Origin of the sequence: Brevundimonas sp. MYb52 (assembly GCF_002979535.1) — a bacterium.
Lineage (GTDB): Bacteria > Pseudomonadota > Alphaproteobacteria > Caulobacterales > Caulobacteraceae > Brevundimonas.
The window spans coordinates 56,922-113,061 of sequence record NZ_PCPB01000011.1 but is presented as its reverse complement, the minus strand read 5'-3'; the positions used below and the strand labels follow the sequence as shown (position 1 = coordinate 113,061).

Below are 56,140 nucleotides of genomic sequence, written 5' to 3'. Positions count from 1 at the left end.
ACGACCAGGTCCGCTTCGAGCTGGGCTACTACGCCCTCAACCCCGACATCCACGTCATCGCCCCCTGGCGCGAGTGGGAGTTCCGTTCGCGCGAGGCCCTGCTGGACTTCGCCGAGAAGCACCAGATCCCGATCTCCAAGGACAAGCGCGGCGAGGCCCCCTTCTCGGTCGACGCCAACCTTCTGCACTCCTCGTCCGAGGGCAAGGTGCTGGAAGACCCCGCCGTCGAGGCCCCCGAGTTCGTGCACCAGCGCACCATCTCGCCGGAAGCCGCGCCTGACGTCGCCACGGTCATCACCATCGGCTTCGAGAAGGGCGACGCCGTCTCGATCAACGGCGAGGCCATGAGCCCGGCGACCATCCTGACCGCGCTGAACCAGTACGGCCACGACAACGGCATCGGCCGTCTGGACCTGGTTGAAAACCGCTTCGTCGGCATGAAGTCGCGCGGCGTCTATGAGACCCCGGGCGGCACCATCCTGCTGGCGGCGCACCGCGGCATCGAGTCCATCACCCTGGACCGCGGCGCCATGCACCTGAAGGACGAACTGGCGGTCAAATACGCCCACCTCGTCTACAACGGCTTCTGGTTCTCGCCCGAGCGCGAGATGCTGCAGGCCGCCGTGGACAAGAGCCAGGAGAAGGTCTCGGGCACGGTGCGGGTCAAGCTCTACAAGGGCAACGCCACCGTCATCGGCCGCGAGAGCGAAAACAGCCTCTACGATCAGGACCTGGTGACCTTCGAAGAAGGCGTTCAGGCCTATGACCACCACGACGCCGAGGGCTTCATCAAGCTGAACGCCCTGCGTCTGCGCGTCCTGGCCAAGCGCGACGCCCGCAACAAGGGCTAAGCCCTAAAGACCAAAGCCTAGGGCCGGGCGATCCTCAGGATCGCCCGGCTACGGTCGTCCGTGACCCAGATCGACCCGTCGGCGGCCACCGCCATGACCACCGGCGAGCCGCGCGGCTGACGCCCGGCCACGCGGTCCCAGCCCGGCGTCAACACCTTGCCCTTCACGCTCGGCGCCCCGGCCGGATAGGCCAGCGACCCGCGCGGATAGATGGCGTAGCGCCCGCCCGTGTCCGTCAGCGGAACTCCGGCCTCGTTCGTCTCCACCGCCGTGATCCGCCCCGCCGTACGGCGAAAGCCATGCCAGGTCATCAGCAGACGGCCACGCAGTTCCGGAAACATCGCCCCCTCGTAATAGATCATGTCCAGCGGCGCCGCGTGCGGCGGCAGCAGGGCGACCGGCTGATCGCGTTCACCGCAGCGCGCCTGACGCGCCGGCCAACCGGGCAGCGGCGTCTGCAAATCCACGCAATAGGGCCAGCCGTAATGCCCGCCCTGGCGCAGCACATTGACCTCATCGAACGGATGCTCCGCCGTCGGCAGGTCCACCGAGTTCTCGGCCTGCAGCACCGTCCCCGACGAATGACGGACCAGGGCGATGGAGTTCCTCAGCCCGCTGGCGAAGACCGTGCTCTCCTCGGCCCAGCGGCCATTCCCCAGATAGGCGTGGCGCCGAACCTGGGCCGTCTTCGCCTCCTCGACGCAGGCTCCGCGCGCATCCGCTCTTGGTTTGCCCGCCGCATCCAGACAGCGGTCGCTGGGCGCCCCGACATTGACCAGCAGGTCGCCGTTCCCGTCGAAAACAAAACTCGACAGCGGGTGGCGGTTATCGTGCAGGCGGTTGTCCGGCAGGTCGCCGATCACGGTCCGCACGCTTTGCCCCGGGTCCGCCGCCTCGGGGTCCAGCGTCAGGATGCGGTTCATCTCGGACACATAGAGGCGTCCGTCCGGCCCGCGCGCCACCGTGTGCGGCATCGACAAACCGCCCGCCAGTCGCCGCCAGCGCGCCGCGCCATCCGACGCAAACGACAGGCGCCAGATCGCGCCCTTCCCCGCCTCCCAGCCGCCCAGGTCGGTCACCAGCCAGTCGCCGTCGGCCAACTGCATCAGGCCGCGCGGCATTCGCGGACCGTCGGCGCCCGCCCCCTGCCAGACCAGACCCAGACACAGGTCCGGCGCCATCCGCACCGTCGTCGCCGGCCGCCCGCCGCACTCGCCGCTGACCGCATAGGTCCGCGCTGGCTCGGCGGCTCTGGCCTGCGCGGCCCCGACGGCCGTCGCCGCAACGACGAAGATTGCAGTCATGGTCTTGGAGAACATCAGGAAATCCCCTCGCAGCGGTCTTTCGTCAGCCTAACCGAGGTCGCTCGCCGTGGCGATGCGGGTCCGGCGCAAACCGGCACAAGCGGCGCGCCGCAAAAAACCCTCCACATCGCCACGGAAGTGCGCAACCTTCCGCGCCGACGGAGTCTTCAGGCTCCTTGTTCAACCGGAGTCTCTGATGTCCCTGCGTCTCGTCCTCGCCGCCACGGCGGCCCTCGCCTTCGCCGTCCCCGCCTTCGCCCAGGAAGCCCCCGCCGCTGCTCCGGCTGCCGCTGAGGCCCCGGTCAAGTCCCCCGCCGAGATCGAAATGGAAGCCAAGGCCCAGGCCTTCGAGGCCCGCATGGCCCAGCTTCAACCCGAACTGGAGGCCGCCATCACGGCTTCGGGCGGCGACCAGACCAAGGGCATGGCCGACGTCGACGCCGTCCTGGCCCGCTACCAGCCGGACATCGAAGGCTTCGCCACCCAGCTGGAAGCCTTCATCGACAGCGAGATCGCCGCGACGACGGATGACGCCAAGCGTCAGCAAATGACGGAGGCCCGCGGCCAGGTCGGCCCCGCTCTGCGCGGCATCCCCGCCCAGATCCGCGCCGGCGCCGCCCAGGCCATCGCCGCCCAGGCCGCCGCGCCTGCCGCGCCGCAGTAACCGCCACGACGGGACGGGTTTCGCGCCCGTCCCGTCGCCTTACCGCGATTTCACTTGAGGTCGGACGGTGTTCGACGGACCTTGCCGCGTCCGCCGAAGGAGCTCCGTCATGATCCGCGCCCTGTCACTCGCCGCCGCCCTCGCTCTGCTGCCCGTCTCCGCCGCTGTGGCGCAGGAGAGCAAGACCGCCGCCGAGATCCAGCTGGAGGCCGCCGGCGCCGCCTTCGAGACCAAGATGGAGGAGTTCGGCGAACGCGCCGAAGCCATCCAGGACGACGACGCCCTCGACGAAACCACCAAGGGCCTGCGCATCGCCGCCCTGTGGTCCGAATATCAGCCCCACGTCAGCGCCTTCACCAGTCTGGCGACGCAACAGGCCGGCGAGATCGCCCAGCAGGCCCTGGCCGAGATCGACATCGACGCCGTGGTGGCCGAGGCCCTGGCCGGCGTCGAACCCATGGTTCAGGGCCTGGCGAGCAACGGCGCCTGGGCCCACGCCGACCCCGACCAGATGGTGACCTATGGCCTGATGGCCGACTACGCCGTCGGTCAGTCGGAAGAGGCCCTGGACGAGGTGGAGGCGGCCTTCAACACCCCGCTCGCGCCCCCGACGCCGCCCGCCCCGCCTGCCGAAGCCTGATCCGCGCTTCCAGAGCTTGACCTGACCGGCGCCCCGCCGGAAAGGGTCTTATGGCCGCGCTTCCCGTCGATCCGCATCTCTACGCCGCCTTCCTGGGCGTCATGGCTGTCATGGCCGTCACGCCCGGACCGGCCAACCTGTTCGCCGTGGCGACCGGCATGGAGAAGGGCCGCGCCTCGGCCCTGATCGGCGTGGTCGGGATGAACGCCGCCACCCTGGTCTGGTTCGGCGCCGCCGCCCTCGGCCTCGGCGCCCTGGTCGCCGCCTTCCCCCAGGTCTTCCGCATCATCGCCGTCCTGGGCGCCCTCTATGTCGCCTGGCTGGGGATCAAGGCCCTGCGCGGCGCCTTCGCCACCGCCGCCGAGCCGGACCATGTCGAGATCAGGCGCGGCCGCAGCGCCCTGATCGACGGCTTTGCGGTCCAGATCGCCAATCCCAAGGCCATCCTTTTCTTCACCGCCGTCCTGCCGCCCTTCCTGGACGTGAATCGTCCGGTCGCGCCCCAGCTGGCCCTGTTCGCCCTGGCCACCATCGGCATGGACGTCCTGTCGATGAGCGCCTACGGCCTGGGCGGCGCCGCCCTGGCGAACCGGATGAACGAGCCCCGTTTCAAGCGCGGATTCGGAATTTTCGTCGGCGGCCTGCTGATCCTTGCGGCTGTCCTGATCGTCACCAGATTGCACGCATAGACGTCTGTGTCGCAGGCTCGGGAACTTGGCTGTTCACCTGTCGTTCAGCACCATCGACGTTCTATGGACGTTCAAGGAGAACCTCCCATGAAAAACCTACGCAAGACGTCGGTTCTGGTTGCTCTCGCCGGCGCCCTGGCGCTGGGCGCCTGCGCCACCGCCACCCCCTATCAGCCTGCCGGCCTGAACGGCCAGCGCGGCGGCTACGCCGAGCAAAGGCTCGAAAGCAACCGCTTCAGCGTCAGCTTCTCGGGCAACTCGGTCACCTCGCGCGATCAGGTCGAGATGTCCCTGCTGCTGCGCTCGGCCGAGCTGACGGCCGAGAACGGTTACGACTGGTTCGCCACCGTGACCCGCGCCACTGACCGCGACACCCGTTTCTACACGACGCCCGATCCCTTCTACTACGACCGCTATGGTCCCTACTGGGGTCCCCAGTGGCGCTTCTATCAGCGCGGCTACTGGAGCACCTGGGACCCCTACTGGGGTCGCGACCGCGACATCCGTCAGGTCGACCGCTACGAGGCCACGGCCGAGATCGTCATGGGCCGCGGTCCCAAGCCCGCCGGCGACCCCAACGCCTTCGACGCCCGCGAGGTCATCAACAACCTGGGCCCGCGCGTAGCGCGGCCGGTCTCCAAGTAAGAAGGCGCTATCGCGCGCGACGCGGTCGCTCGCTGCTTGAGCGCATTCTTGTCGCGCTAACGGCCTGCCTGCTTGAGCGCCGAACTAAAAACGCCCGCCTCAGCAATGGGGCGGGCGTTTCTGTTTGTACCCTTTCCTCCCCACTCGTGGGGAGGGGGACCGCGTAGCGGTGGAGGGGGCGGCGCCGCCCTCTCCCGTCGAGACGCCCCCTCCGTCACGTCGCTATCGCGCCGCGCCACCTCCCCATGAAAATGGGGAGAAAAGCCCTCGTTTTAGCCGACCCGAGGATTCTTCAACCGGCGCTTGTTGGAATGGGTCGCGGGCGCCGTGCCCAGCTCCTCAGGCACCTCGCCCTTGAAGTAGAAGCGCTGCCAGGCCTCCTTGGCCGCATCGGGGTCGCCCGAGGCCAGGCGGGTGTTGAAATCGGTGCGCGCCCGGTTCCAGGCCTCGAACTGGCCCTTCATGCCGGGGTTGGACTCCAGCGACCGGATCACCGGCTCGAACGCCTCCACCTTGCGGTGCTCGACCGGCAGGATGAAGCAGAAGGGCTCGCCCTTCTCGAACTTGACCCGTCCCGGCCGCGTGAAGATCCAGTTCATGGTGAAGGGGAAGGGCAGCCAGTCGGTCTCGATCAGACCGGTCAGGGGCTGGATGCCGTCCTTGACGTGGTTGGGCGAGCCCTGCGCCAGCATCCCCCAGCCCGGCGGCGTCCTGAACAGATACTGCGGGTGCATGGTCAGCACCCCGCGCGAGAAGTGCGAGGTGACGAAGTGGTCCAGCTCTGGTTGCGGGCGGTCAGGCGTGATCTTGATGTCCGACTGGGCCGGGCCGCCGTTCCACTCGGCGGTGAAGCCGAACGGGACCAGGATCTCCCACCCCGTGGTGTTGGCCATGGTCAGCGGCAGACAGCGATAGGGATGCCGACTGGCGAAGGCGTCCATCCAGTTGCGCGACTGGCGACCGGGCACCAGGTCGCACGGCCGGGGGCTCATCGGATAGCATTCCAGTTCCAAGACGCGGGCTCCCAAACAGGTCGAACAGGGGGTAACGATGATGTCCTCTTCCCCTATCGCCCCCGCCGCCCGTCCGACAAGGCCGAGATGACCGACACCGCTCCCGAACAGACCGCCCCCGAGGCCACACCCGAGTCCGCGCCCGCCTATGACCGCGCCCGCCTGCTGGCCTGGATGGCCGAGAACGGCGTGGCCCAGACCACCCACGACCACCCCGCCGTCTTCCGCGTCGAGGAGGGGCTGGAGCTCAAGGCCGCCCTGCCCGGCCTCCACACCAAGAACCTGTTTCTCAAGGACAAGAAGGGCCGGCTGTGGCTGATCTCCGCGGCCCAGGACACGGTCATCGACCTGAAACGCGCCCATCGGACGCTCGGCTCCGACCGCCTGTCCTTCGGCAACGAGGCCCTGATGTGGGAGACCCTGGGCGTCCGCCCCGGCTCGGTCACGGCGCTCGGCCTGATCAACGACACGCAGCAACGCGTGACCTTCGTCCTCGATCAGCGCCTGTGGGACGCCGACGTGGTCAACTTCCATCCCCTGACCAACACCGCCACCACCGCCCTGGATCAGGCCGACTTCCGCCGCATCCTGACCCTGCTGCACCGCGCCCCGCTGGTGGTGGACTTCGACGCCCTGGACTGAACCCCTCCAAGCCCGCGCCCCTGGCCTGACGGCCAACGTCCGTCTGTGTTGCTAAAGCCCAAGGTCAGCTTGCGACCCTTTGCAGACATTCAGGCGCTCTGGCTAAGGTATCCCAACAAAAAGGGAGAACTAGCGATGGTTAGCGACAGCGACCTCATCCCGGACGCGAAACTTTGGAACAATGGCCGGGGGATCGATCTGGAGAGTTGGATCGCCATGAACGGCAACTACGACCTTGCCGTCGGCTACAGCCTCCTGTTCTGGCCGGAGTTTGTCGAGATCGATGACTATGTTCTTCGGCAAGGGTCGACCGAAGCCAATCTGCGAGAGTGGGAAAAGCGCGGGGGCGGTCGCAAAGCGATCGAAGCCGTCATCAATCACATTCACATAGCAGATATCCACTATGGGGCGTCCGTTTCAGAAGTTCAGCTTCGTCATCTCGGTCGCGCCCTGCAGGCCATCTATCAGCAGAAGCTGGCTGCTGATTACCCTGAGCGAGCGTTTGAAGTGCATTTCAATGATGAACCAGGCTTGGACAGCATCGACTATGAGTTGACGTTCTTCCAAGTCCCCACCGTCATCGAATGATGTCCGCTTTCCACCCTTAGCTGACGTTGGGGGCGTCCGCTTTCCGGCTTGGACACCAATGTCCGCTTTCGGCGCCGAAACCCAGGACCGAAATCGACCCGTTGCTGTCGTTCATATCCGTCCGCTTCTGGGCGTTCAGACCATCGATCTGGGCCTTGGCGCCAATCACCGCGAACAACGGAATGGCGACTACGCAATGTCGTGAGGCGATCAGCGATGCGGCTCGACCTCGGCCCGCGCCCGACGAAGCCTGGCCGTCGTCATGCGGTCGGCGATCTCGGCGCTCTGCTGACTGACAGTCATCGGCGAGCGCGAGGCCGAATACAGGGCCGCCAGATAGTCCCGGTCCAGGGTCGTCAAGCCCGTCACTTCGGGCTGAGAAAACAGGTTCATCACCGTATTCAACCCCTTCGCGTCCGCCGACGGATCGACCGGCGCCAGGGCGACCATGGCGACGTAGTCGCTGAGAGCGCCGAAATCGACGGCGCCGATCTGATTGAGGTCCAGCACGATGGTCACGCCGATCAGGTCGTCACGCGTATTGCCCCGCAGGCGCGAGCCATTACGCACGGCGACATTCATGGGCTGGCGCGGGTCCTCCGATGAATTGACGGTCATCGCCAACTGGTTCGTGCCGTCCATGATGGGGGCGCTGACGTGCCACCATCGCACGGGGGCGTCAGAAGTCCGAAACCGTTCCAGCGCCTCGTTGCCCAGGCTGACCAAGCGCCGCGCCGGCCGGAAAGACAGCGGATAGGTGTCCGTCAGGCTGACTGTCAGGGCGTCGGGCTGGTCGGTGACATAGATCCTGACGTCGGCCTTGCAGCCCGGTTCGCCAAGCCTCAGCCCCAAGGGCCGTGCAGCCTGGGACACACGCTCGATCAGGAACAGGGCGTGTTCGCGGTCCATGTTGATGACGCCGATGCAGACTTCACGATCCCAGCGCGCCCTAAGCCGCCCCGGCGGCCCGTTGGCGATCTGGCTGGCGAACCGCCCCGTCGCGCGCCGGGTCGCCTGGGCGATCACGGTGACGTCCTCCACCTCGGTCACCGCCGGGTCTGCAGGCCTGACCTGCGCCGCAGAAGCGGGCGCTCCAGCAAACGAGACGAGGACAAGGGCCCCTGCAAGCACCGCGAGGCTGGTTGTTTTTCGACCTCGCAAGAGTTGCATAACTCCACCTTCACAGACTGCGATATTAGCGCAAGAAGCTTGGCGGCTCGGATCAGGAGCCCATGTTCCGCCAAACGCCAGATGTCCGCTCCCTTAGCGGACCTTCAATGGGTCTGCTTCGGCGGTCGGTTCTGAAAAGTCCCGTTTCCCTGAATCACGCTGCCTCAAAGACCCCATCTCGTCTAGTATCAGCGTTCTTTCGCTCTGCGTCCGCGCGACGCAGCCGATATTCGTGGCTTCAGACCCGCAAGGGAGACGGTGCATGCGACTGTTGTGGAAAGCCCTGGCCGTCGGCGGCGTCGGCCTGGTCCTGACCGGCTCGACCGCCCTGTCGTCCGTGTCGGCGGTCCCGCCGCTGGACCCCGCCCGCCTGTTCGGCGCCCTGTGCGGTCCGGCTCAGACGGGCGGCGCCCTGGCCCGCGCCCTGCTGATCGGCTCGGCGGTCGCCGCCCCCGCCGGTCAGGCCCAGGCCAGTCAGACCCAGACCAGTCAGACCCAGGCCATCCCCCTCTATCCCGACCTGACCGGCTCAAAGCTGATCGCGACGACGCGCGATGCCCGCGCCCAGGCCTATTTCAGCCAGGGCCTGATGCTGGCCTACGGTTTCAACCACGCCGGGGCCGTGCAGTCGTTCCGCGCGGCCCAGGCGCTCGATCCCGACTGCGCCCTGTGCTGGTGGGGCGAGGCCGTGGCGCTCGGCCCCAACATCAACGCCCCGATGGACGAGCGCGACCGGGCGGCGGCGATGGCCGCCCTGGCGCGCGCCATGACCCTTCGGACCCTCGGCACGCCGCAGGAGCAGGCCTTGATCGAGGCCCTGGCCCGGCGCTATTCCGACGACCCGGCGGCGGACCGCGCCGCCCTGGACGCCGCCTACGCCGACGCCATGCTGACCGTCGCCGCCCGCTTCCCCGAGGACGAGGACATCGCCGTCCTGACCGCCGAGGCGGTCATGGACACGACCCCTTGGAACTACTGGCAGGCCGACAAGCGCACCCCCGTCGGCCGCAGCGGCGAGGCGGTGCGTCTGGTCGAGGGCGTCCTGGCCCGCGCCCCCGATCACGTTCAGGCCGCCCACCTCTACATCCACCTGATGGAAGCCGCCGATCCCCAACGCGCCGAGGCCGCCGCCGACCGCCTGGCCGCCGCCCCCACGACCAGCGCTGGCCACCTGGTCCACATGCCGGGCCACATCTATATGCGGCGCGGCCGCTACGCCGACTCCATCCGCCTGAACCTGGCGGCGGCGCGGGCCGACGAGGCCTTCATCCGCGATGCCGGCGACCAGAGCCTGGTCCGCTACGGCTACTATCCGCACAACATCCACTTCATCGTCGCCTCGGCCCAGATGGCGGGCGACATGGACACGGCCCTGAGCGAGGCGCGGCGGTTGCGCACCGTGCTGGACCCCGCCACCTCGGCCCGCATCGCCTGGATTCAGGTCATCGACGCCGCCCCGTATCAGGCCCTGGCCCAGTTCGCCGCGCCGCGAACCATCCTGGCCGCCCCCGCGCCCGACGCCCGCCTGCCCTATGCGGTCGCCATGCGCCGTTACGCCCGCGCCGTCGCCTACGCCCGCTTGCGCGACCGGTCGCATTTCGAGCGAGAGCTGGCGGCCCTGAACGCGCTGAAGGCGTCGGACGCCTTCGCCGACATGATCGCCCAGGGCGTTCCCGCCCCCGACCTGCTGACCCTGGCCGAGGCCGTGGCGCGCGGGCGGTTCGCCGCAGCCCAGGGCCGCCATCGTGAAGCCGCCGGCCACTATCGTCGCGCCGTCGCCATCGAAGCCGCCCTGCCCTATCAGGAGCCGCCCTACTGGTATTATCCGGTCAATCAGTCTCTGGGCGCCGCCCTCTATCAGGCCGGTCGCCCCGCCGAGGCCGCCGAGGCCTTCCGCTACGCCCTGGTCCAGACCCCCAACAACGGCTGGGCCCTCTACGGCCTGGCCCGCAGCGAAGCGGCCCAGGGTCACGCGACCGAGACGGCGGCGGCGGAACAGGCCCTGAAGACCGCCTGGCTGGGCGACGCCCGCTGGCTGCGCATGGACCGGCTGTAGAACTTGCTGGTCGTCACCCTCGGGCTTGTCCCGAGGGCCTATGGCGGCTTCAGGCATCATCACTTGCCGCGGCGCTTGGTCTGAAATGGGCCCTCGGGACAAGCCCGAGGGTGACGTGGATAGGGACGCGGCCATAAGGCACGGCGCGACCTCTTCTGACGCAGCGGTCCGCTATAGGCAGAATGAACCGGACCTCCGATTTCAGACTCATTAGACGAATTGGACTCTGTTTTTTCGCCGCCGCCCTCGCCCCCCTTGCGGCCAGACGCCTCAGCTTCGTCACTTGGCGCTTGATGAGGAGGCATCCCGACGCCATCTGATCCGTTACGATTCTTCGACCCTTACGCGGACCCGATCATGACCTTCGCCGACCCCAAGCTTTCCGATGACCTGATCAAGGACGGCACGGACGCCTCCTTCATGGCCGACGTGATCGAGGCCTCGAAACATCAGCCGGTCATCGTCGACTTCTGGGCCACCTGGTGCGGCCCGTGCCGGACCCTCGGGCCCGCCCTGGAAAAGGCCGTGCGCGGCGCCGCCGGCGCGGTGAAGATGGTCAAGATCGACGTCGACGCCAACCCGGCCTATGCGGGCCAGCTGCGGGTCCAGTCGATCCCGACCGTCTACGCCTTCGTCAACGGCCAGCCGGTCGACGGCTTCCAGGGCGCCATCCCCGACAGCCAGATCAAGGCCTTCATCGACAAGCTGACCGGCGGCGCGGGCGTCAACACCGACGTCGAGCAACTGCTGTCGCTGGGCGAGGAATCCCTGTCCCTCAACGACCTCGGCGGCGCGGCCCAGGCCTTCGCCCACGTCCTGACCATGGAGCCGGACAACCCCAAGGCCATCGCCGGCATGGCCCGCGTCTATCTGGCCGAGGGCGACGCCGAGCAGGCGCGCCAGACCATCGCCATGGCCCCCGCCGACTCCACCGACCCCATGGTCCAGAGCGTCCGCGCCCAGCTGTCGCTGGCCGCCTCGGCCCCGACCGGCGCCGCTGCCGAGCTGCAGGCGAAAATCACCGCTGACCCGAACGATCATCAGGCCCGCTACGACCTGTCCCTGGCGCTCGCGTCGGCCGGCGACCTGGGCGGCGCGGTCGATCAGCTGCTCGCCATCGTCAAGGCCGACCGCGAGTGGAACGACCAGGCGGCGCGCAAGCAGTTGCTGACCGTGTTCGAGGCCGCGGGCGCGACCAGCGAGGTCGCCCGCGACGGCCGCCGCCGCCTGTCCTCCATCCTGTTCGCCTGACCGGAGACCGGCGATGGCCCAGGGCTATATCAAGGCGATTGAACTGCCCCAGGTCATCCCGGTCTTCCCCTTGCCGGGGTCGATCCTGCTGTCGCGCGGCCAGCTGCCCTTGAACGTGTTCGAGCCGCGCTATCTGAACATGGTCGACGACGCCATGGCCGGGGACCGGATGATCGGCCTGATCCAGCCGCTGGGTGATCTCGATATCCAGCCGCCCCTGGCCCGCGTCGGCTGCGCCGGGCGCATCACCAGCTTCAACGAGACCTCGGACGGGCGCTATCTGATCACCCTGACCGGAGTCTGCCGCTTCCGCGTCACCACCGAGCTTCAGGTCAAGACGCCCTATCGTCAGGTCCGCGCCGACTTCGCCCCGTTCGAGGCCGACCTGCGCGCCCCCGACCCCGCCGCCGACTTCGACCGCCACGGCTTCCTCGACGCCCTGCGCCCCTATCTGGAACATCGCGGCCTGAACGTGGACTGGGACACCGCCGAGGCCGCGCCGCAGGAGGCCCTGATCAACAGCCTGGCCATGGCCCTGCCGTTCGAGCCGCCCGAGAAACAGGCCCTGCTGGAGGCCATGACGCTCGAAGACCGCGCTCAGGCCCTGACCGCTCTCCTCCGCATCGACGCCGCCAGCGACGGCGACGACGACAACCCGGCGATGCAGTAGCGCGAGGCGCGACCCATACTGCCTCCTTGGGAGCCTGACCCACCAAACGGGCTCAAGTAGCGCGAAGCGCGATAGCCCACTAAGAAAGATCCCATGAGCGACGCCTTCAACACCCCCGTCTCGGTCGACCCCCGCCTGCTGGAGGTCCTGGTCTGCCCGGTCACGCGCGGCCGCCTGACCTATGACCGCGAGCGCAACGAACTGATCTCGGCCGGCGCCAAGCTGGCCTTCCCCATCCGCGACGGCGTGCCGATCATGCTGGCCGAGGACGCCCGAAGCCTAGAAGACTAGGCTTCGTTTTTTCCCAGAGATCGCAAGACGATCTCTGGCGTCGCTATCGCCCGCCACGCGGTGGCGGCCTGCTTGAGCGGTTCATAGCCTTCTCGGGCTAGAGCGCTTCGCCCTTGAGGAGCTTCGGCAGGTCGCCCGTCGCCCCGCCCGCCTCGTGCATGAAGGCGCGGCGCAGGGGGGCGATGCGGTTGACCACCGCCATGCCCAGGTCACGCGCCAGCCGCACCGGCGGCAGGTCGTTCGAGAAGAGCCGCACAAAGCCGTCGAAGCCCGCCGCCAGGGCCGCATTGTCGAACCGCCGCCAGCGGGCGTAGCGCTCCAGCACCAGCTCCGAGCCGATGTCCTCGCCGATGCGCACGGCGTCGGTCAGCACCTCGGCCAAGGCGGCGGCGTCCTTCAGGCCCATGTTCAGCCCCTGCCCCGCCACCGGGTGCACCCCGTGGGCGGCGTCGCCCAGGATGGCGATGCGCGGCGCGACCAGCTTCTCGGCTAGGCTGAGCGACAGCGGATAGACAAAGCGCGGGCCCACCACCTCCACCCCGTCCAGAAACTCGCCGAAGCGGCGCATCAGATAGGCGTGGAAGGCCTCGTCCGAGGCGACCTTGAGGGCCTCGGCCCGGCGCGTGCTCTCGGTCCAGACCAGGCTGGCGCGCTGTTCCGTCAGGGGCAGGATGGCGAAGGGGCCGTCGGGCAGGAAATACTCGTGGGCGACATTGCCGTGGTCGCGGCCCAGCTTGACCGTGGCGACCACGCCGCTCTGGCCATAGCCCCAGCCCAATGTGCCGATCCCGGCTGCCTGACGCACGGTCGAGCCGCGCCCCTCGGCGCCCACGACCAGAGGCGCATTGATGGTCGCGCCGCCCTTCAGCGTCACCGTCGCCAGACCCGGCCCGACCTCGACCCCGGCCACGCTGGCGGGGGCGCGGACCTCGATCCCGGCGGCGGTTACGGCCTCGGCCAAGGCCGTGCGGATGCGGCGGTTCTCCAGCATATAGCCCAAGGGTTCGCCGCCGTTGCGGTCGCCGATCTCGTCGGCGTCGAAGCGGATATAGGCCGGCGACGGCGGGCGGCTGGCGGCGCCCGGCCGCTTGCCGTCCGTGACCAGAATCCGGTCCATGCGGCAGGCGTGGGGACGCAGGCTCGCGCCCAGGCCGAGCGCATCCAGCATACGGAAGGTCGAATAGGCGATGGCGGTCGAACGCCCGTCGAAGGTCGGCGCCAGCTGGGCGTCGAACGGCTGGGGATCGACCAGAACCGGCTTCAGCCCGCCCTGCGCCGCCGCCAGCGCAAACGTCGCCCCCGCCAGTCCCGCGCCCGCGATGATGATGTCGTAGTCCGTCTGAGCCATGCCGCCTGTGTCGCGCCGATGACCGCCCGCGTCCAGAGGCGAGAGGTCGCAAGCCTTCAGAGCAAGGCGTCCGTGATCAGCAACGTCGCCAATGCAAACAGCGCCAACCCGGCGAACCAAACGAAGAAGGTGCGCCCCATAGCGGCCCAAGCAGCCAATTTGGACCGGCCGTGCAAGCGTTGTGACGTCCGACGAAAGCCCTTTCGAACCGCCTTGAGCCTCTCTTCGCTGCCTGGGCCTTCAAGCTTCCGATCCGCCATGGGTCGCCCATCCTTCTCATTTGGCGCTTGATCCCGCCCGCCTGGTAAACAGCCCCTTAACCCTGTCGCGCGACAAGGGAGGCCTAGTCTTCTGAGGTTCGCCTTCATGTCCGCCGCCCTCGCGCTCGGCCAACGCGCCTGGTCCACCGCCCGCATCGTCTGGGGCGCGCCCTTCGCCGTGCGTTTCCGCGGCGTGCTGCAAGCCCTGCTGGCGACCCTGCTGCTGGTCGCCATGATCTCGTGGAACCCGGCGGACCCCAGCCTCAACGCCGCCTCGACGCAAGGCGCGACCAACTGGCTGGGCGGCGTCGGCGCGACCTTCGCCGACCTGATGATGCAGTCCCTGGGCCTGGCGGCCTGGCCCGCCGTCCTGCTGCTGATCGCCTTTGGCCTGGCGACCGCCATCGGCGACGCCCTGCAACACCGGCTGCAGCCGACCGCCTTCAAGATCTTCTGCGCCGTCGTCGGCGTCCTGCTGCTGTCCGCCGCCCTGTCGGCTCTGGCCGCGCCGGCCAAGTGGCCGCTGGCCGCTGGCCTCGGCGGTCTGTGGGGCGACGGCGTGACGGGTCTGTCGGCCCAAGGCCTAGCCGCCCTGCACATCCCCGCCGGGCGTTGGATCGCCGGGGGCCTGTTCCTGATCCTGGGCCTATGGGGCCTGGGCTATGCCGTGGGTCTGCGTCTGCGTGACTTTACCGACACTGCCGGCTGGGCCGCCGAAAAGAACGCCGCCCGCCGCGCCCAGCAGGCCGAGCGCCCGGCCAAGCCCGCTCGCGTCGTGGCCGAAGCGGCCCCCGCCGCTGCCGCCGCCCCCCGCCGTCCGCGCCGCGTCCACGAACAGGCCCAGACCGCACCCGTCGCTGCGCCCGAGGCGCAAGGCGTCGAGGCCGACGCTGAGCCCTATGCGGCCGATCCCTACGCTGACGACGAACCCGCCGCCTATGCCCCGCCGTGGGAGGACGCGGCGCCCGCCCCGGTCGCCCCGCCCTCGGCCCGCCCGTCAAAGGCGGCCGAGCCCCGCGTCGCGGCGGTCAAGGCGCCCAAGCCCCGCACCGACGCCGATCAGGTTACCTTCGACTTCGAGCCCGGCGAGGGCTTCGACCTGCCCTCGCTCGGCATCCTGGCCAAGCCCGGCCAGCGCGTCGGCTCAGTGGACGAAGAATCGCTGAAGCAGAACGCCAAGATGCTGGAAGGCGTGCTGCAGGAGTTCGGCGTGCGCGGCGTGATCGACCAGATCCGCCCCGGCCCCGTCGTCACCCTCTATGAACTGGTGCCGGCGCCCGGCGTGAAGCACGGCCGCGTCGTGGCCCTGGCCGACGACATCGCCCGCTCCATGTCGGCCCGCGCCTGCCGCATCTCGGTCGTCCAGGGCCGCAACGCCATCGGCATCGAACTGCCCAACGCCAAGCGCGAGACCGTCTATCTGCGCGACCTTCTGGCCTCGGGCGAATACGACAAGAAGAGCCACCTCCTGCCGCTCGCGCTCGGCGAAACCATCGGCGGCGAGCCCTATGTCGCCGATCTGGCGCGCATGCCCCACCTGCTGATCGCCGGCACCACCGGTTCGGGCAAGTCGGTCGGGGTCAACGCCATGATCCTCTCGATTCTGTTCCGCCACACCCCGGCCGAATGCCGCTTCATCATGATCGACCCCAAGATGCTGGAGCTGTCGGTCTATGACGGCATCCCGCACCTGCTGGCGCCGGTCGTGACCGATCCCAAGAAGGCGGTCGTGGCCCTGAAGTGGACCGTGCGCGAGATGGAGGACCGCTATCGCCGGATGTCCAAGCTCGGCGTCCGCAACGTCGCCAGCTACAATGAACGCGCCCGCGAGGCCCAGGAGAAGGGCGAGCATTTCGAACGCACCGTCCAGACCGGCTTCGACGAACAGGGCCGCCCGGTCTATGAATCCGAGAAGATCCGTCCCGAGCCCATGCCCTATCTGGTCGTGGTCATGGACGAGATGGCCGACCTGATGCTGGTCGCCGGCAAGGACGTCGAAGGCGCCGTGCAGCGTCTGGCCCAGATGGCCCGCGCCGCCGGCATCCACCTGATCATGGCCACCCAGCGCCCGTCGGTGGACGTCATCACCGGCACCATCAAGGCCAACTTCCCGACCCGCATCTCCTTCCAGGTCACCTCCAAGATCGACAGCCGCACCATCCTGGGCGAACAGGGCGGCGAGCAGCTGCTGGGCCAGGGCGACATGCTCTACATGGCCGGCGGCGGCCGCATCACCCGCCTGCACGGCCCGTTCGTGACCGACCAGGAAGTCGAGGAGGTGTGCAAGCACCTGCGCCTGCAGGCCGAGCCCGACTACCTCGACCTGATCACCGACGAACCGGACGGCGACGGCGACGGGGCCATGGGCGGTGACGGCGACGGCATGTCGGGCGACGACCTCTATGACCGCGCCGTGGCCGTGGTCACCCGCGACCGCAAGGCCTCGACCTCCTACATCCAGCGCCGTCTGCAGATCGGCTACAACCGCGCCGCCACCTTGATCGAGCGTATGGAGCAGGAAGGCGTCGTCAGCCCCGCCAACCACGCCGGCAAGCGCGACATCCTGGCCGGCCCGCCGCCCATGTAGGCCTCGGCAGCTTCGCTGCCGGGCGCTATCGCTCGGCTCGCGGAGCCTCGCTGCTTCAGCGCAGAAGCCAGCCAGGTTGGACGGAACCGCCTATGCCCACGACCCTTGGAAGCCCCATGTCCTCAAGCAGTGAGCGACCGCGTCGCGAACGATAGGACCCCAAAAACAATGAACAGCGCTTCATCGAAGCGCCGGAATATGGTCAGGCTGGCGTCATCAGCCTGCCGGATGATGCTCACACCCTCGCCGGGTCGAAAACCGTTCAGAACGGGAGAAGAAAAGACATGACCCTTTCACGCCGCGCCTTCGGCTTCAGCGCCGCCGCATTGGCCATCGTGGCCGCCGCGCCCGTCTCGGCCCAGTCCAACCTGTCCGCCGAGGATCAGGCCACCCTGCGCCAGGCCCAAACCTATCTGACGGCCCTGACGGCGGCCCAGGGCGACTTTGTCGAGACCGGCCCCGGCGGTCAGCGCCGCACCGGCAAGTTCTGGCTGCAACGTCCCGGCAAGATGCGTTTCGAATACAGCGATCCGGCCGGCCTGCTGGTCGTGGCCGATGGCAATAACGTGAAGCGTTACGACCCGCGCCTCAACGTCTTCCGTCAGGTGCCGCTGCGCGCCACGCCGCTGTCGACCTTCCTGGCCCGCGAGGTCCGTCTGGATCAGGGCGTGCGCGTCGATCGCGTCACCCGCATGGCCTCTGGCGCCTTCGCCATCACCGCCAGAGACGCTTCCAAACCGGCTGAAGGCTCGGTCATCCTGGCTTTCGCCGGCTCGCCGCTGCGCCTGCAGGAATGGACCATCACCGACGCCCAAGGCTCGCGCACCCGCATTCAGCTGACCTCGCTGCAGCCCGCCTCGGGCCTGGCCGCCAGCCTGTTCCAGTTGCGCGACCCGACGCGTCGCCCCAGCCGCAACTAGAGGGTCGCGTCGTAAGAACGGCACAACCTTGACTCATTTTGTTGATTTGACTTTTTTCGTCCGTGTGACATTCTGACCACAGAACGGCGGCGGCCGTTCTGTCCGCCATGGAATCATCCCCTCCCGGCGGCGAGAGAGACGAACTGAACAGCGCCCGGATCCGTTCCGGGCGCTTTTTTCATGGCCCATCCCCGCTTTTGGCCGTGCTAAGGCCGGGCCATGACCCTTCGCATCGTCACCTGGAACATCAACTCGGTCCGCCTGCGCGTCGATCAGATCGCCCGCTTCGTCGCCGAATACGCGCCCGACGTCCTGTGCCTTCAGGAAATCAAATGCACCGAGGACCAGTTCCCTCGGGAAGCCTTTGAGCAGATGGGCCTGCCCTATCTGAAGATCCGCGGCCAGAAGGGCTGGCACGGCGTGGCCATCGCCAGCAAGCTGCCCATTCTCGACGGTGAAGGCCCTGCGCTTGACGTCTGCCGCGAAGGTCACGGCCGTTGCGTCTCGGGCCTGATCAACGGCGTCGAGGTGCAGAACTTCTACATCCCGGCCGGCGGCGATATTCCCGACCGCAAGGTGAACCCGAAGTTCGATCACAAGATGGACTTCTATGAGCGCCTGACCGCCGAGATGAAGACCCGCGACCAGCAGCGGCCTCTGGTCCTGGCGGGCGACTTCAACATCGCGCCGGGCGACAACGACGTCTTCAATCACAAGTTCATGCTGAAGGTCGTCAGCCACACGCCGGGCGAGATCGAGACACTGCGCCGTCTGCAAGACGCAGGCGGTTTCGCCGATGTGGTGCGCGACCAGATCCCCGACCCGGTCAAGCTGGCCAGTTGGTGGAGCTATCGCGCCAAGGACTTCCGCGTCTCGAACCGGGGCCTGCGGTTGGACCACCTGTGGACCTCGCCGGGCCTGACCCCCGCCGTGGTCAAGGGCAGCGCCCGTATCCTGGACACCGTGCGCGAATGGGAACGGCCCAGCGACCACGCCCCGGTCGTCATGGACCTGGACGTCTGATCCCGGCGATCAGAAGGGGAAGAAGATGGGGATGGCGACCATGGCCGCCGCCCAGGTGATCAGGTTCAGCGGCAGCCCCACCCGGACGAAGTCCAGGTAGCTGTAACCGCCCATCTGATAGACGAGGACGTTGGTCTGATAGCCGAAGGGCGTGGCGAAGGCGGCCGAGGCGGCCATCATCACCGCCACCAGGAAGGGGCGCGGATCGACGCCCAGGCTCTCGGCCAGGGCCACCGCGATCGGCGTCACCAGCACCGCCACCGTGGCGTTGGACAGAAGCTCCGTCGCGAACAGGGTCACGCCATAGAGGACGATCAGGGCGCCCAGCGGCCCAAACGGGCGGATCACCTCGATCAGCAGGCCCGCGCCCTGGGCCGCCAGACCCGTCACCTCGATGGCGGTGCCGACCACCACCATGCCGGCGATCAGCAGCAGGATGTCGGGCTTGAGCCCCGAATAGGCCTCGTCCGGGGTCAGCACCCCCAGCAGGATCAGGGCTACGGCCCCCGCAAAGGCCGCCGCCGCGATGGGGGCGATCCCCAGACCCGCCGCCGCCACCACCAGGACGAAGACCGTCAGGGCGATCAGGGCACGGCGCCACTGCAGCGGCCGGTCCGCCGAGGCATAGAGATCGACATCGCCCAGATGGGCGTCGCCGGTGCCGTCGCGCTGATTGCGGCTTTCGCCGAACCCGCTCAGCGACGGCAGGGCGAAGGGCAGACGCCAGCGACCGAGCCGCGTCTGACGGGCCGCCGCCTGAGCCTCGGCCTGGGCCCGCGCCTCGGCCTCGATCCGCTCGCGTTCAGCCTCGGCCTCCTCATCCAGACTGGCGGTGCGTCCCAGCTGACGGGCGCCGAAAAAGTAGAGCCACAGCCCGCCGACCAGGGCGATGACCAGGCCGACCGGGGTGATCTCGAACAGGCTGAAGACCGGCTGGCCGGCGTTGCGGGCCATGTCGTTGACCAGAAGATTGGTCGAGGTGCCGATCAGGGTCAGCAGGCCGCCCAGCACCGTCACATGGCTGAGCGGCATCAGGAAGCGCTTGGGCGACAGCTTCAGCGACTTGGCCATGTCGCGCACCACCGGCGCAGCCAGGACCACCACCGGCGTATTGTTCAAAAAGCCCCCGACCGAGCCGCACAGGCCGATCACCGCCCAGATGCCCACCGCGCCGAACCGCTGACACAGGGCCGTGGCCTTGCGGATCATCAGGCCCAGCAGGCCCGACAGTTCGATGGCGTAGGCGATGACGAACAGGCCGGCCAGGGCGATGACGGCGGGACTGGCGAAGGCGCTCTGGACCTCGACCGGACGCACCACGCCGAGCAGCAACAGGGCCGCCGCGCCGCTGAGCGCCACCACGTCCGACCGCATGCGCCCGTGGATCATCAACCCGACCACGGCGACCAGAACGATGAGTGCGATGATCTGATCCAGCGTCACGCGCGCGCGGACCCTCCCCGGCCCTCGCCCCCGCTGTGGATGCCGGTTGTTCGGCCAGGGGCGCCCTTCAGCGTTTCTCGTGTTAGGCTGGTTCCATGCCGATCACAACGACCCGTCTCGTCGCGCCTGTCGCTGTCCTCGCCGCCCTGCCCCTGCTGGTCTGGTGTCAGCGACCGCCCGAGCCGACGAGCGCGCCGGCGCCAGCTCCTGCCCCTTCGCCGACGGTCGTGCTGGACAGCAACCTGAACCGCTTCGCCGTCCTGGCCGCCCTGAGCGAGGCCGGGTCGGCCCTGGCCGATGGACAGACCCGCGAGGCGGCCCTCAATGGGCGGACCGTGTCGGTGCGTCTGCCGTTCGGCTGCGGCGGCGAGACGAGCAGCGCCGAGGGCGCGGCCGTCGCCGGCCTGCCGCGTCTGGTCCGCAACTCCGACGGCGGCCTGACCCTGACGGTCACGCCCGAGGACCTGAAGGCCAGGATCGCGGCCGGCGGCGTCGCGCCCGCCGCGGAAACGAGCCTGGATCAATGGGATGCGATCGAAGGCTTCTGGATCGCGCGCCCCTGGAGCGGGCTGGACTCCTGTCCCGCCCCCGCAGCCGTGGAGACGGCGCCGCCCGAAGCGGCCAAGGTCGAAACCGACAAGGCAAAGCCCGCCAAGACGCCGGCCCCCGATGCGCCGCCTCCGCCAGTCGTGCACCTGCCGGAACGCACGGCGGGGCTGGCGGCCGTGGTCGAGGCGGACGGCTCGCGCCTGGGCCGGCGTCAAGGCCAGGCCTACGCCCATGTCATTCGGGGAGAAAAAGGGACCGCGCCGACGCCGGCGCCGGGCGGCTATGCGCTGCGGCTCGAGGGGCGGCTGACGACCTTCGCCGACGGCAAGGCCGTGAAATGCGTCCAGAGAGACGTCGAGAGCCGGCCGGTCTGCGTCGCCGCGCTGCGGCTGGACCGGCTGGCCTTCGAGGATGGAGCCACGGGCGCCCTTCTCAGCGAATGGCGCCCGCGTTGAGCTGAGCTCAGCCTGGACTGATTTTAGGCGGCGCCGAGCAGCTTGGCGCCGGCCAGGACGCCCAGCAGGATCAGGGTGACGCTGCCGGTGAAGACGACGACGGCTTCGAACGAGAGGGCGTTGGCGCGGGGATGCACGAGTTTCATGATGAGGTTCCTTGTCGGCGGGGAGATCCGAACCCCTCGAACATGGCCTCTAAAGCCCCTGTGGACAAACCACGGTTAGGCCGGGTCGGATGAGTTTCAATCACTCGATCGGATCAGCGTGGGCCTCGGCCTCGATCCAGCTAAGGAAGCGGCGCAGCTTGGGCTCGTCGGCGCGCTCGGGCAGGACCACGGCCCAGTAGGCCAGGTCGTTGGTCAGGGCGTGATCGACCGGCTGGATCAGCCGCCCCTCCCTCAGGTCGTCGGCGGCCAGAGGCGCCGAGGTCAGGGCCACGCCGCGTCCCGACAGGGCAGCCTCCAGCGCCAGATGGCTATGGCTGAAGACCGGACCGCGCAGGTGGTTGACGCGGGGGTCCGCAACGCCCGCGCTCTCGAACCAGGCCTTCCAGCCCATGCGGTCCGAATAGGGCATATCGTGCCAGGTCTCGTGGATCAGGACGACGTCCAGCAGGTCGGCTGGGGTGTTGACCTTGCGCGCCGCCGCCAGCGACGGGGCGCAGACCGGGATCAGGCGTTCGCTCATCAACCGACGCGCCGTCTGGCCCGGATAGGGGCCTTCGCCATAACGAAGCGCCACGTCGGCCTCGCCGTTCGACAGGTCGGCGATGCGGTCCTCGGCGAAGACGATCAGATCCAGGTCGGGATTGTCCTCGCTGAAACGGTGCAGGCGCGGCGACAACCACTTGCCCGCCAGCGACGGCAGGGCCGAAATCCTCAGCTGGCGGCTGCGCCCCGGCCGCACGGCCTCCAGCGCGCTTTCCAGCCGTTCGAAGGCGTCGGCCACACCCTGGGCCAGACGGCGACCGTCGGCGGTCAGGACCACCGAGCGGTTGAAGCGGTCGAACAGACGCAGGCCCAGCCGCATCTCCAGCGCCTTGATATGGCGGCTGACGGCGCCGGGGGTGACGCCCAGCTCCTCGGCGGCCTCGCGGAAGCTGCCCAGGCGGGCGGCGGCGTCGAACGCCCGAAGCGCCACCAGAGGCGGGGTCGGACGACGCTCGCTCATCCTGCCCTCAGGGTTGCAGGCGGTAGCCGCCCGCGTCGGTCAGCAGCAGGCGCGCCTGACCGGGCTCGGGCTCGATCTTCTGACGCAGGCGATAGATGTGGGTTTCCAAGGTGTGGGTGGTGACCCCGGCGTTATAGCCCCAGACCTCGGTCAGCAGCTCTTCGCGCGACACCGGCTTGGCCCCGGCGCGATAGAGGTATTTGAGGATGTTGGTCTCTTTTTCCGTCAGCCGGACCTTCTTGCCCTTGTCGTCCAGCATCATCTTCGACGCGGGGCGGAACTCGTAGGGGCCGATCTGGAAGACCGCGTCCTCGGACTGCTCGTGGCTGCGCAGGTGGGCGCGGATGCGGGCCAGAAGGACGGCGAAGCGGAAGGGCTTGGTGACGTAGTCGTTGGCCCCCGAGTCGAGGCCGAGAATGGCGTCGGAATCCGAGGACTGGGCCGTCAGCATGATGACCGGGGTCGAGACGCCCGCCTTGCGGATCAGGCGACAGGCCTCGCGACCGTCCATGTCGGGCAGGTCGACGTCCAGCAGGATCAGGTCGGCGCGAACCTCCCGCGCCTGACGCACCCCGTCGGTGGCGGTGGAGGCCTGGACGGGACGAAACTCCTCGTGCAGGGCCAGCTGCTCGGCCAAGGCCTCGCGCAGGTCGTCGTCGTCGTCGATGATCAGGATGGTCTTGGGCGTCGGCATGGGTAGAGAATGGCGAGGCTTGAGGGGTTCGCCAAGGGCGCTCCGCTATTTCATCGCTTTAAGAGGGCTTTAGAGGCGCAATTCGTTCCCCGAACAGGGCCGAACCGACCCGAACATGAGTCGCGCCACTGAAAATAGCGGTTTCATAGTCCCCGCTCATGCCCATCGACAGAACCGACAGACCGTTTCGGGCGGCGATCTCGGCCAGCAGCTTGAAATGGGGTTCAGGCGCTTCGTCCGCCGGAGGAATGCACATCACGCCCTCGACGTTCAGGCCGTGGCCGTCGCGGGCGGCGGCGATCAGGGCGTCGGCGTCTTCAGGCAAGACCCCGGCCTTCTGCGGCTCGGCGCCGGTATTGACCTGGACCAGGACGCGCGGACGGCGGCCCGTCTTCTGCATCGCCATGGCCAGGGCCGCCGCCAGCTTTTCGCGGTCCAGGGTCTCGATCACGTCGAACAACTCCACCGCCTCGACCGCCTTGTTGGTCTGCAGGGGGCCGATCAGGCGAAGCTCCAGATCGGGGAAGGCGGCGCGGCGCCCGGCCCAGTGCGCCTGCGCCTCCTGCACCCGGTTTTCGCCGAAGACGCGCTGACCCGTGGCCAGAGCCGCTTCAAGCGCCTCATCCGGCTGGGTCTTGGACACGGCGGTTAGCACGACCGAGACCGGATCGCCGCCCGCCGCGACGCAGGCCGACCGGATGCGCGCCCGCACGGCGACGAAGCGATCATGGATGGACGGAACGACGGAAGCGGGATTAGAGGCGGTCATGACCCTGTCCGAGGACGCGCGCACGCTGTGGGAGACGGCGACGGCTCTAGCCCGTGCGGCGACGGCTGTCAGCCCGTCGAAACACGCCCTGCCGCCCCTGCTCTTCTTCACCGACCCGACGCGCACGCCTCGGCCGTGGGAAACGGCGGCCCGTCTGCCGGCCGGCGCGGGCGTGGTGTTCCGACCGTTCGGCGCAGCCGACGCCCTGCAGAAGGGCCAGCGGCTGCGGGCGGCGACGAAGGCGGCCGGGGTGCGCCTTCTGGTCGGGCTGGACGCCGACCTGGCCGAGCGGATCGAGGCGGACGGCGTGCACCTGCCCGAACGGGCCCTGTCGGCGGCCTACGCCCTTTCAGGACGACGGCCCGACTGGCTGCTGACCGGCGCCGCCCATTCGCCGGAAGCGATCAAGAGCGCGCGCGATCTGGACGCCCTGGTCCTGTCGCCGGTATTTCCGGCGGGCGGCGCTTCGGCGGCCAAGGCGGCATTGGGGATAGAGGGCTTCAAGGCCTTGGCGGCCCTTGCCCCCTGCCCCGCCTACGCCCTGGGCGGAATCAGCGCGGTCAATGTCGCGGACCTGATCGGATCAGGCGCGTGCGGGATCGCGGGCGTGGACGCCGTGCAGACCGCCTTCGGACCCTGAGGTCGCGCGATCAGAACTTGAAGATGGTTTCCAGACGCACGCGCGGCGCGGCGCGGCGGTCGGCGGCGCTTTCGGGGGCGCGGGCCGGGTCGATCTCGGGCGAAGCCAGGTTGGCGGCGGCGCCGACGCGCAGACGCGGGCTGAGGCGGTAATAGGCGCCCGCCTCGACATCGCCCCAGTCAGTTTCACGGCCGACGGGCTGGTTCAGGTTGAAGTTCAGGCCCCAACGGCCGCTGTCGTTCCAACGCAGGCCGCGACGCTGCGGCGCAGGCGTGGAATGCGAGGCTTGGGCGGCTTCGGTCAGGGAGACGGCGGGCGCGCGACGGGTCTGGGCCGAAGCGTCATGAGCCGTCCCGGCGATAGCCAGGGCTCCCACAGTCGCAGCGATGATCGCAACGAAACGCATCTTCCAACCCTTGAGACCGGCTTGAGCGCCGATCCTTGTTTCCTGAACCCGAGCCGAAGCTCAAGAACACAGCGATTAGACACCGCTGGTCCACCCGGTCAACGGAACGTAGTCATCCACAGGTCGTTCCGCACGACTCTTGCGGGTGCTGTGGCGCTGACACCACGCCAATAAGTCGACTTAGCGCCGCTCGAACATCGGTTCGCCTTGTCATCGCCCCTTTCGCCCGTGTTATAGAGCGTGGCTGCGGCGCAGGCGTGCGCGGATCGACGGGCGCACGCGTCCCAAGGTCCGCTCTGCGGCTCGACCTCGAACCTTTACGGAGACCTCGGAATGGCATTTGTTCGCGGCGCTGCGGTCGCCCTGATCGCGTCGGGACTGCTGCTGGGCGGTTGCTCCAGCCTGCCTTTCGTCGGCAGCAAGGAAAAAGCCCCCAAGGCCGACGCCCAGCTGGGCATCGGCGTGAACGCCTATCTGTGGCGCGCCACCCTGGACACCCTGGCCTTCATGCCCCTGGCCAACGCCGATCCGTGGGGCGGCGTGGTCAACTATGACTGGTACGTCAATCCGCAGGCGCCGAACGAGCGCTTCAAGGCCACCGTCTTCATCCTGGACCGCCGCCTGCGCGCCGACGCCCTGAACGTCTCGGTGACCAAGGAAGTCAAGGACGCCGCCGGCGCCTGGACCGCCGCCCCGGTCGCGGCCCAGACGGAAACCGATCTGGAAAACGCCATCCTGACCCGCGCGCGTCAGCTCAACCTCGCCAACGCGGCTCGCTAAGAGCCGCCCTTCACCCGCCACCCCAACGCAGACCTCAGGGCCGCCTCAAGCTTCGCGCCTGAGGCGATACCTCAGGATACGCCGTGGCCACTCGTTACGAGCCCAAGACCGCCGAACCCCGCCAGCAGGCCCGCTGGGCGGCCGCTGACGCCTTTTCGGTGTCCAACACCGACACCGGCCGTCCGACCTATTACGTGCTCGAGATGTTCCCCTATCCGTCGGGCAACATCCACATGGGCCACGCCCGCAACTATGTGATGGGCGACGTGGTGGCGCGCCACAAGCGGGCGCAAGGCTACGACGTCCTGCACCCCATGGGCTGGGACGCCTTCGGCATGCCGGCCGAGAACGCGGCCATGGAGCGCGGCGTCCACCCCGGCGACTGGACCTGGTCCAACATCGCCACCATGCGCGACCAGTTGAAACTGCTGGGCCTGTCGCTGGACTGGAGCCGCGAGTTCGCCACCTGCGACCCGGCCTATTACGGCAAGCAGCAGGCCTGGTTCCTGGAGCTGTACAAACGCGGTCTGGTCTATCGCAAGGACGGGGTGGTCAACTGGGACCCGGTCGACAATACGGTCCTGGCCAATGAACAGGTCATCGACGGACGCGGCTGGCGCTCGGGCGCCGTGGTCGAGAAGCGCAAGCTGAACCAATGGTTCCTGCGCATTACTCAGTATGCGGATGATCTGATCGACGGCCTGTCCGAGCTGGAAGGCCGCTGGCCCGACAAGGTCCGCCTGATGCAGGAAAACTGGATCGGCCGCTCCAAGGGTCTGCAGATGACCTGGACCTTCGCCCCCAACGCGGCGCCCGCCGGTCATGAAGGCGTCGAGGTCTATACGACCCGCCCCGACACCCTGTTCGGCGCCAGCTTCGTCGGCCTGGCTCCCGACCACCCCATCTCGAAGCAGTTGGCCGACGCCAACCCCGAGATCGCCGCCTTCGTCGCCGAATGCCGCAAGGGCGGCGCCAGCCAGGCCGAGATCGAACAGGCCGAAAAGATCGGCTGGGACACGGGTCTGAAGGTCGTCCATCCCTTCACCGGGGCCGAGGTGCCGGTCTGGATCGCCAACTTCATCCTGTCGGAATACGGCACGGGCGCCATCTTCGCCTGCCCGGCCCACGATCAGCGCGACCTGGACTTCGCCCGCAAATACGACCTGCCGGTGATCCCCGTCGTCCGCCCCGAAGGCGCCGATGACGACTTCGTCGTGGGAACCGAGGCCTATACCGGCCCTGGCTCCATCTTCCATTCAGACTTCCTGAACGGCCTGGACATCGAGGCCGCCAAGGCCGAGGCCATCGCCCGCATCGAGGCGGCGGATCAGGGCGAGGCCAAGACCATCTATCGCCTGCGCGACTGGGGCGTCAGCCGTCAGCGCTACTGGGGCTGCCCCATCCCCATCATCCACTGCGAGACCTGCGGCCCCGTCGCGGTTCCCGCCGACCAGTTGCCGGTCGAACTGCCCAAGGACGTGACCTTCGACGTGCCGGGCAACCCTCTGGACCGTCATCCGACCTGGAAGCACGTCAACTGCCCGACCTGCGGCGGCGCGGCCCGTCGCGAAACGGATACGCTCGACACCTTCGTCGATTCCAGCTGGTATTTCGCCCGCTTCGCCGACCCCAAGGCCGACGAGCCGATCAACAAGGCCGCCGCCGCGCGCTGGTTGCCGGTCGACCAGTATATCGGCGGCGTCGAACACGCGGTTCTGCACCTGCTCTACGCCCGCTTCATCACCCGCGCCCTGTCGGACGCCGGCCTGATGGACGTGAAGGAGCCCTTCGCCGGCCTGTTCACCCAGGGCATGGTGGTCCACGAGACCTATTACGAAGGCCATGAGGCCAGCGGCAAACCGCGCTGGGTCGAGCCGTCGGACGTGCGCATCGAAACGGTGGACGGCCAGCGCGTCGCCACCCGCCTGTCCAACGGCGCCGCCGTGACGATCGGCGACATCGAGAAGATGTCCAAGTCCAAGAAGAACGTGGTCGCGCCCCAGGACATCATCGAGGCCTATGGCGTCGACGCCGGCCGCCTGTTCGTCCTGTCCGACAGCCCGCCCGAGCGTGACGTCCAGTGGTCGGCCGGCGGCGTCGAGGGCGCCAGCCGCTTCGTCCAGCGCGTCTGGACCGAGTTCGACGGCTTTGACGCCGCCGCCCCGGCCAACCCCGATGTGGACGCCAGCCTGGTCCGCGAGACGCACAAGACCATCAAGGCGGTCAGCGAGGGCGTCGAGGGCTTCCGCTTCAACTCGGCCATCGCCAAGCTCTACGCCTTCCTGGCGACCATTCGTCAGCACGACAAGGCGGGCGGCGAGGCCAGGAAGATCGCCCTCAGCACCCTGGCCCGCCTGATCGCCCCCTTCACCCCCCACCTGGCCGAAGAAGCCTGGGCGCGTCTGGGCGAGGAGGGCATGGTTCTGGACGCGCCCTGGCCCGTCTTCGACGCGGCCCTGGCCGCCGACGACGAGGTCGTCCTGCCCGTTCAGATCGGCGGCAAGCGCCGCGGCGAGGTCGTCCTGCCGCGCGGCTCGGACAATGCGACGGTCGAGGCCGCCGCCCTCGCCAACCCGACGGTTCAGGCCTACCTTGCCGCCAACAACCTCAGCATCCGCAAGGTGATCGTGGTGCCCGACCGTATCGTCAATCTGGTGGCCGGCTGATGCGCCCCGCCCTGGCCCTGATCGCTGTCGCCGGCGCAGCCCTGCTGTCCGGCTGCGGTTTCACGCCCATGTACGGCGATCTGGGCATAGGGGCGGGCCTGTCGCGCATCGCCGTGACCACGCCCGACAACCGCCTGGGCTATCGCCTGCGCGAGCAGTTGGAGGACGCCTTGGGTCGCGACGGCTCGGCCCCGCCCCTCTATCGTCTGACGACCGAGGTGACGCAGGAACGCCGTCCGCTGGGCCGGCGTATCGACGACACGGCCAGCCGCTATGAGCTGACGGTCAAGGCCGACTGGACCCTGACCCCGGCCAGCGGCGGCGCGCCCATCAAGGGATCGCAGACCACGACCACCACCTATGCCGCCGCTGATCAGCCCTATGCCGCCATCGCCGCCCAGCAGGACGGCGAGGACCGCGCCGCTGCCGATCTGGCGCGTCTGATCCGGCTGGACATGATGCGCGCCCTGGCGGACCAGTGAAGGCTGTTCTGAAGGGAATGCGCGGGTGATCCTGGCCAAGCGGCCCGAGGTCGATCGTTTCCTGAGGTCGCCGGACGCCGGCGTCCGCGCGGCCGTCATCCACGGCAAGGACCGCTCGGGCGTCACCGAGCGCGCCCTGACCCTCTACAAGGCCATCACGCCCGACCTGAACGACCCGTTCAACGTCACCTTCCTGACCGAGGCCGACATCGACGGCGATGCGGTCAAGCTGGAAGAGGCGCTGACGGCGCTGAGCATGATCGGCGGGCGTCGCCTGGTCCGCATCCGCCTGTCGGACGGCAAGGCCAGCGTCGACAAGGCCATCGCCGTCGCCCTGACCGTCCATGCCGAGGGCGGCTACAACCCTGACGCCATGCTGGTCATCGAGGCCGGGGCCCTGGGCCGCGAATCCGCCCTGAGGAAGGCCGCCGAGAAGTCGCCTGGCGCCGTCGGCATCGCCTGCTACGAGGATGAGGTCGGCGATGTGGCTCGCATGACGCGCGAGGCCCTGGGCGCCGACAAGGTGGGCCTGACCTCGGACGCCCTGGACCGTTTCGTCGCCCGCCTGCCCCGCGAACGCGGCCTGATGCGTCAGGAGATCGAGCGGCTGGTCCTCTACATCGGCCCCGGCTCGGGCCGCACCATCGACACGCCGGAACTGGAAGAACACCTCGGCGTCGAGCCTGACGCCTCCTTGTCCGACGCGGCCCTGCAAGCTTTTGGCGGACGCCCCGGCCCGGCCCAATCGGGCCTGCGGCGCGCCCTGGCCGAGGGTGAAAGCGCCGTCATGGCCGTACGCATGGCCGCCATCCACCTGGGAAAGCTGCGCCGCATCAACGTCCTACAGGCCGCCGGCGCCGGGGCCAAGGAGGCGGCGAAGTCCGCCGGCGTCTTCTGGAAGCAGGAGGCTGAGATCCTGCGTCAGGTCCGCTCATGGCGGCTGGAACTGCTCGACGAGGTTCAGGACAGCGTCAACGCCGCCGACATCGCCACCAAGACCACAGGCATGCCCGAGGCCCTGATCGCCGAACGCCTGCTGCTCGAAATCGCCGCCCGCGCCAAGCGCATCGGGCTCTAGGAAACCGCTGTTTCCTTCTCCCCTTGTGGGAGAAGGTGGGCGCCGGAGCCGCTCGGATGAAGGGTAGAGTTCAGCGCACTGAACGGACAAGCCTGGGCCTGACGCCCCCCGCATCCATCCCCCTGCGCGAAGCCTTCGCTAGGCTAGGCCGCCGAGCACCGGCGCCCCAAAAAGCCCTGGATCAGCCCCGCTTCGAAGCCTTGCGGAAGGCGGGCTTGTTCGCCGCCGCAGCCTGACGCTGCATCACCTTCTCCGCCCCGCGCGCGCCGCCCTTGGTCCCCGCCGGTCCCGCCTGGGTCCCGGCCTTCTTGGCCGCGAGGGCGCGTTTCAGGGCTTCGGTGGCGCTGATCTTGTCGGTCGCTTCAGTCATGGCCGCACCCTAGCATGGCCAGACCCAAAAGGCCCGTCAGCCGCGCATCAGACGCCGGCACAGGTCGTCGAGTTGTTCGAGGGTGCCGTATTTGATGGTGATCTCGCCCTTGCCGCCCTTGTCGGCCAGAAGGACCTTCAGGCCCAGGGCGTCGGCCAGATCCTGCTCCAGGGCGGCGACGTCGGCGGCGCCCTCCCCGCTCAGAGCCGGCTTGGCCTTGGACGGTTTGGGACCCTCGGCGGCGCGGCGGGCCAGGGCCTCGGTCTGACGCACGTTCAGGCCCTTGGACAGGACCTGTTCGGCCAGGGCCTCGGGGTTGGGGGCCGTGATCAGGGCGCGGGCGTGACCGGCCGAGAGCCGGTTCTCCATGACGTGATCCAGCACGCTGTCGGGCAGTTGCAGCAGGCGAATGGTGTTGGCCACATGGCTGCGGCTCTTGCCGACCACGCCGGCCAGGGCGTCCTGGGTGCGGCCAAAGCGCGACATCAGCGAGCCATAGGCCAGGGCTTCTTCGACCGGATTCAGATCGGCGCGCTGGACGTTCTCAATGATGGCGACCTCCATCACTTCGACGTCGTCCATGGCCCGTTCGATGATCGGCACGGCCTTGAGGCGGGCCGCCTGGGCCGCACGCCAGCGCCGCTCGCCGGCGATGATCTGCCACATGCCGTCCTCGCCCGGCTGGGGGCGCACCAGGATGGGCTGCAGCACCCCCTTGTCGCGGATCGAGGCGGTCAGTTCTTCCAGGTTTTCGGCGCTGAAATACTTGCGCGGCTGATCGGGATTGGGCTTCAGGCTCTCGATCGGCACGGCGCGCACGCCCGTCGGCTGAGCGCCGCCGTCCACCGGCGCGCTCTCGGCGACGTTTTCTCCCAGAAGGGCCGAGAGACCACGACCCAGACCACGTTGACGTTCGGACAAGATGCTGTTTCCGTTCTACTTAATCGAGATAGCCGCCGATCAGGCGGCGAGCGCCTGACGGCGCTGGCGTTCACGCGCCACAAGCTCACGCGCCAGCTTCAGATAGGCCTGGCTGCCGGTGCATTTCAGATCATAGATCAACACTGGCTTGCCAAAGGACGGCGCCTCGGACACCCGCACGTTGCGGGGAATGACGCTGTCATAGACCTTGTCGCCGAAGTGGGCGCGCACATCGGCCGCCACCTGCCCCGACAGGGCGTTGCGGCGGTCATACATGGTCAGGACCAGGCCCTGGATCTCCAGCGCCGGATTGAGGCTCTGCTTGACCATGTCGATGGTTCGCATCAGCTGGGTCAGGCCTTCCAGGGCGAAGAATTCGCACTGCAGCGGCACCAGAACCGCATCGGCGGCGGCCATGGCGTTCAGCGTCAGCAGGTTCAGCGACGGCGGGCAGTCGATCAGGACATAGTCATACCGGGAATGACCATTTCCGCCCTGGGCCGCCAGGGCGTCGCGCAGGCGATAGGAGCGGCGATCCGCCTGGCTCAGCTCAATCTCGACGCCCGACATGTCGGCGTCGGCGGGAACGATGAACAGGCCCGGAACCGAGGTTTCCACCGCCGACAAATCGATGGGGCGGCCGTCGACGATAACGTCATAGATGGTCGCCCGGCGTGTTTCACGTGGAACACCCAGACCCGTCGAGGCATTGCCCTGCGGGTCCATGTCGACGATCAGCACCTTCTCGCCGATCGCGGCCAGGGCGGTGCCCAGGTTGATGGCGGTTGTGGTCTTGCCCACCCCGCCCTTCTGGTTGGAGACGGCCAGGACTCGGGTCTGTTTCTCGCGATCAGCGGACACGGCGAAGGCTCCGGACAGAAACAATGCGGCCGCGCGGGTCGCTGCGCGAGACGGAGAGGTCGCTCTTAAACTGCCAGACCTTGGCCGCCTCTTTCAACTCGGCTTCGGCCTTCTCCCCCTTCAGGAAGAGACCTTGTGCACCGTGCTGGAAGTAAGGCTGTGCATAAGCCAGCAGTTTCTCCATCGGCGCCACGGCGCGCGCGGTGACGATCTCGACCTCGACGTCCTGCTCCTCGGCCCGGCCGTTGATGACCGTGGCCGGCAGATCGAGCGCATCGACCACCTGTTGCAGGAAGCGACAGCGCTTGCCCAGGCTGTCGATCAGCCAGACGTGGGCGTCGGGACGGTCCTTCAGCAGGATGGCCAAGACCACGCCTGGGAAGCCAGCGCCGGCCCCGAGATCAGCCCAGGTCAGGGCCTCGGGCTGCAAGGCCAGCAGTTGGGCGCTGTCCCAGGCATGGCGGTTCCAGAAGTCGGGAATGCTATCCGGACCGACCAGGTTCATCACCTCATTGGCTTCGGTCAACATACCGAGGAAGGCGGTCAGATCGGCGATCTGGGCTTCACTGGCGCCGGTGTGGGCGCGGAAGGCGGCGACGGGGTCCAGGCTCACGCGACAATGGTCTCGACTTCTGCGGCGAGCGAACTCGCCTTCTTCACATGGGCCAGAAGCGCCGTCAGGGCGCCAGGGGTCATACCCTCGATGCGTCCGGCCTGACCGAGGGTCAGGGGACGGATCATGGCCAGCTTCTCACGGACCTCATTCGACAGGCCGCCGATGGCGGCGTAGTCGAGGTCGGCCGGCAGGCTCAGCCCCTCCTCCCGGCGCAGGGCCTCGGCCTCGGACGCCTGGCGATCCAGGTAGCCGGCATAGACGGCGTCGATCTCGACCTGCTCGCGCACGGCGGGCGACCAGTCGGCGATCTCCGGACGAACAGCGACGAACTGGTCCAGGGTCACATTGGGGAAGGACAGAAGATCGCGGATCGAACGGCGCTGGCCGTCGGCGTTGACCGTGATGCCCAGGGCGCCCGCCTCCTTAGGCGTGAACTGGGTTTCACGTGAAACACGGTTCGCCCGGTCCAACTGCGCGGCCTTATCCAGCCATACCTTGGCGCGGTCGTTGCCGACGATCCCGGCCTCGATGCCCAGACCCGTCAGGCGCACATCGGCGTTGTCGGCGCGCAGGGTCAGGCGGTATTCGGCCCGGCTGGTGAACATGCGATAGGGCTCGGTGACGCCGCGCGTCACCAGGTCGTCGATCATGACGCCGATATAGGCCTGGTCGCGACCCAGGATGATCGGGTCGGAACCGGCGGCGGCGCGGGCGGCGTTGAGGCCGGCGATCAGGCCTTGGGCCCCCGCCTCCTCATAACCGGTCGTGCCGTTGATCTGGCCCGCCAGATAGAGGCCGGGGCGCTTCTTGACCTCCAGCGCCGGGGTCAGTTCGCGCGGATCGACATAGTCGTATTCGATGGCGTAGCCGAAGCGGAAGACCTCGACCGCTTCCAGACCGGGCATGGTCCGCAGGAAGGCCATCTGGGTTGCGTCGGACACCGAGGTCGAAATGCCGTTGGGATAGACGGTGGGATCGTCCAGACCTTCGGGTTCGAGGAAGACCTGATGGCTGGTCTTGTCGGCGAAACGGACGACCTTGTCCTCGATCGAGGGGCAATAACGCGGGCCGCGCCCCGACAGCTTGCCGCCATAGACGGCGCTCTCGCCCAGGTTCTCGGCGATGATGCGATGGGTGTCTTCGGTCGTATGGGTGATGCCGCAGGCGATCTGCGGCACCTCAATCCTGTCGGTCAGGAAGCTGAACGGCACGGGCTGATCGTCCGCCGCCTGCATCTCCAGCCGCTCCCAGGCGATGGTGCGGCCGTCCAGACGCGCAGGCGTGCCGGTCTTCAACCGCCCCATCATCAGGCCCGAGCCATAGAGGTCGGCGGCCAAGCCCACGGATGGGGCCTCGCCAAAGCGACCCGCCGCGATACGCTCCTCGCCGCGATGGATGACGCCGTTGAGGAAGGTGCCGGTCGTCAGAACCACGGCCCCGGCGCGAAGCTCGATCCCCTCCCCTGTCGTCACGCCGACTACCCGGTCGCCGTTCAGGATCAGAGCCTCGGCGGTGCCGGCCATCAGGGTCAGGTTCGGCGTCTGGGCCAGCTCGGCCTGCATGGCTTCGCGATAGAGACGACGGTCGATCTGGCTGCGCGGACCGCGCACGGCGGCGCCTTTCGAGCGGTTCAGCAGACGGAATTGGATGCCCGACACATCGGCCAGACGGCCCATGACGCCGTCCAGGGCGTCGATCTCGCGCACCAGATGGCCCTTGCCCAGACCGCCGATGGCCGGGTTGCAGCTCATCTCGCCGACGGTTTCCAGTTTCTGGGTCAGCAGCAGGGTACGGGCGCCGGCGCGCGCCGAGGCCGCCGCGGCTTCACAACCGGCATGGCCGCCGCCGATGACGATGACGTCGAAAGAGGTCGAGGGGGAGGAGCTCATGGCCGAGGACATAGTCCATCCCGGCCGAAATCGCCACTGGAACGACGCCGATGTTTCACGTGAAACACCGGAGTTCGACGACTACTTGCCGATGCAGAAGGTCGAGAAGACCTCACCGAGGATATCCTCAACGCCGATGGCGCCCGTCACCCGAGCCAGAGCATCGGCGGCCCGGCGCAGATCGTCGCCCGCCATTTCCGGCGCCAGGTCGAGGGCGCGGCGCCCGGCCTCGACCGCGGCCAGGGCCTCGACAAGACGGCGGCGATGACGTTCGCGCGTGACGGCAGGGAAGTCGGCGCCGGACAGATCACGCGCCAGCCGGGCGGCGATCCAGTCGTGCAGTTCCGACAACCCCTGTCCGGTCGTGGTGCTGATGGACAGCGCCTCCAGCCGGTCGTCGGGCGCCGCGGCGCCGAGGTCGGCCTTGTTGAGAATCTGCAGGTCATCGCCCTGAACAAAGGCGGCGGCGAGATCCTCGCCCACCCCCGGCGCCCGGACCCAGAGACGCAGATCGGCCTCCTGCGCCCGCAGACGCGCGCGGCGGATGCCCTCCGCCTCGACCACGTCCTCACTGTCGCGCAGGCCGGCCGTATCGGACAGGGTGACGGCATAGCCCCCGATCATCAATTCGGCGTCCAGGACGTCGCGGGTCGTACCGGCGATGGGGGTGACGATGGCCGCCTCGCGCGCCGTCAGGGCGTTGAACAGCGACGACTTGCCGGCGTTGGTCTCGCCGATCAGGACGATGCGATAGCCCTCGCGCACGCGTCGTCCGCGATCGGAATCGGCGAGGGCCGCGCGCAGATCATCGGCCAACTGATCCAGAACCGGCCCGGCGGTGCGCGCCAGGTTGTCGGGGACTTCCTCGTCGGGGAAGTCGATCTCGGCCTCGACCAGGGACAGGGCCTTCAAAAGGTCGCGGCGGAAACCGGCGTAGGCATGGCTGAGGGCGCCGTCCAGCTGACCCAGGGCCTGAGACTTCTGCGCGCTGGTTTCGGCGTCGATCAGGTCGGCGACAGCCTCGGCCTGGGCCAGGTCCATGCGGCCGTTCTGGAAGGCGCGACGGGTGAACTCGCCCGGTTCGGCGGGGCGGACATCAAGGGCGATCAGGGCGCGGCTGGCGGCCTCGATCACGGCCCGGCCGCCATGCAGATGCAGCTCGGCGCTGTCTTCGCCGGTATAGGAGTTGGGGCCAGGGAAGCGCAAGACCAGGGCCTGATCCACCATCTCGCCATCGTGGCGAAGCGTCCGCAAGGCCGCCAGCCGCGGGGTCAGACCCCCTGCCCCGAGCGCGCTCAGGGCCGCATCCACGCCCGGCCCGGACAGACGGATGATGGCGATGGCGCCCCGCCCCGGCGGGGTGGCCAAGGCGAAGATGGTGTCGGCGTTGGAACTCAAGTCGTCAGCCCTTGGGCGCGCCCGTGACGGCGGCTTCCATCAGACGACGGAACTGATCCTGGGCCTGAACGCCGAAACTGGTCCAGGTCTTCATCAGTTCATCGGGCTGCATGGCCGCCATGTTGGCGTCCATCCGCTTCTGCATCTCGGCGACCAGGTGGTCGTTGAGCGGCGTCACGTCCGGCAGGCCGAGGAAGGCGCGGGCTTCGGCCGGGGTGCAGTCGATCTCGATGTTCAGCTTCATGACGCCCTCGCGTGTTTCACGTGAAACAGGCCCTCAAGCAGCCGCCCGCCGCGCGGGCGGCGCTAGGGCCGGAATTATGTATTCATGGATTGGAAGAAGTCGCCGTTGTTCTTGGACTGGCGCAGCTTGTCGAGCAGGAACTCGATTGCGTCCTGCGGACCCATGGGGTTGAGGATGCGGCGCAGGACATAGGTCTTGGCCAGTTGGTCCTTCGGCGTGATGAGGTCTTCCTTGCGGGTGCCGGACTTGAGCACGTCGATGGCCGGGAAGATGCGCTTGTCAGCGACCTTGCGGTCCAGCACGATTTCCGAGTTGCCCGTGCCCTTGAACTCTTCGAAGATGACCTCGTCCATGCGGCTGCCGGTGTCGATCAGGGCCGTGGCGATGATGGTCAGCGACCCACCCTGCTCCACATTGCGCGCGGCGCCGAAGAAGCGCTTGGGCCGTTGCAGGGCGTTGGCGTCGACACCGCCGGTCAGCACCTTGCCCGACGACGGAACGGTGGCGTTGTAGGCGCGGCCCAGACGCGTGATGGAGTCCAGCAAGATCACCACGTCCTTCTTGTGCTCGACCAGACGCTTGGCCTTTTCGATCACCATTTCGGCCACGGCGACGTGGCGGGTGGCGGGCTCGTCGAAGGTCGAGGCCACGACCTCGCCCTTCACCGTGCGCTGCATGTCGGTGACTTCTTCGGGGCGTTCGTCAATCAGCAGGACGATCAGGAAGACTTCCGGGTGGTTCTTCTCGATCGACTTGGCGATGTTCTGCAGCATGACCGTCTTACCCACGCGCGGCGGGGCGACGATCAGGCAGCGCTGGCCCTTGCCCAGCGGGGCGACGATGTCGATGACCCGGCCCGAGCGGTCCTTCAGCGTCGGGTCCTGGATTTCCATGTGCAGCCGCTCTTCGGGATAGAGCGGCGTCAGGTTGTCGAACAGGACCTTGGTCTTGACCATCTCCGGATCTTCGAAGTTGATCGTGTCGACCTTGAGCAGGGCGAAGTAGCGCTCGCCCTCGCGCGGTCCGCGCACGGCGCCGTGCACCGTGTCGCCCGAGCGCAGGCCGAAGCGGCGGATCTGCGACGGCGAGACATAGACGTCGTCGGGACCCGGCAGGTAGTTGGCGTCGGGGCTGCGCAGGAAGCCGAAGCCGTCCGGCAGGATCTCCAGCACGCCCGAGGCGATGATCTCGACCTCTTCGTCGGCCAGGGTCTTGAGGATGGCGAACAGCAGGTCCTGCTTGCGCAGGTTGCCGGCGTTCTCGATGTCCAGGCCCTCGGCGAAGGCGACCAGGTCTTCCGGCGTCTTCTCGTTCAGTTCTTGCAGGGTGATGCGGCCGTTGGGGACGATCGGCTCGCCGTCCTCGTCCTCATCGTCGGCCGTGGTGTCGACGCCGGTGTCGTCGTTGACGATTTCCACGACCGCTTCGATCTCGACTTCCGGTTCCGGCGTCGGTTCGGCGGCGGCGCGCGACCCACCCAGGGTCAGCGTCTTGCGCGGACGTTCCGCAACAGTTTCAACCACTTCCGAGGACTGGTCGTTGTTTTCAGGGGTGTCGGTCATGGCGTGCTCGCTCACGCGCTCGGACGCGAAGTAGCGTCGAGGGCGGTTCGTCTGTCGATGTCGCGGCCTTGCGGCCAGAGGGAGGACGACGGGGTCCCGCAGGATCGATCCGGCAGGCGTCGCAAGAAGAGAGGGACCGCCCTGCGGATCGCAATGGGATCACGCCGAACGGTTCACCGTCAGCGGAACCACGAAAGGACAGGCGGGGTCAAGCGGCGTCTTTCCTCCCCATTCCCATGGGGAGGTGGATCGGCGCTGCAAGCGACGAGACGGAGGGGGCGACAGGACGTCCGCCCTCTGTGCCGCCCCCTCCACCACTTCGTGGTCCCCCTCCCCATGAAATGGGGAGGAAAAAGAGGTCACGCGCGCCCTAGAACGTCCATTCCAGCGTGACCGACAGCACCATGACGATGGCCAGCAGGAAGGGGATCTCATTGGTCATGCGCCAGAAGCGGCCTGAGTATTTCGAGGCGCCGGCGGCGATCTTCTTCCTCTGACCGGCGAGAAAGCCGTGCCAGGCCGCCAGCAGGAAGACGCCGGTCAGCTTGGTCACCATCCAGGGCTGATGGGCAAAGCTCCAGTCCGCGCCATCGCCGCTGCGCAGCCACAGCAGCCAGCCGCCGAAGATGAAGGCCAGGATCATGGCCGGGTTGATGATGATGCGCAGCAGGCGAGTCTGCCACAAACGCAGCAAGGTCTGCATCTCGCTGCGCAGCGGCTCGGGCTTGGCGTTCTGTTCGGCGTCATAGGCGAACAGGCGCGGCAGGAAGAGCATCCCCGCCATCCAGGCGATCACCGCCAGGATGTGAAGCCCGCGGGCCAGGTTGTAATAGTCCATGACGCTCCCCTCGGCCGATCAGGCTGCCTTTGAACATCCGCCGGGGCAGGCTTTCAAGTGGGCGCATGGTCCACCCCTAGACAGGCCCTGCGGCGCCACGCCGGGCGTTTCCAGCGCGGACTCGACGGCCTGGGCCAGGGCGGCGATGAAGGCCGGCTCCACCCCGACAGCCGGCGTACGCAGATAGGGGGCGCAACCGACCTGTTCGGCCAGTTCGGCGTATTCGTGATCCAGCTCGACCAGGGTCTCGATGTGTTCCGAGACGAAGGCGATAGGCACGACCACGGCGCCGACGCCATCCCGGCCCGCCTGTTCGATAGCCTCCGGCGTGGCCGGACCCAGCCACTTCATCGGCCCGACCCGGCTCTGATAGCAGATGGCCCAGTCGGTCAGCCCCATGCGGGCGACGACGGCGGCCACCGTGGCCTCGACCTGGGCCTGATAGGGATCGCCGGCGGCGACCAGCTTTTCGGGGATGCCATGGGCCGAGAACAGCACGCGCACCGGCTGGCCCTCGGCCCTGTCCATGGTCTCGCGGATCAGTCGGGCCTGGGCCTCGATCAGCCCTTCGGCGTCGGGATAGCAGCAGACGGCGTGAAGCTCACCGGACCCCTTATAGGCCTCGCGCCAGGCCTTCAGCGACGAGGCCGTCGTAGTGGTCGAAAACTGCGGATAGAGGGGCAGAAGCACCACATGATCGGGCTGAAACTCGGCCACCGCCCTGGCCGTGTCCTCGGTAAGAGGATGCCAGTAGCGCATGGCGATGAAGACCTCGGTCTCGTCGCCCGGCGCCGCGTCGGCCAGAGCCTCCGACAGAGCCGCCGCCTGTTTCAGGGTCTCCGGCAGCAGGGGCGAGCCGCCGCCCATACGGGCATAATTGGCCTGGGCCGACTTCTCGCGCCGCGACGAGATCAGCCGGGCCAAAGGCGTGCGGACGATGCCCGGCAAACCGATGATGGCCGGGTCGTTGAACAGGTTGAACAGGAAGGGCTTGACCGCGTCCGGCCCGTCCGGCCCGCCGAGATTGGTCAGCACGACGGCCACGCGCCGGTTCGGACGACTGGTCTCGGCGGTCTGGCTCATTGGGCGCCGATCCGGCGCAGGACCTGCTCGACATGCGCGATCGGCACGTCCGGCAGGATGCCGTGGCCCAGGTTGAAGATCCACGGACCCTGGCCCCAGGCCTCAAGCAATTGGTCGACCCGGCGATCCAGAGCCTCGCCGCCGGCGCGCAGCAACAGCGGGTCAAGCGCGCCCTGGATCGGCTTGATGGCCTGGACCCGTTTGCCGACCTCCAGGGGGCAGGCGGTGTCCAGCGCCACGGCCTGAACGTCGCACTGGGTCGCGTAACGCTCTGCAAGCGCCGCAGAGCCCCTTGGGAAGCCGATGAGCGGCACGGTGACCCCGAGGGCCCGGGCGCGGGCCACAAGCGCCTGGTGAGGCTTCAGGACCAGGGTTTCGAACAGATCGTCGGGCAGGCCCTCGGCCCAGCTCTCGAAGATCTTCAGCACCTGGGCGCCGGCGTCCTGCTGCATCTTCAGATAATGGGCGGTGGATTCGACCAGAACCTCCAGCAGGGCGGCGACCTTCTCGGGCTCCGCATAGGCATAGGTGCGGGCCGCAGCCCGCTCGCCCTTCATGATGGTGCGGGCTTCGCCGTCCAGCATATAGGTGGCCACGGTCCAGGGCGCGCCGGCGAACCCGATCAAGGCTTTCGACGGATCGAGTTCAGCGCGCACCAGGCTCAGGGTCCGACCCACTGACTTCAGGGCCTCCCCGGCCTCGGAGGCCAGCTCCCGCATCGACTCCACCGGCGGCAGGGCGCCGAGGCGCGGACCTTCGCCGGTTTCAAACCAGACCTTCTGACCCAGGGCGCCGGGGATCAACAGGATGTCGGCGAAGACGATGGCGGCGTCAAAGCCAAACCGGCGCATCGGCTGAAGCGTCGCCTCCGCCGCCATCTCCGGGTTCATGCAGAAGGCGATGAAGTCCGGCGCCTTGGCCCGCAGCTCACGATACTCGGGCAGGTAGCGCCCGGCCTGACGCATGAACCACACGGGCGGACGGGTCGTAGTCTGGCCCTGGAGAGCCTGGATCAGAAGAGGAGTGCTCATGCTCTGGGCTTTAGGATGCACACCCCCAAGCCTCAATCCCTATTCAGATTTAAGAATTGAAAGAAATTGGAGGTTGGAAGCAGGGGGCTGGAACGCGGGGATAGAATCCGATCCTCCCGCTCATCGACAGACTTCTCCCCGATTTCGAGTGAACGAATCCGGCGACCTTCGTCATGGTGTGTTGATTGCGGGGATAACCCGCTTTGAGTCCGCTATGACGGGAGTCCCATCTGGGCGCCGTTGTGGGAAAGGCGCCGGGCGCCAAATTTGGACAAGGCGCCTTATCCCCTGGTGAGGATAGAAATTCGGCGCCTGTATGAACGACTCTAGGCGCCGTTCGGCCATCGGCGCCCGCGATCCCCGCTCGCGACCCGCGTCGGAGCTTGCTAGAGGATTCGGCGCCCAATCGGCGCCCTGTCGGCGCCCAGGCGATGTCGAACGGCGCCCAGGCTTTTGCACAGGTCTTCGGGGACAGAGTCAGAGCCTTTCCGGGCGTGAAGGATGAGGAGACGATCAGAGCCATGAGCCCCGCCCGCCCCTCGTCGCGTCTCGCTACCTATTTTCATGTCCATCTGGTCTCGGATTCGACCGGCGAGACTTTGAACGCCATGGCCAAGGCCGTGATCGCCCGTTTCGACGGGGTCATTCCGATCGAACACATCTATGCCCTGGTCCGTTCGCCCAAGCAGATGGAGCGGGTGCTGGAGGAAGTGGCGGGCGCGCCGGGCGTGGTGCTGCACACCCTGGTCGACCGTGAATTGCGCGAACAGCTGGAGGAAGGCTGTCGTCGGCTGCAGACGCCGCAGATCGGGGCGCTGGACCCGCTGGTGGGGGCCCTGTCCGGCTATCTGGGCACCAATATCTCGACCCGCGTCGGCGCCCAGCACGCCCTGGACCATGGCTATTTCAATCGCATCGGCGCCCTGGACTTCGCCATCGCCCACGACGACGGCCAGGGCACGCTGGAGCAGTTGGAACACGCCGACGTGGTCCTGTGCGGCGTTAGTCGGACGTCGAAGACCCCGACCTGCATCTATCTGGCCAATCGCGGCATCCGCGCCGCCAATGTGCCCCTGGTGCCCGGCCAGGAAGACGGCGAGCGGCTGACGCAGCTGAAGAATCCCCTGGTCGTGGGTCTGACCGTCTCGCCGGATCGACTGGTGCAGATCCGACGCAACCGGCTGGAGGGGCTGAACGCGGCCCGCGCCTCGGACTATGTCGATCATGACGCGGTGCGCGACGAGACGGTCAAGGCGCGTCGTGCCTTCGAGCGGCGCGGTTGGCCGACCATCGACGTGACCCGCCGCTCGGTCGAGGAGACGGCGGCGGCCATCATCAACCTGCTGAGCGAGCGGCGCAGCCGCCGCCAGGACACCCCAGGAGCCTCGACGTGACGACGACTGACGGTGAACGCCTGATCCTGGCCTCCAAGAGCGCAGCAAGGCGCGCCGTCCTGACTGACGCCGGCGTGCCCTTTACGGTTCAGGTCGCCGACGTTGACGAAGACGCGTTGAAGACGCCGGGCGTCGATCCGGTCGAACTGGCGGTGGAACTGGCGCGGGCCAAGGCCCTGGCCGTGTCGCGCCACGACACCGAGGCCTGGGTCCTGGGCGCCGATCAGACCCTGGCCTTTGACGGCGGCCTGATTTCCAAGGCCCCGACCTTGGCGACGGCGCGCGAGCGACTGATCGCCATGCGTGGACGGACCCACCAATTGCATTCCGGGGCGGCCCTGGCCCGCAACGGCCAGGTGGTCTGGTCCGGCGTGGATACGGTCGAGATGAAGATGCGCGACTTCTCCGACGCCTTCCTTGACGCCTATCTGGCGGCGGAGGGCGAAGCCCTTTTGGCCTGCGTCGGCTCCTACCGGCTGGAAGGCCTGGGCTCGCAGCTTTTCGAGGCGGTCGAGGGCGACTATTTCACCGTTCTTGGCCTGCCGCTTTGGCCGGTTCTGGCCGAACTGCGCCGCGCCGGAGTGATTGTCTCGTGAGCCCCTCCCCTGCTCTTGGCAAGAACCGCATCACCGGCGCCGCCATGCTGGCGGGCATCGCCGGCCAGCCGGTGACCCATTCGCTCAGCCCGGTGATCCACAACGCCTGGCTACAGGCTGGCGACATCGACGGCGCCTATATGCCGTTTGCGCCGAAAGACGCCGCCGGATTCGACGCCCTGGTCGCCGCCGGTCGCGCCGGTCTGATCCTGGGCCTGAACGTCACCGCCCCCTTCAAGGAACAGGCCTTCGCCTACGCCGATGAGGCCAGCCAGGCGGCTCAGGCCACCGGCTCGGCCAATATCCTGGTTTTCGAGGCCGGTCGGGTGCGCGCCGACAGTTCTGATGGCGTCGGCGTCCTCTACGCCCTGGCCGAACAGGCGCCGGATCTGGAGTTGAAGGACGCCGTCGTGGTCATGCTGGGCGCCGGCGGGGCGGCGCGTGCCGGCGCGGGGGCCCTGATCGAGGCCGGGGCGCAAATCCGCATCCTCAACCGCTCGCGCGACCGGGCCGAAGCCCTGGCCGCTGATCTGGGACCCGCGGTCAGCGTCGCGGATGAGGCCGCTCTGGCCGAGGCTGATCTGGTCATCAATGCGCTCAGCGTCCAACCGACCATCGACCTGTCGGTTCTGAAACCAGCCGCCGTGGTCATGGACATGACCTATAAGCCTGTCGTCACGCCCTTCCTCGCCGCCGCCCGGGCGCGCGGCCTGACCACGGTGGATGGTCTGGCCATGCTGATCGGTCAGGCGACGCCTTCGTTCACTGCCCTGTTCCGCCGTCCTCCCCCGCCGCTGGACCTGCGCGCCCTGTTGTTGGCCCATCTGGGAGAGGTCGCGTGATCATTCTCGGCCTGACCGGCTCGATCGGCATGGGCAAGTCGACGACGGGGCGGATGTTCGCCGACGAAGGCGCCTTGCTATGGGACGCCGACGCCGCCGTGCACCGCCTCTATGGGCGCGGCGGGGCGGCGGTCGAACCGCTGGCCCAGGCCTTCCCTGGCGTGGTCGTGGACGGCGCCGTGGACCGCACCCGGCTGGCCGAGGCGCTCGGTCGCGACGAAGGCGCCTTCAAGCGCCTGGAAGCCATCGTCCACCCTCTGGTGGCGCAGGACCGCGCTCAGGATCTGGCGGCGGCGCGGACCGAAGGCGTGCGGCTGGCCGTCCTCGACATCCCCCTGATGTTCGAGACCGGCGGCGACCAATTCGTGGACGCCGTGGTCGTGGTCACCGCCGATCCCGAGGTTCAGGCCGCCCGCGTCCTGGCGCGCCCCGGCATGACGCGCGAGCGTTTCGAGGCCATTCTGGCGCGCCAGACGCCTGATGCCGAGAAACGCCGCCGCGCCGACTTCCTGGTCGATACCGGACGTGGGCTGGACGCGGCGCGCGAGCAGGTGCGTCAGATTGTCGAGACGGTGCTGTCGCCCGATTGGGCCAGGCCTGTGCGCGTCACATCTTGACGCCGCCCGATCCGCCAACAGACTGGGGGATCGTCGAGGCCTCGCCTCTGGCCGATGGGATCGGCGGTCAGGTTTGGCGGGCGCGACGCCGGAACGGCGAACCGGTCGTGATCAAGCACGTCAGCGCCCAGGCGGCGGCGGACGCCAGCCACGCCACGGCCTATCTCGATTGGCGGGACGGCCGGGGCGCCGTGCGCTTGCTGGCCCGCGACGGCGACTGGCAGATGCTGGAGGACGCCGGGGAGCGCACCCTGGCCCAGGTGCTGGATCAGGACGGGGACGCCGCCGCGACCCTGATCGCCGCCGAGGTGCTGCGGGTTCTGCACGTCCCTTCGGCTCGCCGCGCCGAGGGCCTGCAGACCATGAGGGATCGGTTCGCCGCCCTGACGGCGGCGGCCGAGCGCGAAGGCGGTCTGTTCGTCGAGGCGGGCGACTGTCTGAGGACCCTGGCGGGCGGGCCGATCCAGCCGCTGCACGGAGACCTGCACCACGACAACATTCTGTTCGGCGCGCGCGGTTGGCTGGCCATTGATCCGCACGGCCTCATTGGCGACCCGGCCTATGACGCGGCCAACCTGCTCTACAATCCGCTGGAGCGTCAGGATCTGCGGACGGACCCGGCGCGGACGCGACGTCTGGCCGAGGTTCTGGCGCCGGCGGTGCAGCGGCCCGTCGCTGCGGTGCTCGGCTATGGCTTCTGTCACGCCTGCCTGTCGGCGGCCTGGCATCTGGAGGACGGAAACGTCGCCGAGGCCGAACGCAGTCTGGCGGCGGCGCGCGCCGTTCAGGTGGCCCTGAAGCCGGCTTGAGCCTTTCGCAAATGGCCGAAGACCGGCATTAAGGGGCATGGCCCGCGAAATCGTTCTCGACACAGAAACCACAGGCTTCGACCCCAAGACGGGCGACCGTCTGATCGAGGTCGGCTGCATCGAGATCTACGACCTGTTGCCGACCGGGCGGACCTTTCACCGCCTGGTCAATCCCGAGCGCCTGATCCCGCCGGACGCCATTCGGGTCCACGGCATCACCGACGAGCACGTCAAGAACGCCCCCAAGTTCCATGAGATCGCGGCGGATCTGTTGGAGTTTGTCGGCGATGCGCCGCTGATCGCGCACAACGCCAACTTCGACCGCAACTTCATCGACTTTGAATATAGCCGCATCGGCCAGAAGCCGCCCGAACAGGCGCGCTGGATCGACACCCTGCAACTGGCGCAGAAGCGCTTTCCGGGCATGCCCAACTCGCTGGACGCCCTGTGCAAGCGCTTCAAGATCTCGCTGGTCGACCGGACCCTGCACGGCGCCCTGATCGACTCCCGCCTGTTGGCCGAGGTCTATCTGGAGCTACGCGGGGGTAAGGAGCGGGCCCTGGATCTGACGAGCGCCCGCAGCCCGCAGGCCATGGCGGCGGCCGCGACGGTCAGTCACGGCGCGCGGCCCAATCCCCTGCCCTTCTTCTCGACCGAGGCGGAACAGGCGGCGCATCTGGCCTTCCTGAAATCGACGCTGAAGGACTACAGCCTGTGGGCCGGCTATGGCGTCACCGTCGAGGTCGAAGCCAAGGACGAGGCGGCGGCCTAGAGCGCCGCGTCCATCAGGATGTAGGTTCCGGGCCTGTCCTGATAGGCGTCGATCTGCGGCACCAGGCGGCGGAAATGTTCGCTGGCGCAGTGGGCGTCCAGCGCGGCCTGATCGGGCCATTCCTCGATGAAGACGAAGTGGCCGAGCGCGCGCTGATCCGTGAACAGATCATAGGCGAGGCACAACGGCTCGGCGCGCGTCAGCCGCACCAGTTCGCGATAAAGCGGCATGACCGCCTCGACGTGCTCGGGCTTGATGAAGTCCTCGGCGATGACCTTCAACATCACGGTCCCCTCTCAGAATAGAAAAGGGGCGCCCCTTCGGACGCCCCCAGCCTTCCGCTCAAGCAGCCCGTCGCCGCGCGACGGGCGTTAGCGGTCTTCTTAAATCAGGCCTGGCCAGTCTCGGCCGGACCGCCGGCGATCTGCTGCTGGCGGGCGACGTAGATGGCGGCGAAGTCGATCGGATCGACCATGAAGGGCGGGTAGAAGCCGCCGTCCGAGGTGGCCTGGGCGATGACCTGGCGGGCGAAGGGGAAGAGGTAGCGCGGGCACTCGATCAGCAGCATGGGTTCGATGTCCTGGGGCGCGACGCCGCTCAGGGCGAACAGGCCGCCATAGACGAGTTCCACGTGAAACACCGGAGCCTTGTCGTCGCCGGTCGCCTTGACCGACAACTTCAGGTCCAGCTCGAACAGGCCGTCGGGACGGCCGGCGGCGTTCATTTCCACGCCCATGTCGATGGCGGGCTTGCCGTCGATGCGCAGGCTTTCCGGCGCGCGCGGGTTTTCAAAGGACAGGTCGCGGACGTACTGGGCCAGGATGCGGAAGCCGGGACCGGCGGGCTGGCCCTGGCCTTCCAGCGTCGTGGTCTGGCCGTTGGCGGTATCGGCGGGGGCGGTGGCGTCGGTCATGAAGGAAAGCCGTCAGTCTGAAAACGAGGGACGCCGGACCGCTCCGGGCCCGGGGTGAAGGGCCCGCGACTACCACGGCGAGGCTATTGGCCGCAACGTCGAGACCGGCGTTCTGGACTCCCCTCGCCTTGCGCCCGGCGGGAACGCCCCCTAATCCTCGGAACAACAGATGCGCGCCCGTTGACCCCCGCTGGGCGCGCGCCAATCAGGTGAAGCCCGTGCCCATCCAATTCCAGATCGTCATGTTCGCCATCGTCGCCGCGGTGCTGCTGTTCATGCTCTATAATGTGCTGGGCAAGAAGGTCGGACGTCAGCCCCAGGAAGACGCCCGCCTGCCCCAGACCGCCGCCATCGCCGGCCAGCCGCCGGCCCCCGCCGCGCCCGGCCTGGACGCCGCCACGGCCGCCGCCATCGCCGGGCTGAAGGCGCGCGATCCCGCCTTTGATCCGGTCCGCTTCGTCGAGGGCGCCCGTCAGGCCTATGAGACCATCGTGCGGGGCTACGCCTCGGGCGACCGCGAAGCCCTGCGGCCGCTGTTGACCCCTTCGGTCATGACCTCGTTCGAGGCCGGCATCGCCGCTCGCGAAGCGCGCGGCGATCGCGAACAGGCCGAGTTCCTGCACACGCCCCGCGCCGACCTGGAACTGGCCACGGTCAAGGACGACCGCGCCGTCGCTAAGGTCCGCTTCCTGGCCGAGATGCGCAGCACCGTGACCCCGGCCGAAGGCGAGGCCTCGACCGAGGAACGCCGCACCGCCGAACTGTGGACCTTCGAACGGGCCCTGGGCGCCGCCGATCCCAACTGGGCCCTGGCCCGCGTCGAGCCGGCCAGCGCCTGATGTCCATCGCCGCCGTGCCGCTGGCCCTGCCGCTCGACCGGGCGGGTGCTGCCCGTTTCGGCGTGAAAAGAATCGGCGCCCTGTCGCTGCTGCTGTTCGCGGCGGCCTGCGCCTCGACCCCGCCCGTCGTCGGCCCGACCCAGCCTGGTCCGGGGCCGGGCCCCGGCCCGACCACCCCGCCGGTCCCGGTCGAGGGGATGAGCCTGACCGCCCTGCCCGGCTGGGCCGAGGAAGATCATCTGGCGGGCTTCCGCGCCTATGTCGCCGGCTGTGTCCGCGCCCGCGGCGCCGCGGCCGAAGCCGTTTGCGCTCGTGCTCGCGACCTGGCCGCGCGACGTCTGTCGCCCAGCGACGCCCGCACCTTCCTCGAGAATAATTTCGTCGCGACCGAGGCCCGCACCGATGACGGCCGCGCCGGGCTGCTGACCGCCTATTTCGCGCCCGAGTATCCGGCCCGCCGCACGCCCGACGATGAGTTCGACGCCCCGGTCCTCAGCCGCCCGGCCAACCTGTCCGAGGTCGGCGACCGCGCGGCGATCGAGGCGGGCTCGGCTCAGTCGAGCGCCCTGGCCTGGATGAAGGCCGAGGACCTCTTCTTCCTGCAGATCCAGGGCTCGGGCACCCTGACCTTTCCCGACGGCGCCCGACTGCGGGCCGCCTATGCTGCGGACAATGGCGCCAAGTTCGTCGGCATCGCCCGGCCCATGGCCGAGCGCGGCCTGCTGCCCGCCAACGGCACCTCGGGCGACGCCATTCGCGCCTGGCTCTCGACCCATCGCGGGGCCGAGGCGCGCGAAGTCATGGCGCTGAACCCCCGCTACATCTTCTTCGGGGTCAGCCCCGACGATGGCAATGAGGCGACCGGCGCCGCCGGCGTTCCCCTGCCCGCCCGCCGTTCGGTGGCCGTGGACCCCTCGCGCTGGACCTATGGCGAGGCGGTCTGGATCGAGGCCGACGGCGGCAACCTGGTCGGCGCCCGCGCCAGCTATCGCGGTCTGGTCATGGCCTTGGACACCGGCTCGGCCATCCGCGGCCCGGTCCGCGCCGACCTCTATATCGGCCGCGGCGACGCAGCCGGTCAGGAAGCCGGGGCCGTGCGGCATCCGCTCAGGATGTGGCGGCTGACGCCGAAGGGCTGAGAATGGGCAGCCAGAGTCTGCATTCGACCCATTGCGGACGTTGGCGGGCTGCGCGAAGGTTCTGCCATGTTCAAGAATTGGCTTAAAAAGCGCGCGCCGCATGAAGCTGCTTGGCCGTCATTGCCCGAGAGCGTCTTTATGCTCGGCCGGGTGGCGACGGCGGAAGACATCGATCTAGGCGATGCTGTATTTTCTCAGGCGACTAACGATGGCCTAAAGGCCGAGCCCTACCCGACCACTATTCCTCAGTATGCGCTTTGGCAGGATGAGGATGGCTCAACCCGTCCGGTTTTCGTGCTCCAAGCTGAAAAGCATGTGTCCGATCCCACTGGAAAACCGATCTACGGTTTGCGGACCTTTGATGGTGAAGAGATCGTCGCATCGGGTGAAGAGGTTCGGTTGCTCGGGGCGGTTCCACCGGAGACGTAACGTCCGCTAACCACCCTTAGCCGTCATTCCGGGGCGCGCAGCGAACCCGGAACCCAGGCGGTCAGGACTTCTCCACCCTCACGGGTTTCGGCGCCAGGGCCCCGGATCGCCCCTAAGGGCCGTCCGGGGTGACGGAGATTGGTGGACCGGGCCCTACCGCCGTTTCAAGCTGCCCAGCACCCCGCGCAGAAGCTCGCGGGTGATGGTCGAGCCGGCGGTGCGCAGGACGGACTTGGTCAGGGCCTCCATCGGGGTCTGGCGGGAGGACGAGGCGCGAGCGCGCGGGGCGGCGCGTTCGCGCGCCGGGGCGGGGGCGGAACGGGCGGCCTTCTCGGCGGCCTTGGCCTCTAGGGCATCGGCTTGAGCCTGGGCCTCGATGCGGTCGGCCTGGGCGCGACGGGCCTTCAGGACCTCTTCGGCGGACTCGCGGTTGACGGCGGTGTCATAGGTGCCGCGCACCGGGCTGGCGGCCATGATGGCGGCGCGCTCGGCCTCGGTCGCCGGACCCAGGCGCGAATCCGGCGGACGGATCTTGGTCTGGGCCACGACGGTCGGCGCCCCCTTGTCGTCCAGGGTCGAGACCAGGGCTTCGCCCACGCCCAGGCCCTGAATGGCTTCCGCCGTATCGAAGCTGGGATTGGTGCGGAAGCTCTGGGCGGCGGCGCGCAGCCCCTTCTGCTCGGCCGGGGTGTAGGCGCGCAGCGCGTGCTGCACCCGGTTGCCCAGCTGGGCCAGGACGGTGTCGGGAATATCGGCCGGGTTCTGGGTGACGAAATAGACCCCCACCCCCTTGGAGCGGATCAGGCGCACCACCTGCTCGACCTTCTCCAGCAGGCCCTTGGGCGCGTCGTTGAACAAAAGGTGGGCCTCGTCGAAGAAGAAGACCAGGCGGGGTTTTTCGGGGTCGCCGATCTCGGGCAGTTGCTCGAACAGTTCCGACAGCAGCCACAGCAGGAAGGCCGCATACAGGCGCGGGCTGTTCATCAGCCGGGTGGAGTCCAGCACATTGACCTGACCCCGCCCGTCCAGCGAGGTCCGCATCATGTCTTCCAGCCGCAAGGCGGGTTCGCCAAAGAAGGCGTCGCCGCCCTGTTGCTCCAGCTGCAGCAGGGCGCGCTGGATGGCGGCGATGGAGGTGGGCGAGACATTGCCGACCTCGCGGCCGATGGTCTGGGCGTTCTCGCCGACATAGGCCAGCAGGGCGCGCAGGTCCTCCAGGTCCAGCAGCAGCAGGCCCTCCTTGTCGGCGACGTGGAAGGCGACGGTCAACACGCCCTCCTGCACGTCGTTCAGTTCCAGCATCCGGGCCAGCAGGGTCGGGCCGATGTCGGACACCGTGGCGCGCACGGGGTGGCCCTTCTGGCCATAGAGGTCCCAGAAGACGACGGGCGCCGCCTTGCCGGTCAGCGTCAGGCCCATCTTGCCGGCGCGTTCGCCGAACTTGGCCGTATCACCGGACTGGCTGATGCCCGACAGGTCGCCCTTCACATCGGCGCAGAAGACCGGAACGCCCGCGTCGGAAAAGCCCTGGGCCATGATCTGCAGGGTCACGGTCTTGCCCGTCCCAGTGGCGCCGGCGACCACGCCGTGGCGGTTGGCGCGCTTGAACAGCAGGTTTTCAGCGGCGCCCTCGAAGGACTGGCCGAGGAAGAGGGCGGCGGGGGTGTCGGTCATTCGGGGCGGTCTCCTGCGTCAGGCTGCATGGTTATCCGACCGAGGCGAGGCCGCAAGGCGGAACCGTGCGGCTTTACAGCGATTGACGCTGTCCCCGACGCCGCCGACAGTCCCGCTCATGAAACTGCCCCTCTCGGTTCCGACCTCCTCGGTCGCACGCAACGCCCTGGTCCTGATCGCTGTCGTGGCGTCCGGGGCGGCGCTCTATTGGCTAAGGGACATCCTGACGCCCCTGGCCATGGCCATCTTCCTGATGATCATGATCGACGGGGTGAAGCGGTCCATCGAGCATCGGACGCCCGTGCCGTCGCGCTTCGCCGGGACAGCCGCCCTGATCGTGGTGGTCCTGGGCTTCCTGCTGTCGATCTGGATCATCGTCGATGGCGCGGCGGGCTTCTTTACCGACGCCTCGGGCGTCTCGGCCAGCATTGGTCCGCGTCTGGACCACATCATCGCCGATGTCAGCGGCCTGGTCGGGGTCAAGGACCCGCCGACCCTGCAGGACCTGATCGCCGGCATCGACCTGCGCGGCTGGCTGACCCAGACGGCGATGCAGGCCCAGGGCGTGGCTTCGGGCGCCTTCTTCGTCATGGTCTATCTGGGCTTCCTTCTGGCCTCCCAGGCAGGCTTCAGAAAGAAGATCGTCGCCATGTTCCCGGACCGCGGCGCCCGCAACGAGGCGCTGGAGGTGTTCAACCGCGTGCGCGGCGGCGTCGAGGGCTATCTGTGGGTCCAGGCCGTGACGGGAGTCATGATCTGCGCCGTGGCCTGGATGCTGATGCGGGCGGTGGGGCTTCAGAACGCCGAGTTCTGGACCTTCGTCATCTTCATCGTCGGCTTCATTCCGGTGCTGGGGGGCGCCATCGCCGGCTGCGCCCCGCCCCTGTTCGCCCTGGTCCAGTTCGAAAGCTACTGGCCCGCCCTGATTCTTCTGGTCGGTTTGCAGGCCCTGCTCTTCATCGTCGGCAACATGATCCAGCCGCGCATGCAGGGCGATAATCAGAACATCGACCCGGTGGTGGTCCTGCTGGCCCTGGCCCTGTGGGGCAAGATGTGGGGCGTGCCGGGCATGTTCCTGTCGACCCCCCTGGCGGTCATGGCCATGGCCATCCTGGCTGAATTCAAGGGCTCGCGCTGGATCGCGGTCCTGCTGTCCGGGGATGGAGAGCCCTATGCGCCGCGCAAGACGCCGCCGGAAAAGCCGAAGGGGGGCGGCTGGTTCAGGGGCCTGTGGGGGCGCGGCAAGGCGCCGCATGAAAAAGACCTGAAAGAAGGCTGATCCTGCCCTTGATCCGCCATATCTGGCGACTATCTACCCAATCAGACGACGCGGCCCCCCTCCCCCTCCCGGCCGCGAAGTCCAGAGGACCGGCGCTCCCTCCCCCTCCTGCGCCGGACCCCAAGCAGGCCGTCGAGCGTTTCACGCTCGGCGGCCTTGTTCTTTTCAGCTCTGTGATGTGTTGAAGACGGCGCGCCGGATCGGGGCTGAATTGGGGCGGTTGTTGTCTGGTTTCCGGCTTGAGAGACCAAAATTCGCCCAACTGTGGGCCTCTGGCGCAACATGGTGCGCTGCACACTGAAATTCAGGGTCTTAGCCGCCTCAGGCGGCCTAGCCAGTTCCGCCAGCGGCGCTAAGGTGGCGGGGTCAAATCCCTGCGGCCTAGAGCCGTGCTGTTCGAGACCACACCATGTCCGCCGCTCCGCGCACAGTTTCCGCCACGCCAGCAACTCTGGAGGCGCTGGAGGCGGCCTATGCGCGGATTGTCGACGGCCCGCCGGGCGCCGCTGAAAAATCCTTCCTGGCCCAGGCCTTCGACGACTACGCCGCCGATGAGACGCCCGAGCTGGGCGGCGACGACCTGGCCGCCCTGTTGGGCCAGGCCTGGCGTTCGGCCCAGAGCCGCAAGGCCGGCGAGCCGGCGCGCGTCACCGTCAGTCCCCTGGCCGGCGCCGATGGCGCCCCGACGGGCTATGACAGCCTTCTGATCCTGCAAGACGACGCCCCCTTCCTGGTCGACAGCGTCCTGGGCGAACTGGCCGAGGCCGGCGTCACCGTCCGCGCCCTCTTCCACCCGATCGTCGAGGTCGAGGCCGGCCGTCGCGACTCGCTGATCATCGTCGTTATCGACCCCCTGCCCCAGGAACGCCGCGACGCCCTGGGCGAAGGCCTGGCCCAGGCCATGGCCGACGTGCGCGCTGCCGTGGCCGATCACGCCGCCATGGTCCAGTTGATGCGCGAAGCCGTCGAGCAATTGGAAGCCTCGCCGCCCGCCGCTGTCGATCCCGCGGTGCTGGAAGAGAACATCGCCTTCCTGCGCTGGGCCAAGAGCGACCACTTCGTCTTCCTGGGCGCTCGCGACTACGCCTATCCGCGCAGCGCCGACGGCGGTTACGCGGCCGAGGCTCCGCTGGAGGTCTCGGACCAGGGCCTGGGCATCCTGAACGATCCCGAGCGCCGCGTCCTGCGTCGCGCGTCAGAACCCGCCGTCCTGACCCCGGCCATGCAGCGTCAGCTGGACGAGAGCGAGCCGGTCACCGTGGCCAAGGCCAATATGCGCTCGCGCGTGCATCGCCGCGCCTACATGGACTACGTCGGCGTCAAGCGTTACGGCGCGGACGGCAAGGCCTCGGGCGAGACCCGTTTCGTCGGCCTGTTCACCGCCGAGGCCTATGACAAGATGGCCAAGGAGGTGCCGCTGATCCGGCGCAAGGTGGCCAATGCCCTGGAGCGCGCCGGCAAGACGCCCGGCAGCCACAACTACAAGCGCCTCAAGAACATCCTCGAGAACTATCCGCGCGACGAGCTGTTCCAGATCAGCGAGGACGAGCTGCTGGATACGGCGCTGGGCGTCCTGCACCTCTATGACCGTCCGCGCATCCGCCTGTTCACGCGTTGTGACCCGTTCGACCGCTTTGTCTCGGTGCTCTGCTTCATTCCGCGCGAACGCTTCGACGCCGGCCTGCGCCAGCGCATCGGCGGCATCCTGGCCAAGGCCTGGGGCGGCCGGGTTTCGGCCTGGTATCCGCAACTGACGGACCAGCCGCTGACGCGCGTCCACTACATCATCGGCGTCGAGCCGGGCGCCCACCTCAACCCCGATCCCAAGGCCCTGGAGGCCGAGGTGGCCGAGGCCGGCCGCAGCTGGATCGACCGCTTCGAGACCGCCCTGCGCGCCGCCGACGTCGATGAAGTCGCCGTCGGTCCGACCAGCGCAAAATGGGCCGAGGGCTTCGGCGTCTCCTACCGCGACCGCTACGACGCGGCCGAGGCCGTGGCCGACCTGGAGCAGTTCGACCGCCTGAACGACGGCTCGATGGGCGACGGCGTCCACGCCGAGCCGGTGGCCGTCCGCGCCTTCCGCACCGCCGACGAAAGCCCGCTGCAGTTCCGCTTCAAGCTCTATCGTCGCGGCTCGGCCGTGCCGCTGTCCGACGTCCTGCCGATCCTGGCCGACATGGGCCTGAAGACGCTGGAAGAATCCGACCACGTCGTCCGCACGACCGGCGACGCCCCCATCTATATCCATGACTTCCTGCTGGAAGACCCGCGCGGCGAGGCCCTGACGTTTGCCGACATCAAGGCCCCGTTCGAGGCCGCCTTCTCGGCGGTCTGGACCGGCCGCACCGAGAGCGACGGCTTCAACCGTCTGGTGCTGGAGCTGGGTGTGGACTGGCGCGAGGCGGCCCTGATCCGCACCCTGGCCCGCTATCGCCAGCAGACCGGTCTGGACCCGTCGCAGGCGGTTCAGGAAACGGCCCTGCGCGAATACCCGACCGTGGCCCGCGCCATCCTGTCGCTGTTCAAGGCCAGGTTCGATCCGGCCCACGGCGGCAGCGTCGAAGAGCGTGAGGCCCTGGTCGCCGAGCTGAACGACAAGATCGTCGCCCTGCTGCAGGACGTGAAGAGCCTGGATCACGACCGGGTGCTGCGCCGCATCGCCCTGCTGATCGGCGCTATCAAGCGCACCAACTTCTATCAGGTCGACGCCGAGGGCGTGGCCAAGCCGCACATCTCGATCAAGATCGCCTCGCGCGAGCTTGAAGACCTGCCCCTGCCCAAGCCCTTCCGCGAGATCTTCGTCTGGGCCCCGCACATCGAGGGCGTCCACCTGCGCTTCGGCCCCGTCGCGCGCGGCGGTCTGCGCTGGTCGGACCGTCGTGACGACTTCCGCACCGAGGTCCTGGGTCTGGTGAAGGCCCAGCAGGTCAAGAACTCGGTCATCGTCCCGGTTGGCTCCAAGGGCGGCTTCTATCCCAAGCAACTGCCGGTCGGCGGCGACCGCGACGCGGTCCAGGCCGAGGCCATCCGCGCCTACAAGACCTTCCTGTCGGGCCTGCTGGACATCACCGACAACATCGTCGGCGAGGGCGCCCCGGTGCGTCCGGCGGATGTCGTGGCCTGGGAAGGCGACGACCCCTATCTGGTCGTGGCCGCCGACAAGGGCACGGCAACCTTCTCGGACATCGCCAACGGCGTGAGCCAGTCCTACGGCTTCTGGCTGGACGACGCTTTCGCGAGCGGTGGTTCGGTCGGCTACGACCACAAGGAAATGGGCATTACGGCGCGCGGCGCCTGGGAGGCGGTCAAGCGCCACTTCCGCGAGATGGGCAAGGACATCCAGTCCGAGCCCTTCACCGTGGTCGGCGTGGGCGACATGTCCGGCGACGTCTTCGGCAACGGCATGCTGCTGTCCAAGGCGATCAAGCTGGTCGCCGCCTTCGATCACCGCGACATCTTCATCGACCCCAACCCGGACACGGCCAGGTCGTGGGAAGAGCGCAAGCGCCTGTTCGAGACCCCGCGCACCAGCTGGCAGGACTATGACAAGGGCCTGATCTCGCAAGGCGGCGGCGTCTTCTCGCGCTCGGCCAAGACCATTGAGCTGACGCCGGAAATCAAGGCGCTGCTGGACATCGAGGCCGACAGCGTCGATCCGACCACCCTGATGCAGGCCATCCTCAAGGCCCGCGCCGAGCTGCTCTACTTCGGCGGCATCGGCACCTACATCAAGGGCGGCGGCGAGACCAACGCCCAGGCCGGCGACAAGGCCAATGACGCCATCCGCATCAACGGCGGCGACGTGCGCGCCCTGGTCCTGGGCGAGGGCGCCAACCTGGGCGCCACCCAGCTGGGCCGCATCGAGGCGGCGCGTGCGGGCATGCGTCTGAACACCGACGCCATCGACAACTCGGCCGGTGTGGACTCGTCCGACCATGAGGTGAACATCAAGATCCTCACCGGCGGCGCCATCGCCTCGGGCAACCTCAAGGCCGAGGACCGCAACGCCCTGCTGAAGTCGATGACTGACGAGGTCGGCCTCAAGGTCCTGGTCCACAACTACGACCAGACCCTGGCGGTCAGCCTGCAGCAGGCCGAGGGTGCCGAGGCGCTGGACGCCCAGCAGGCCTTCATGCAGCACCTGTCCTCGATCGGTAAGCTGAACCGGGCGGTGGAATACCTGCCCGACGACGTTCGCGTCGCCGAGATGAAGCTGCAGGGCACGGCCCTGACCCGCCCCGAACTGGCGGTGCTGACGGCCTATTCCAAGCTGGAGCTGT

The 56,140-nt window shown here is 68.2% G+C and carries 55 protein-coding genes (2 of these 55 only partly in view); 31 read left to right on the top strand and 24 right to left on the bottom strand.

Annotated elements, in window-relative coordinates; translation table 11 throughout:
* Positions 1–851: the 3' portion of an argininosuccinate synthase gene (locus tag CQ039_RS12500; RefSeq protein ID WP_105564185.1), read on the top strand. It extends 382 nt beyond the left edge of the window; 851 of the gene's 1,233 nt are visible here — the last part of the coding sequence; its start codon lies beyond the left edge, outside the window; it ends in the stop codon at positions 849–851.
* 17 nt (positions 852–868) lie between these two features.
* Here CQ039_RS12500 and CQ039_RS12495 read toward each other — a convergent pair whose 3' ends face one another.
* On the bottom strand, positions 869–2,170 hold the full coding sequence (locus tag CQ039_RS12495; RefSeq protein WP_199183640.1) for a sorbosone dehydrogenase family protein: 1,302 nt from the start codon (positions 2,168–2,170) through the stop codon (positions 869–871).
* A gap of 181 nt (positions 2,171–2,351) precedes the next feature.
* Between CQ039_RS12495 and CQ039_RS12490 the strand changes: the two genes are divergently transcribed.
* The 4 genes from CQ039_RS12490 to CQ039_RS12475 all read left to right on the top strand — a co-directional run bounded on the left by CQ039_RS12490 (position 2,352) and on the right by CQ039_RS12475 (position 4,793).
* A complete protein-coding gene (locus CQ039_RS12490; RefSeq protein WP_105564186.1) occupies positions 2,352–2,819 on the top strand; it encodes a translation initiation factor IF-2 in 468 nt (155 codons plus the stop codon).
* A gap of 109 nt (positions 2,820–2,928) precedes the next feature.
* Positions 2,929–3,459, top strand: coding sequence for a hypothetical protein (locus CQ039_RS12485; RefSeq protein WP_105564187.1), 531 nt, complete (start codon positions 2,929–2,931; stop codon positions 3,457–3,459).
* 50 nt (positions 3,460–3,509) lie between these two features.
* Positions 3,510–4,148: a LysE family translocator gene (locus CQ039_RS12480; protein WP_105564188.1), complete on the top strand. Its 639-nt coding sequence runs from the start codon at positions 3,510–3,512 to the stop codon at positions 4,146–4,148.
* An 87-nt stretch (positions 4,149–4,235) separates the two neighbouring features.
* Positions 4,236–4,793, top strand: coding sequence for a hypothetical protein (locus CQ039_RS12475; protein WP_105564189.1), 558 nt, complete (start codon positions 4,236–4,238; stop codon positions 4,791–4,793).
* Between the two features lie 272 nt (positions 4,794–5,065).
* On the opposite strand, the gene CQ039_RS12470 is transcribed toward CQ039_RS12475, so the two are convergent.
* Entirely contained in the window at positions 5,066–5,806 is a 741-nt protein-coding gene (locus CQ039_RS12470) for a DUF6065 family protein (RefSeq protein WP_105564190.1), read from the bottom strand.
* An 87-nt stretch (positions 5,807–5,893) separates the two neighbouring features.
* Here CQ039_RS12470 and CQ039_RS12465 point away from each other — a divergent pair, with 87 nt between their 5' ends.
* Together CQ039_RS12465 and CQ039_RS12460 are read left to right on the top strand one after the other, a co-directional pair.
* Positions 5,894–6,448, top strand: a complete 555-nt coding sequence (locus CQ039_RS12465) for a prolyl-tRNA synthetase associated domain-containing protein (protein ID WP_105564191.1) — start codon at positions 5,894–5,896, stop codon at positions 6,446–6,448.
* 135 nt (positions 6,449–6,583) lie between these two features.
* Positions 6,584–7,036 (top strand): hypothetical protein, encoded by a 453-nt coding sequence (locus CQ039_RS12460; RefSeq protein WP_105564192.1) that lies wholly within the window; start codon positions 6,584–6,586, stop codon positions 7,034–7,036.
* A 210-nt stretch (positions 7,037–7,246) separates the two neighbouring features.
* Here the strand turns inward: CQ039_RS12460 and CQ039_RS12455 are convergent, their stop codons facing one another.
* Positions 7,247–8,086: a hypothetical protein gene (locus tag CQ039_RS12455; RefSeq protein ID WP_105564193.1), complete on the bottom strand. Its 840-nt coding sequence runs from the start codon at positions 8,084–8,086 to the stop codon at positions 7,247–7,249.
* A gap of 382 nt (positions 8,087–8,468) precedes the next feature.
* On the opposite strand from CQ039_RS12455, the gene CQ039_RS12450 reads away from it, so the two are divergent.
* The 4 genes from CQ039_RS12450 to CQ039_RS12435 all read left to right on the top strand — a co-directional run bounded on the left by CQ039_RS12450 (position 8,469) and on the right by CQ039_RS12435 (position 12,474).
* On the top strand, positions 8,469–10,262 hold the full coding sequence (locus tag CQ039_RS12450; protein WP_105564194.1) for a bacterial transcriptional activator domain-containing protein: 1,794 nt from the start codon (positions 8,469–8,471) through the stop codon (positions 10,260–10,262).
* 357 nt (positions 10,263–10,619) lie between these two features.
* Positions 10,620–11,513 carry a co-chaperone YbbN gene (locus tag CQ039_RS12445; protein WP_105564195.1) on the top strand — a complete coding sequence of 298 codons (894 nt, stop codon included), beginning with the start codon at positions 10,620–10,622 and terminating at the stop codon, positions 11,511–11,513.
* 13 nt (positions 11,514–11,526) lie between these two features.
* A complete protein-coding gene (locus CQ039_RS12440) occupies positions 11,527–12,183 on the top strand; it encodes an LON peptidase substrate-binding domain-containing protein (protein ID WP_105564196.1) in 657 nt (218 codons plus the stop codon).
* 93 nt (positions 12,184–12,276) lie between these two features.
* A complete protein-coding gene (locus CQ039_RS12435; protein WP_105564197.1) occupies positions 12,277–12,474 on the top strand; it encodes a Trm112 family protein in 198 nt (65 codons plus the stop codon).
* A 97-nt stretch (positions 12,475–12,571) separates the two neighbouring features.
* Here CQ039_RS12435 and CQ039_RS12430 read toward each other — a convergent pair whose 3' ends face one another.
* Positions 12,572–13,822 carry a UbiH/UbiF/VisC/COQ6 family ubiquinone biosynthesis hydroxylase gene (locus CQ039_RS12430; protein ID WP_105564198.1) on the bottom strand — a complete coding sequence of 417 codons (1,251 nt, stop codon included), beginning with the start codon at positions 13,820–13,822 and terminating at the stop codon, positions 12,572–12,574.
* Positions 13,823–14,188: 366 nt separating this feature from the next.
* On the opposite strand from CQ039_RS12430, the gene CQ039_RS12420 reads away from it, so the two are divergent.
* The 3 genes from CQ039_RS12420 to xth all read left to right on the top strand — a co-directional run bounded on the left by CQ039_RS12420 (position 14,189) and on the right by xth (position 18,612).
* Positions 14,189–16,669, top strand: a complete 2,481-nt coding sequence (locus CQ039_RS12420; protein WP_105564200.1) for a DNA translocase FtsK — start codon at positions 14,189–14,191, stop codon at positions 16,667–16,669.
* Between the two features lie 284 nt (positions 16,670–16,953).
* Positions 16,954–17,589: an outer membrane lipoprotein carrier protein LolA gene (locus tag CQ039_RS12415; RefSeq protein ID WP_105564201.1), complete on the top strand. Its 636-nt coding sequence runs from the start codon at positions 16,954–16,956 to the stop codon at positions 17,587–17,589.
* 219 nt (positions 17,590–17,808) lie between these two features.
* Positions 17,809–18,612, top strand: a complete 804-nt coding sequence (xth, locus tag CQ039_RS12410; RefSeq protein ID WP_105564202.1) for an exodeoxyribonuclease III — start codon at positions 17,809–17,811, stop codon at positions 18,610–18,612.
* 9 nt (positions 18,613–18,621) lie between these two features.
* Here xth and CQ039_RS12405 read toward each other — a convergent pair whose 3' ends face one another.
* Complete coding sequence (locus tag CQ039_RS12405; RefSeq protein WP_105564203.1) at positions 18,622–20,055, bottom strand: SLC13 family permease; 1,434 nt, start codon at positions 20,053–20,055, stop codon at positions 18,622–18,624.
* 95 nt (positions 20,056–20,150) lie between these two features.
* Between CQ039_RS12405 and CQ039_RS12400 the strand changes: the two genes are divergently transcribed.
* Positions 20,151–21,059 (top strand): hypothetical protein, encoded by a 909-nt coding sequence (locus CQ039_RS12400; RefSeq protein ID WP_105564204.1) that lies wholly within the window; start codon positions 20,151–20,153, stop codon positions 21,057–21,059.
* Positions 21,060–21,082: 23 nt separating this feature from the next.
* Here the strand turns inward: CQ039_RS12400 and CQ039_RS16905 are convergent, their stop codons facing one another.
* The 4 genes from CQ039_RS16905 to CQ039_RS12385 all read right to left on the bottom strand — a co-directional run bounded on the left by CQ039_RS16905 (position 21,083) and on the right by CQ039_RS12385 (position 23,692).
* Positions 21,083–21,205 carry a hypothetical protein gene (locus tag CQ039_RS16905; protein ID WP_255413111.1) on the bottom strand — a complete coding sequence of 41 codons (123 nt, stop codon included), beginning with the start codon at positions 21,203–21,205 and terminating at the stop codon, positions 21,083–21,085.
* Positions 21,206–21,305: 100 nt separating this feature from the next.
* Positions 21,306–22,229: a transcriptional regulator GcvA gene (gene gcvA, locus CQ039_RS12395; protein WP_105564205.1), complete on the bottom strand. Its 924-nt coding sequence runs from the start codon at positions 22,227–22,229 to the stop codon at positions 21,306–21,308.
* Between the two features lie 7 nt (positions 22,230–22,236).
* Entirely contained in the window at positions 22,237–22,923 is a 687-nt protein-coding gene (locus CQ039_RS12390) for a response regulator transcription factor (protein WP_105564206.1), read from the bottom strand.
* Between the two features lie 58 nt (positions 22,924–22,981).
* Complete coding sequence (locus tag CQ039_RS12385) at positions 22,982–23,692, bottom strand: YggS family pyridoxal phosphate-dependent enzyme (RefSeq protein ID WP_105564207.1); 711 nt, start codon at positions 23,690–23,692, stop codon at positions 22,982–22,984.
* Here CQ039_RS12385 and CQ039_RS12380 point away from each other — a divergent pair.
* Complete coding sequence (locus tag CQ039_RS12380; protein ID WP_233190286.1) at positions 23,691–24,332, top strand: thiamine phosphate synthase; 642 nt, start codon at positions 23,691–23,693, stop codon at positions 24,330–24,332. The two genes, CQ039_RS12385 and CQ039_RS12380, sit on opposite strands and share 2 nt — an antisense overlap.
* A 10-nt stretch (positions 24,333–24,342) precedes the next feature.
* On the opposite strand, the gene CQ039_RS12375 is transcribed toward CQ039_RS12380, so the two are convergent.
* The gene (locus CQ039_RS12375; protein ID WP_105564209.1) at positions 24,343–24,738 is read right to left on the bottom strand and encodes an NtrZ family periplasmic regulatory protein; all 396 of its coding nucleotides are present in this window, start codon (positions 24,736–24,738) and stop codon (positions 24,343–24,345) included.
* Positions 24,739–25,071: 333 nt separating this feature from the next.
* Between CQ039_RS12375 and CQ039_RS12370 the strand changes: the two genes are divergently transcribed.
* The 4 genes from CQ039_RS12370 (at position 25,072) to holA (ending at position 29,744) form a co-directional block, all read left to right on the top strand.
* Positions 25,072–25,518, top strand: coding sequence for a DUF3576 domain-containing protein (locus CQ039_RS12370; protein WP_105564210.1), 447 nt, complete (start codon positions 25,072–25,074; stop codon positions 25,516–25,518).
* 83 nt (positions 25,519–25,601) lie between these two features.
* Positions 25,602–28,184 (top strand): leucine--tRNA ligase, encoded by a 2,583-nt coding sequence (gene leuS, locus CQ039_RS12365; protein ID WP_105564211.1) that lies wholly within the window; start codon positions 25,602–25,604, stop codon positions 28,182–28,184.
* Entirely contained in the window at positions 28,184–28,666 is a 483-nt protein-coding gene (gene lptE, locus CQ039_RS12360) for an LPS assembly lipoprotein LptE (protein ID WP_105564212.1), read from the top strand. Before leuS ends, lptE begins: the two co-directional genes overlap by 1 nt.
* Positions 28,667–28,691: 25 nt before the next feature.
* The gene (gene holA, locus CQ039_RS12355; protein WP_105564213.1) at positions 28,692–29,744 is read left to right on the top strand and encodes a DNA polymerase III subunit delta; all 1,053 of its coding nucleotides are present in this window, start codon (positions 28,692–28,694) and stop codon (positions 29,742–29,744) included.
* Between the two features lie 181 nt (positions 29,745–29,925).
* Here the strand turns inward: holA and CQ039_RS12350 are convergent, their stop codons facing one another.
* The 11 genes from CQ039_RS12350 to hemE form a co-directional block, all read right to left on the bottom strand.
* Positions 29,926–30,114, bottom strand: coding sequence for a hypothetical protein (locus tag CQ039_RS12350; protein WP_105564214.1), 189 nt, complete (start codon positions 30,112–30,114; stop codon positions 29,926–29,928).
* 36 nt (positions 30,115–30,150) lie between these two features.
* The gene (locus CQ039_RS12345) at positions 30,151–31,035 is read right to left on the bottom strand and encodes a ParB/RepB/Spo0J family partition protein (RefSeq protein ID WP_105564215.1); all 885 of its coding nucleotides are present in this window, start codon (positions 31,033–31,035) and stop codon (positions 30,151–30,153) included.
* 39 nt (positions 31,036–31,074) lie between these two features.
* Positions 31,075–31,896, bottom strand: coding sequence for a ParA family protein (locus CQ039_RS12340; RefSeq protein ID WP_105564216.1), 822 nt, complete (start codon positions 31,894–31,896; stop codon positions 31,075–31,077).
* A complete protein-coding gene (gene rsmG, locus CQ039_RS12335) occupies positions 31,886–32,509 on the bottom strand; it encodes a 16S rRNA (guanine(527)-N(7))-methyltransferase RsmG (protein WP_199183641.1) in 624 nt (207 codons plus the stop codon). The genes CQ039_RS12340 and rsmG overlap by 11 nt, the downstream gene beginning before the upstream one ends.
* Complete coding sequence (gene mnmG / locus CQ039_RS12330; RefSeq protein WP_199183642.1) at positions 32,506–34,401, bottom strand: tRNA uridine-5-carboxymethylaminomethyl(34) synthesis enzyme MnmG; 1,896 nt, start codon at positions 34,399–34,401, stop codon at positions 32,506–32,508. The genes rsmG and mnmG overlap by 4 nt, the downstream gene beginning before the upstream one ends.
* An 81-nt stretch (positions 34,402–34,482) precedes the next feature.
* Positions 34,483–35,799: a tRNA uridine-5-carboxymethylaminomethyl(34) synthesis GTPase MnmE gene (mnmE, locus tag CQ039_RS12325; RefSeq protein ID WP_105564218.1), complete on the bottom strand. Its 1,317-nt coding sequence runs from the start codon at positions 35,797–35,799 to the stop codon at positions 34,483–34,485.
* 4 nt (positions 35,800–35,803) lie between these two features.
* Positions 35,804–36,043: a DUF6489 family protein gene (locus tag CQ039_RS12320; protein WP_105564219.1), complete on the bottom strand. Its 240-nt coding sequence runs from the start codon at positions 36,041–36,043 to the stop codon at positions 35,804–35,806.
* A 74-nt stretch (positions 36,044–36,117) separates the two neighbouring features.
* Complete coding sequence (gene rho, locus CQ039_RS12315) at positions 36,118–37,605, bottom strand: transcription termination factor Rho (RefSeq protein ID WP_369831558.1); 1,488 nt, start codon at positions 37,603–37,605, stop codon at positions 36,118–36,120.
* A gap of 370 nt (positions 37,606–37,975) precedes the next feature.
* On the bottom strand, positions 37,976–38,443 hold the full coding sequence (locus CQ039_RS12310) for a CopD family protein (protein ID WP_105564220.1): 468 nt from the start codon (positions 38,441–38,443) through the stop codon (positions 37,976–37,978).
* Between the two features lie 18 nt (positions 38,444–38,461).
* Positions 38,462–39,526: a ferrochelatase gene (gene hemH, locus CQ039_RS12305; protein WP_105564221.1), complete on the bottom strand. Its 1,065-nt coding sequence runs from the start codon at positions 39,524–39,526 to the stop codon at positions 38,462–38,464.
* Positions 39,523–40,557: a uroporphyrinogen decarboxylase gene (gene hemE / locus CQ039_RS12300; RefSeq protein WP_105564222.1), complete on the bottom strand. Its 1,035-nt coding sequence runs from the start codon at positions 40,555–40,557 to the stop codon at positions 39,523–39,525. Before hemE ends, hemH begins: the two co-directional genes overlap by 4 nt.
* A gap of 521 nt (positions 40,558–41,078) precedes the next feature.
* On the opposite strand from hemE, the gene CQ039_RS12295 reads away from it, so the two are divergent.
* From CQ039_RS12295 to dnaQ, 6 genes are read left to right on the top strand one after another with little or no spacing between them, the layout of a single operon-like run.
* On the top strand, positions 41,079–41,951 hold the full coding sequence (locus CQ039_RS12295) for a pyruvate, water dikinase regulatory protein (protein ID WP_105564223.1): 873 nt from the start codon (positions 41,079–41,081) through the stop codon (positions 41,949–41,951).
* Positions 41,948–42,547: a nucleoside triphosphate pyrophosphatase gene (locus tag CQ039_RS12290; RefSeq protein ID WP_105564224.1), complete on the top strand. Its 600-nt coding sequence runs from the start codon at positions 41,948–41,950 to the stop codon at positions 42,545–42,547. The genes CQ039_RS12295 and CQ039_RS12290 overlap by 4 nt, the downstream gene beginning before the upstream one ends.
* A 44-nt stretch (positions 42,548–42,591) precedes the next feature.
* Positions 42,592–43,389 (top strand): shikimate dehydrogenase, encoded by a 798-nt coding sequence (locus tag CQ039_RS12285; RefSeq protein WP_105564225.1) that lies wholly within the window; start codon positions 42,592–42,594, stop codon positions 43,387–43,389.
* Positions 43,386–44,006, top strand: coding sequence for a dephospho-CoA kinase (coaE, locus tag CQ039_RS12280; protein ID WP_105564226.1), 621 nt, complete (start codon positions 43,386–43,388; stop codon positions 44,004–44,006). Before CQ039_RS12285 ends, coaE begins: the two co-directional genes overlap by 4 nt.
* Positions 44,003–44,815 carry an aminoglycoside phosphotransferase family protein gene (locus tag CQ039_RS12275; RefSeq protein ID WP_158256010.1) on the top strand — a complete coding sequence of 271 codons (813 nt, stop codon included), beginning with the start codon at positions 44,003–44,005 and terminating at the stop codon, positions 44,813–44,815. The genes coaE and CQ039_RS12275 overlap by 4 nt, the downstream gene beginning before the upstream one ends.
* Positions 44,816–44,852: 37 nt before the next feature.
* Positions 44,853–45,587 carry a DNA polymerase III subunit epsilon gene (gene dnaQ / locus CQ039_RS12270; RefSeq protein ID WP_105564228.1) on the top strand — a complete coding sequence of 245 codons (735 nt, stop codon included), beginning with the start codon at positions 44,853–44,855 and terminating at the stop codon, positions 45,585–45,587.
* On the opposite strand, the gene CQ039_RS12265 is transcribed toward dnaQ, so the two are convergent.
* Both CQ039_RS12265 and secB read right to left on the bottom strand, forming a co-directional pair.
* Positions 45,584–45,871 carry a putative quinol monooxygenase gene (locus tag CQ039_RS12265; protein ID WP_105564229.1) on the bottom strand — a complete coding sequence of 96 codons (288 nt, stop codon included), beginning with the start codon at positions 45,869–45,871 and terminating at the stop codon, positions 45,584–45,586. The genes dnaQ and CQ039_RS12265 overlap by 4 nt on opposite strands.
* 104 nt (positions 45,872–45,975) lie before the next feature.
* The gene (gene secB, locus CQ039_RS12260) at positions 45,976–46,500 is read right to left on the bottom strand and encodes a protein-export chaperone SecB (protein ID WP_105564230.1); all 525 of its coding nucleotides are present in this window, start codon (positions 46,498–46,500) and stop codon (positions 45,976–45,978) included.
* A 224-nt stretch (positions 46,501–46,724) separates the two neighbouring features.
* Here secB and timA point away from each other — a divergent pair, with 224 nt between their 5' ends.
* The 3 genes from timA to CQ039_RS12245 all read left to right on the top strand — a co-directional run bounded on the left by timA (position 46,725) and on the right by CQ039_RS12245 (position 48,907).
* Entirely contained in the window at positions 46,725–47,339 is a 615-nt protein-coding gene (timA, locus tag CQ039_RS12255) for a TIM44-related membrane protein TimA (RefSeq protein WP_105564241.1), read from the top strand.
* A complete protein-coding gene (locus tag CQ039_RS12250; protein WP_105564231.1) occupies positions 47,339–48,478 on the top strand; it encodes an MltA domain-containing protein in 1,140 nt (379 codons plus the stop codon). Before timA ends, CQ039_RS12250 begins: the two co-directional genes overlap by 1 nt.
* A 66-nt stretch (positions 48,479–48,544) precedes the next feature.
* Positions 48,545–48,907, top strand: a complete 363-nt coding sequence (locus CQ039_RS12245) for a hypothetical protein (RefSeq protein ID WP_105564232.1) — start codon at positions 48,545–48,547, stop codon at positions 48,905–48,907.
* Between the two features lie 153 nt (positions 48,908–49,060).
* Here the strand turns inward: CQ039_RS12245 and CQ039_RS12240 are convergent, their stop codons facing one another.
* Positions 49,061–50,581, bottom strand: coding sequence for a helicase HerA-like domain-containing protein (locus CQ039_RS12240; protein ID WP_105564233.1), 1,521 nt, complete (start codon positions 50,579–50,581; stop codon positions 49,061–49,063).
* 118 nt (positions 50,582–50,699) lie between these two features.
* Here CQ039_RS12240 and CQ039_RS12235 point away from each other — a divergent pair, with 118 nt between their 5' ends.
* Together CQ039_RS12235 and CQ039_RS12230 are read left to right on the top strand one after the other, a co-directional pair.
* The gene (locus CQ039_RS12235) at positions 50,700–51,860 is read left to right on the top strand and encodes an AI-2E family transporter (RefSeq protein WP_105564234.1); all 1,161 of its coding nucleotides are present in this window, start codon (positions 50,700–50,702) and stop codon (positions 51,858–51,860) included.
* 409 nt (positions 51,861–52,269) lie between these two features.
* Positions 52,270–56,140 carry the 5' portion of an NAD-glutamate dehydrogenase gene (locus CQ039_RS12230; RefSeq protein ID WP_105564242.1) on the top strand. 989 nt of this gene lie beyond the right edge of the window, so 3,871 of the gene's 4,860 nt are visible here — the first part of the coding sequence; it begins with the start codon at positions 52,270–52,272; its stop codon lies beyond the right edge, outside the window.

Coding starts and splice junctions, on each gene's coding strand:
- CQ039_RS12495 (WP_199183640.1), bottom strand. CDS start 2,170: ATGTTCTCCAAGACCATGACTGCAATCTTCGTCGTTGCGGCGACGGCC.
- CQ039_RS12490 (WP_105564186.1), top strand. CDS start 2,352: ATGTCCCTGCGTCTCGTCCTCGCCGCCACGGCGGCCCTCGCCTTCGCC.
- CQ039_RS12485 (WP_105564187.1), top strand. CDS start 2,929: ATGATCCGCGCCCTGTCACTCGCCGCCGCCCTCGCTCTGCTGCCCGTC.
- CQ039_RS12480 (WP_105564188.1), top strand. CDS start 3,510: ATGGCCGCGCTTCCCGTCGATCCGCATCTCTACGCCGCCTTCCTGGGC.
- CQ039_RS12475 (WP_105564189.1), top strand. CDS start 4,236: ATGAAAAACCTACGCAAGACGTCGGTTCTGGTTGCTCTCGCCGGCGCC.
- CQ039_RS12465 (WP_105564191.1), top strand. CDS start 5,894: ATGACCGACACCGCTCCCGAACAGACCGCCCCCGAGGCCACACCCGAG.
- CQ039_RS12460 (WP_105564192.1), top strand. CDS start 6,584: ATGGTTAGCGACAGCGACCTCATCCCGGACGCGAAACTTTGGAACAAT.
- CQ039_RS12450 (WP_105564194.1), top strand. CDS start 8,469: ATGCGACTGTTGTGGAAAGCCCTGGCCGTCGGCGGCGTCGGCCTGGTC.
- CQ039_RS12445 (WP_105564195.1), top strand. CDS start 10,620: ATGACCTTCGCCGACCCCAAGCTTTCCGATGACCTGATCAAGGACGGC.
- CQ039_RS12440 (WP_105564196.1), top strand. CDS start 11,527: ATGGCCCAGGGCTATATCAAGGCGATTGAACTGCCCCAGGTCATCCCG.
- CQ039_RS12435 (WP_105564197.1), top strand. CDS start 12,277: ATGAGCGACGCCTTCAACACCCCCGTCTCGGTCGACCCCCGCCTGCTG.
- CQ039_RS12430 (WP_105564198.1), bottom strand. CDS start 13,822: ATGGCTCAGACGGACTACGACATCATCATCGCGGGCGCGGGACTGGCG.
- CQ039_RS12420 (WP_105564200.1), top strand. CDS start 14,189: ATGTCCGCCGCCCTCGCGCTCGGCCAACGCGCCTGGTCCACCGCCCGC.
- CQ039_RS12415 (WP_105564201.1), top strand. CDS start 16,954: ATGACCCTTTCACGCCGCGCCTTCGGCTTCAGCGCCGCCGCATTGGCC.
- xth (WP_105564202.1), top strand. CDS start 17,809: ATGACCCTTCGCATCGTCACCTGGAACATCAACTCGGTCCGCCTGCGC.
- CQ039_RS12400 (WP_105564204.1), top strand. CDS start 20,151: ATGCCGATCACAACGACCCGTCTCGTCGCGCCTGTCGCTGTCCTCGCC.
- CQ039_RS16905 (WP_255413111.1), bottom strand. CDS start 21,205: ATGAAACTCGTGCATCCCCGCGCCAACGCCCTCTCGTTCGAAGCCGTC.
- gcvA (WP_105564205.1), bottom strand. CDS start 22,229: ATGAGCGAGCGTCGTCCGACCCCGCCTCTGGTGGCGCTTCGGGCGTTC.
- CQ039_RS12390 (WP_105564206.1), bottom strand. CDS start 22,923: ATGCCGACGCCCAAGACCATCCTGATCATCGACGACGACGACGACCTG.
- CQ039_RS12380 (WP_233190286.1), top strand. CDS start 23,691: ATGACCCTGTCCGAGGACGCGCGCACGCTGTGGGAGACGGCGACGGCT.
- CQ039_RS12385 (WP_105564207.1), bottom strand. CDS start 23,692: ATGACCGCCTCTAATCCCGCTTCCGTCGTTCCGTCCATCCATGATCGC.
- CQ039_RS12375 (WP_105564209.1), bottom strand. CDS start 24,738: ATGCGTTTCGTTGCGATCATCGCTGCGACTGTGGGAGCCCTGGCTATC.
- CQ039_RS12370 (WP_105564210.1), top strand. CDS start 25,072: ATGGCATTTGTTCGCGGCGCTGCGGTCGCCCTGATCGCGTCGGGACTG.
- lptE (WP_105564212.1), top strand. CDS start 28,184: ATGCGCCCCGCCCTGGCCCTGATCGCTGTCGCCGGCGCAGCCCTGCTG.
- CQ039_RS12350 (WP_105564214.1), bottom strand. CDS start 30,114: ATGACTGAAGCGACCGACAAGATCAGCGCCACCGAAGCCCTGAAACGC.
- mnmG (WP_199183642.1), bottom strand. CDS start 34,401: ATGAGCTCCTCCCCCTCGACCTCTTTCGACGTCATCGTCATCGGCGGC.
- CQ039_RS12320 (WP_105564219.1), bottom strand. CDS start 36,043: ATGAAGCTGAACATCGAGATCGACTGCACCCCGGCCGAAGCCCGCGCC.
- rho (WP_369831558.1), bottom strand. CDS start 37,605: ATGACCGACACCCCTGAAAACAACGACCAGTCCTCGGAAGTGGTTGAA.
- CQ039_RS12310 (WP_105564220.1), bottom strand. CDS start 38,443: ATGGACTATTACAACCTGGCCCGCGGGCTTCACATCCTGGCGGTGATC.
- hemH (WP_105564221.1), bottom strand. CDS start 39,526: ATGAGCCAGACCGCCGAGACCAGTCGTCCGAACCGGCGCGTGGCCGTC.
- hemE (WP_105564222.1), bottom strand. CDS start 40,557: ATGAGCACTCCTCTTCTGATCCAGGCTCTCCAGGGCCAGACTACGACC.
- CQ039_RS12295 (WP_105564223.1), top strand. CDS start 41,079: ATGAGCCCCGCCCGCCCCTCGTCGCGTCTCGCTACCTATTTTCATGTC.
- CQ039_RS12285 (WP_105564225.1), top strand. CDS start 42,592: ATGCTGGCGGGCATCGCCGGCCAGCCGGTGACCCATTCGCTCAGCCCG.
- dnaQ (WP_105564228.1), top strand. CDS start 44,853: ATGGCCCGCGAAATCGTTCTCGACACAGAAACCACAGGCTTCGACCCC.
- CQ039_RS12265 (WP_105564229.1), bottom strand. CDS start 45,871: ATGTTGAAGGTCATCGCCGAGGACTTCATCAAGCCCGAGCACGTCGAG.
- secB (WP_105564230.1), bottom strand. CDS start 46,500: ATGACCGACGCCACCGCCCCCGCCGATACCGCCAACGGCCAGACCACG.
- CQ039_RS12250 (WP_105564231.1), top strand. CDS start 47,339: ATGTCCATCGCCGCCGTGCCGCTGGCCCTGCCGCTCGACCGGGCGGGT.
- CQ039_RS12245 (WP_105564232.1), top strand. CDS start 48,545: ATGTTCAAGAATTGGCTTAAAAAGCGCGCGCCGCATGAAGCTGCTTGG.
- CQ039_RS12240 (WP_105564233.1), bottom strand. CDS start 50,581: ATGACCGACACCCCCGCCGCCCTCTTCCTCGGCCAGTCCTTCGAGGGC.
- CQ039_RS12235 (WP_105564234.1), top strand. CDS start 50,700: ATGAAACTGCCCCTCTCGGTTCCGACCTCCTCGGTCGCACGCAACGCC.